This is a genomic window from Microcoleus sp. Pol1C5 (assembly GCF_036701115.1).
Taxonomy (GTDB): domain Bacteria; phylum Cyanobacteriota; class Cyanobacteriia; order Cyanobacteriales; family Microcoleaceae; genus Microcoleus.
The window spans coordinates 1-57,671 of the sequence record NZ_JAUBQE010000028.1; the positions used below are offsets into that span (position 1 = coordinate 1).

Consider the following 57,671-nt stretch of genomic DNA (forward strand, 5'->3'; position numbering starts at 1 on the left):
TTATGTTCAAGTAAGCAAATCGAAAATTATTTTGCTCACTGCTGTTACTGTACCTTTTAGTCACGCAAAGTGCTGTAATAGAATAATGTTCCGAATACCACATATCGATGTTGCTGAATTCAGGTATGAATCAGGTGGGAACAGGGACATCCAAGAACTTGAGATAATGAATTACAGCACTTCCTGATGTTTCGGCGCGATAGACAAGGGCAATGGGTTCTCTCCGAGTATGGTTTGGGCGATTCCTTGCAACTTGAATCTGTGAATCTAGGAATTGCGATCGCCGACTTATATCGCCAAGTACAATTTTCTTAAAAATTTCGCGCTCAAGGGATTTGATATTAATTTTCCTAGGGCTTTTTTAAATTATTTGAACGAACGGCGAAGACGAGAAGAGCGCGAATAAAGAACAGTATCTTCTTCCTTCTCTTTCTTCGCGTCCGCGTGCCTCGCGGTTCATTCAATCTTACTCCTGATTCGTAAAAACCAGGTTTCTGGGCCCGGATGCGTAAGTCCTATTTAAACTTAGATGTTGCACCATTCTCAATAAGCTTTTTAGGAACAGGCTTTCCGGCCTGTTCCACAAGAAAATTTACTCTTTGTGGAACAGGCTTTTCGGCCTGTTCTTGAGTATGGTGCAAGATGTGAGATTTAAACAAACTGACCCGTTGGAGTCGATCGCACCCGACGAATTCCAATCACCGATGGCATCGGCGAACGACGCCGATCGTTCTCAATATTACTCGGCCACAAACTGCCGCGAGAAACACTACGAGTTTGATTGAAAACCGCACCGTTCAAATCCAACATTTCTATTTGCCGACTCAGTACAGTACCATCATCGATCGGACAATCTTCCCCCGGATGCTGCACCGCAAGCAACAGCGTATCTCCGATAAAAGTCGGCCCCGTCAGTTCGCATCGGTTGGGCCCGTAAGCAAACGGAATTACTGTTCCTGCATTCGGGCCAGAAGTCGGAATGTAAAACAGAAAATTGTTGCCGAAAACTCCAGTAAACTCTGCCACATTTCCAGTTTTCTTGTGGTCAATCGTCGTTGGCTTTGCAGCCGCACCCACCTCAAAACCGTTGTGCGTGCTAGTAGACATATCAGTGACACCCCAAACATTACCTTGAGTGTCAAAAGCCAAATTGTCTACACTAGCAAATCCCGCCCCAGCTACCGAACCCGCTTCTCCACCTTGAGCCAAACGCTGCCAGCGGAACGTCAAACCTGCACCATCGGGACTGTCTTCAATTATTTTGTACAGTCCTCCAGACTGCTGAGTGCTGTTGACTGTGCTACTGTATTTAGCAACAGTAAAAATGCGAGAATCTGGATAGCCGTCGCTTCCGGGTGCGGCGTCAGTATAAGCAATAAAAACTTCCTTAGTAATAGGATTAACTTCCAAATCTTCCGGGCGCGCCGTCGGAGTGCCACCAATCAAATTAGCAGCTAAAAAAGCATCAACTAAAACCGCACCTTGGCTGCTGTAAAAATTAGCAAGAGTTTTATTGCTATAGCCAGGGAGTGCTGTTGCTTCATTGGTTGTATCTACTACAAAAGAACCGCCGTCTTCGGTTTGAGCAGCAATTCCGGCGCGTTTGGGCAAGCGAGTATTTGCATCTCTTTGAGCTTTGCCAAAAGTTGCTAATTCGGCCTCGCCAATTTTAGAAGGACGCACCGGATTTGTCGGGGTATTTAATGTCAGTGGCAGCCATTTTCCAGTACCGTTGCGGTTATATTGGGCAACGTACAAAACCCCATCTTCAAACAATCGGCTGTTGTTTTTATCTGCAGGATTTGTGACAGTACCGTTGCTGACAAATTTCCAGGTGTGTCCGCCGCGCCGATCGTCCCCCATGTACCCTATTAACTTGCGGCCTGCTTCAGCGCGAATCGCGACGTTTTCGTGGCGGAAACGGCCCAACCATGTGTGCTTCCGGGGGCGGAAACTTGGATCTTGGGGAGCGACTTCTACCATCCAGCCGTATTTTTCGCCGACTAAGCCGAATTCTTCACCGATAGTGCCCTTGGCGTAGCTGGTTTGGCCACCGTTGGGTTTGATGTTTTCCTGAACCCCGACGAAGAATAGTTCGCTACCTTGGAAGTTTTCTTCGGCGGAGAGGATTGTTCCCCAAGGGGTTGTGGCGCCGGAACAGTTGTAAGCTGTACCAATGATGCGGTTGCCGAGTCCGTCGGTGTTGACTTGCGCGAAGACTTGGGTAGCTGCAGGGCCCGTGCCCGTGAGGTACTCGTTATCCCCTTGTCTGGTTCCCCAGGAGGTGACATCTTTGTATTTGTCGGTACGCTGGCTGTTGATTCCGAGGCCCGAAAGTCCGTGAATACGGCGGTTGAGGGGGTCGCCGGCGATCGCCTGAAATCTACCGTTAGACTGTTTGGTGATGCGAACGATCGAACCACCGAGATTGTACAGAAATTCGCCGAGGGTCGCCTGATTCTTTACCGATAAGTCTATACCGAGTACGGCGCGATCGGTGGTTGGAAATGGTGCCAGATCAGACGGCGCTTCCGGCGTCACTTTCGACATCGGAAAGCCTACATACTCGTGGTTAACCCAGAGATAACCGTCGTCATTGCTGTCGCGAAGGCCTACGAAGCCGGTGTAGTCGTTGTTGTAGCCGAAATAGTCTGCCGGATTGGGAAAAACTCGATCGCCCCAGCGGAGAATCACATACCGTTCGTATTCCGGCGGCACAACCACATCGTCAACAATGCTGTAACTCGTTAATTTACTATCCTGTGAGGCAGCCATCACTGTTCCCTGTCCGTTTAAGCCCGTCGGCATAAAGCTGGGCAGTTCTCGATAAATCGGCAGCGGGTGGGGAAGTCTTAACGCAGTGAAAGATAGCGGAACTACAGCTTCGGCCGAGGTGGAATTGATGCCGAATAGTGTTTTAGTTAGTTGAGGGGCAAGCACAGTGGTAGCCGCACTGCTGCCAAAGAAAATTAGCAGTTGTCGGCGAGTTATTTTAGACATAAATTCCTTTTCAAACCAACATCCCTAATCTGATGATTCCGTATGAAACTCTATCACTTTTAAATTAAGGGGAGTTAACCTGAAGGTTAATTAAAGTGGAATTATATTTGGGTTAATAATTGGTTATTGGTTGTTTGTTATTTGTTACCAATGCCCGATGCCCAATGCCCCATGCCCGATTTCAATCATCTCGAAAACCCGGATCATTTTCTCGGGATGTCGATCGACTCGGCGCAGGTACATTAATCACTTGCGAGAACCCAGAATTTGCGGGCGAAGTATTGCCGTCTCTGAATCCCAGCAGCAATTGAGCATCCGCAAAATATCTAGTCCACTGTTCGATTCTCGCATCTTTCTGCCAGTCGCGGCGCGATACTCTCGATCGCAAAACTGGAACTCTTTGTCGGCTGCGATCGGCTGTAATGATGATTGTAACTTCTGTTAATGCCGGATTTGCTTCAAACTCGCGGGCGATCGACTCTTTCGCTAAATCTTCCGCCTGCTGCACTAAACTCGCAAAAGATTGACTTCCGTCCGAATCTAAGGTAAGGTAGCGCTCTTTAGTTTCAGCCAAAGCTATCGATATACTTGCTGTTAAACTAATAATTGCTAGAATGACGGCCGACAATAAGCGTAGGTACAAATTCATTATGTTTCAAACTAAATACTACCACTTGCCAATGATAGTTAATAAAAATTAACCGACCGTTAAGCTTAAATTAAAATAATATTTTTTGTTATCAGAATGCGCCAAAAATGCAGCCATTAGGGGGAATTTTTCGCAAAAATACAACTTGTATGGGCGGATTTAACCCGAAATAGTTTTAGGTATCAAAGGATATCGATAAACGCGCCCCCGCCTTACTCTTCCCTTTTGCCTATTCCCCCTTCCCTCTTCCTTCTTCCTTCTTCCCTCTTCCTTCTTCCCTCTTTATGAAATCAACAAAATGTGCGATCGCCCTCGGTAGCAACTTAGGCGACTCCCTCGCCACACTCAAAAACGCGATCGCAACCCTCAACAACACCCCAGGAATAGCCGTAAAATCTCATTCAAGCTGGTATCAAACCGCCCCCGTTGGGCCGCCGCAACCCGATTACATCAACGCCTGTGCCATCCTAGAAGTGGCACTAGAACCCGAACAATTGCTAGCAACTTTATTAAAAATTGAAATAAAATTTAATCGAATTCGCAGAGAAAAATGGGGGCCAAGAACCCTCGACCTAGATTTGCTGCTGTACGACAATTTAATCCTAGAAACTCCGACACTGACTCTACCTCATCCCCGGATGACCGAAAGAGCTTTTGTATTGGTACCTTTAGCAGAAATTGCCCCGGATTGGGTGCATCCGGTGACGAAAAGTACGATCGTCCAACTCCTGCAAACAGCAGACTGTTCCGGAGTGCAAAAATTGCCCTTGTAAAAATTGAGCAAAATTCACGGATCGTACCAGTAAAAAAAAATGCAACCGTAGGTAAGCTCCAAACAGTGATCGTTATCAGTCATTCCCCATCTAAAATCTACAATCTAAAATCTAAAATCCTATGAGATCGCCTATGATGTCTTAAATCGCTGCCATCAAACATTATTCGCTTGTCGCTTATGTCGATCGGTCAAGAACTACCCCAACTCCTCAAACAACGCCTATTTTACCAAGGGCGCAAATTTAACTTTGACGTAGCCACCCTCCGTCTTCCCAACGGTTCCGAAGGCGAGTGGGAATGTATTCGCCACCCCGGCGGAGCACTTGCAGTTCCCGTCACCCCCGAAGGTAAACTCGTCTTGGTACGCCAATATCGCTTTGCCACAAAAGGGCGAATTTTAGAATTTCCCGCCGGGACAGTTGAAATCAATGAAAGCCCCGCCGAAACTATCAAACGCGAAATCGAAGAAGAAACCGGATATCGCGCCGGAAAATGGCGGAAATTAGGGCAATTTTTTCTCGCCCCCGGTTATTCAGACGAAATCATTTATGCTTTTTTAGCCCAAGATTTGGAAAAACTGGAAAAGCCGCCCGCACAAGACGATGATGAAGACATTGAAACAGTTTTATTCACCCCGGGAGAATTAGAAAAAGCTATCTTAGCTGGGGAACCCATTGATGCGAAATCAATTTCTAGCTTTTTCTTGGCACGTCCCTTTTTGATGTAAATAGGACTGACGAAAAAACCCGGTTTCTTATAAGAATCGTGCATCAAGCCGATAAATCTTAACTTAGAAACCGGGTTTTTGACCCCGCCTGTGTCCAGGACTGTAAAATCTAAAATCTAAAATCTAAAATCTAAAATCGAATGTCCGATCTAATTTTATTTTGGCACCGCCGCGACTTGCGTATTTCTGACAACATTGGACTGGCAGCAGCGCGCCAGCAAAGCCCGAAAGTAGTCGGGATTTTTTGTCTCGATCGCAATATCCTAAATCGGGATGACGTAGCGCCAGCTAGAGTCACCTACATGATCGGCTGCTTGCAAAAACTCTCCGCGCGTTACAGGGAAGCCGGCAGCCAATTGCTGATAATACAAGATGACCCGATTCTAGGAATACCGAGATTAGCAACAGCTATAAATGCTCAAGCAGTATTTTGGAACTGGGATGTAGAACCATACGCAAAACAGCGCGATCAGTCTGTATCAAACGCCCTCCAACAAGCAGGAATTCAAGTTCAAAATTTCTGGGATCAAGTCCTGCACGCCCCAGACGAAATTCGCAGCGGTACAGGGACTCCCTACACAGTTTATACACCATTTTGGAAAAAATGGAACAGTAAATCCAAAGCCCAACCAGTAGAGACACTGCCGATAACTTATCTGGAATTAATGACCGGATTAACCGCCGAAGAACAAGCAATTGCCAACCAAGCAGGTGCAATGGAAACAGTGCCAACAGCCTCTAGTTTGGGATTTATTTGGGAAAACCCATTAGTAATAGAACCCGGAGAAGATGCAGCGCAACAAAAATTAGAAGAATTTTGCGATCGGGCAATTTACGAATATCAAGAACAGCGCAATTTCCCCGCCATTAACGGCACATCCCAACTCAGTGCAGCCCTCAAATTTGGCGCAATTGGCATCCGCACTGTTTGGCAAGCTACCCAGATAGTAATGGACACTTGCCGCAGCGAAGAAGCGTGTACAAGCATCCAAACTTGGCAACAGGAAATAGCGTGGCGGGAATTTTACCAACACGCCATGTATAACTTCCCAGAATTAGCAGACGGCCCCTACCGTCAAGCATTCAAAGACTTTCCTTGGGAGAACGATGAAAAACTCTTTCAAGCTTGGTGTAAAGGCAAAACTGGCTATCCTATTATCGATGCAGCAATGCGGCAGTTAAATCAGACAGGTTGGATGCACAATCGCTGCCGCATGATAGTCGCCAGTTTCCTCACCAAAGATTTAATTATTAACTGGCAGTGGGGTGAAAAATACTTCATGCAAAAATTGATAGATGCCGACCTTTCTGCTAATAACGGCGGCTGGCAGTGGAGTGCATCAAGCGGCATGGACCCGAAACCTTTGCGAATATTCAATCCGGCGAGTCAAGCTCAGAAATTTGACCCGGAAGGCGAATATATTCGGCACTGGGTTCCCGAATTGCGCCGCGTTGATACGAAACTTTTGCTAACAGGAAATATTTCACCTTTAGAACGCCGACTTCTTCATTATCCCTCACCGATTGTAGATCACAACGAGCAGCAGCGCAAGTTTAAGGAACTTTACAACCAGCAAAAAAACGCAGATTAGACTTCTAGATTTTTGGCTACTGTTACCAGTAAATTAAGTTGAGGCGGCGCCGTGTCCACTCAAATTAAAAGATTGTATCAGTTATAATAAACTTAAATAAATCGGAGGTTGAAATGGTAACACTGCAATTAAGGCAAATCAGTGTACCCCCAGGACATAGAGTGCTGTTCAATGATGTCAATTGGCAGGAATTTGAAGCGATTTTAGAAGAGTTGGGAGAACACCGTGGCTCTAGAATAGCTTACAGTCAAGGAACGTTGGAGATTAGGATGCCACTACCAGAACATGAGAAAGCTAAAATCATTATTGGCTATTTAGTGAAAATTCTGTTTGAGGAACTAGAAATTGACTTTGAACCATTTGGCTCGACGACTTTTAAGCGAAAAAGTATGTTACAAGGAATTGAACCTGATGAATGTTTTTACATTCAGAATTACGCTTTAATGATTGGCAAAAAGCGGATCGACTTAACTGTCGATCCGCCGCCTGACTTAGCAATTGAAGTCGATTTAACTTCCAAGACTCAACTGGACGCTTACGAAGCTCTGGGAGTACCTGAAATATGGCGCTATGAAAATAAGAAGCTCCTGATTAATGTGCTTCAAGATGGGAAATATGTTGAATCGGAAATTAGTGCGATTTTTCCCAATTTGCCAATTATTGAAGCTATTTCTCAATATTGCGAACAAAGTCAAACAGCGGGCACGAGTCAAACTCTCAGATTGTTTAGGAAGTTGGTTAAAGACCAAATACAAAATTGATATGAAATCCCTATTCCCCGCACTGGCTGTCAGAACTCCGGCTTATTTACGATCGCAAAAAAGCCATTTTCTGACAGCCAGCCGCCTAATTCCGTTGTATTTTTAATTTCGCTTTTGGGAAATAGAGAGAGAGTAAGGGTGTTGACCTTGAGATCGATCGCCCACAAAAATAACATAAGTCCCCTTGTCCCCATAACCGGAAAATTCTACATTGCCCGCAGCAGCATTCGCCGGCAGCACGCAGAAACGCCCCCTCGGCCCCTGAATCATCAAACTTGGAGCTCCAGCGGTTTGTACTGCAATCCGCCAGTAAGGCAAATCCTGCGTTACTTCGATGACGTGGTTCGGTCCTTGGGAGACAAAACCGCAGTCGCCACTATTGTTCGGGCCGCCGGAAACTCCAGAAACTCGCAGCGGTTCGGGAAATCCCGGAGCAATTTGTAGCGGTTGGCTCCGAAGGGCACCGGCATCCGCTAAAATCATTGCCAAGGCTACGGTCACAATCGGGCTAAACCACAGTTTGCCGCGATCGCCCGGATAATGGATCTTCATGTTTCCTCACACAATGACATTTGGTTATAGTTCTTTGACGGTAGGGGATAATGGCTGTTCCAAACACATTAATCTAAAATAAATTCCGAATTTTTTTATGAATCCTCAAAATAACTTCAATTGGCAGCAAGCGTTCGGAGAACTAAAAGCTAAAGTAGAACGATCGCCGCTCATCACACAAAATTCAGACAGCTATCAAGCCGTCGGAACCTTCTACAATCAATTACTGGACAAGTTTCAAAGACTCCCCAAACCCGGGCAAGTGGCAGCCTTTGCCGTCGGAGCGATAATTGTCCTGACAGTCTTCAATAGCGTCGTACAGCTAATTTCAGCGCTGATGACTCTTGCCGTTCTCGGAGTGCTAATCTACATAGCGTATAAATTGGCAATTTCCCCCCAGTCCTCAAATACTAACGACAAATAATAGGAATTTCTAAATATGGCTAACCCCACCGCGCCCAGCGGCATCAATCAACCCGATCCGTCTTGGCAAACACAATCCAAGCAAATGCCACTGCTGGTTCGCAGGTGCGGCGCTTGGGCAGTGGAAATTTCGTTAATTGCGGCCAGCGCCCTCGTTCCCTTCAGTATCGGGGCATTGGTCAACCAGGAAACTCAAACCGTGCCGCTCAATTCCTCAGTAGCAGCAGCATCCGAAACCGTCGCCCGTACTTTGGGCATACCCGTGCGCGATCGCAGCCCCAGAGTCGCACCCCTAACTAATCTATTATGGTCAGCGGCGCTGCTGGCACCGGCAGTTTTAGCGGGGTGGCAACTGTTTTTGCTTGCCAGAACCGGTCAAACTCTCCCCAAACGCTGGTTCGGCGTCAAAGTTGTCACAGCGTCGGGTACTCCTCCGGGTTTTGGGCCAGTGCTAATTCGCGAAAGTTTGGGGCGCTGGGGAGTGCCTCTGGGCGTCGCTTACGGCATTTGGCGCTTGAGCGGTGCGTTTCCTGATTTGCTGATTTTAGGGGGACTCAGCGGCTTGGCAGTGCTCGCAGACGGCGCTTTTGCATTGCGCTACAAACGCCAATCCGGACACGATCGCCTCGCGAATACTTTGGTGGTCAATGCTCGATCGAATCAACTGTCTGCCGATCCTGTCCCGACTCAAGATTGGACTGAGGAAGACGCGCAAATTGCGGCTTTGGTAGTGACTCCACAAAGCGGCCTGAAAGCAAATGCCAGTTTGTGGAATTGGATGCGCCAACACCCAGGCACAACTTTAGTGATAGTTACCGTCGGCAGCGCGGGATTGATTTTAACTTTGTTTGTCGGCACTCTCATCTACACTCAAAGTCAAGCAAATATGCGGGATTCCCGGCAGCGGAACGACGAATTATTTGTAGCTTTAGTTAGCAAATTGTCTCCCACATCGGCTAGCGGGGCATCCGGCAGGCGATCGGCCATTTTGGCTTTGGGGGCGGTGGAAGACTCCCGCGCCGTACCCCTGCTAGCGGATTTGCTAGCTCAAGAAGACAACCGCGCCATGCTGGACGCGATCCAGCAAGCTTTAGTCAGTAGCGGGCCGAAAGCTTTGCCTGAGTTGCAGCGGTTGAATCAGGCCCTCAGCAACGACCTCGATTCCCTGCGCTTTGGCGGCAAGGCCCCGGAACGCGAGTTAGCAGCCGCCCGCCAGCGAACAGTACAAAGGGCGATCGGCAAAATTCTCACAGTGTATAGCAGCCAGCTCAACGGTGTCGATCTCAGTCGCACGGATTTAGCTCAAAGTCCTGCCGGCCCGTCTCAGTTTACTTTAGTTTTAAACAAAGTTGACTTGTCGGGAATTAAGTTGAGAAATGCCAATTTAACCAATGCCAGCTTGCAGGGAACTCGCTTTTACGGCACCGGCGAAGACAGGCGTCCGGGTACATTTGACGATTGGATTTCTGACTTGAGCGGCGCTAATTTGGAAGGAGTAAATTTGGTCGGGGCGTCTTTGAACAGTGCTATAATGAACCGGACTACTTTTGTGCGCGCTGTCATGAACAAAGCTAATTTGTCAAACGCCAATTTGAATTCAGCTAATTTCAGCAGTGCTATTTTAATTGGAGCCAATTTACAGGAAGCACTGTTAAAAAATGCAAGTTTTACCGGGGCAGATATAGGAAGCGCGAATTTGTCGCAAGCAGATTTGTCGGGTGCGCGTTTGGGCAAAGTGAAGGCTCAAGGTGCTCAGTTGTCCTTGACAAATTTGTCTAAATCGGAATGGCAAGGTGCTGATTTGTCCGGTGCTGATTTGTCCGGTGCAAACTTACAAAATGCCGATTTGACTTCGACTAAACTCACCAACGTGAATTTCAAAGATGCTAGGCTGCAAGATGCGAATTTTCGGAATGCGGAGGTGAGTTCGGTTGATTTTAGGGGCGCGAATTTAGCGGGCGCGAATTTTAAAGGCGCTGTGTTTCTGGGGAAAGCAGCTTCGGATCAATTTATTCAAAATCAGACTGGTAGTAAATCGGGTAGATTCCTAGGAGTTGATTTTGGGGAGGCTAAGAATTTAGATAAAAGTCAAATTGCTTACATTTGTTTGCAGGGGGGGATTCATCCGAAGTGCCCGCAGAAGAAGTAGGGATTGGTTGTTAACGAGTAGGCTAATACAGTTGAGCAACGAACAGGTAGGGTAATTATGAGCGTTAAGCGAATCATTTATCTCCTCCTAGCAATTCTGGGGCTTGTGCTGCCTTGGTACTATAACTTGCAGTTTTTTAGCAATGCTGGCTTGCTAGACTTTGTAAACGAGAGTTCGGCTAATCTTGCTGCGAAATCGGTAAGTTTAGATTTGTTTATCGCAACTGTAGCAGGAAGCACTTGGATGTACGCTGAGTCAAAACGATTGGATATAAGTTTTGTAGGGCTATACATACTTCTGGGTGTGCTTGTTTCGTTTTCATGTGCTTTCCCGCTTTTCTTGTTTGTGCGGGAAACCAAGCTGGAAAAATCAAGCGAAGTCTCAAGTTGAAAAGTTGTTCACCGATTAGTGGCGCGCAGCACAATAATTCGGTGCAGGCGATCGAGGTATTATATAATTTCCGGTAAAATCACCGTTATAGGTTTGTAGTGACGGCGGAAGTGCTCAGAATTTTATGAGGATTAAATTCCTCACTACAAACCAACGTGATTGTTGTCGTTCAATGGGACATAATGTTATATCGTTTCCGGTTGCACGAGCGAGATAATATAGAGGACACGGCGCCGTGTCGAAAGCTGTGGGTAATCTTAATTCCAATGCTACCGGATTTGATACTAATACCAATTTCATTCATTTCTAGCTAAAAACTTTCGTGTAGGGTTTCGTTCCACTGGCAAAACCTACTATTGCATTGTTTATTGAAATGGATATTACGCAATAGCATCCGAACTGGCAAGAGTCTCGAATTGCGCCAATAGCATTGCCTCACCATTATTTGGAGTTCCAAAAATTTTAGGTAACTGACCTGTTTCAGCGAGAACTTGTCTTACTTCTCGGTTAGATACATCGGCTAAATTTTTGTTATTTAGAATAGCATTAACCGCAGCGATACCCACACCTTGACCAACTGCAGCGTTGAATTCCACAATTCTGCCGACAGAACAAGCAAACCCTTCAAATCCAGAACACGGACTTACCACTGCCAGGTTAGGAACGTTTTTAATTAATGCGTGGCGGATGCCAATATTAAAGATAGGGTGTTTAAAACTCAGACTTTTAAACCATCCTAGACGGTTTGCTTTATCGCGAATACCCTGGATACCTCCCCGTACATCAAAATGATAGCTAAATGTTGCCAGGGCTTCATTAGCAGGTACGCCACCTGACAGCATTTGTGCGCCAGTTAAAGGTTCTACAACTCCCGTCACATTGCCGGCGTGTCTGATATAAAGTTCTGAGGCATAAGTAACAGAAGTAGCCCCCAAACTCCTCAGCCAAGTTGTAATAAATAACATCTCTCTTTGCATATTAGCCGTGGGTTTACTCCCGCTTCTGGCTAAGGCTTCCGCTTCGCTGGCGGTGACGGCAAATAAAAGCGCATTCCACGAAAGTCTATTATTTGGAAGTACGGCTATATTTCCCTCATCTAAAATTATGCCACTTTCAGAAAAAGATAGTTTTATTCCTCTAAAGGAGTGGTAAGCTACAGACAGAGCCGGCGAGCGAACATCGATGTAATCGTTGCCCGCCCACAGAGTTTTGAGATTGCCTTTAGTGTCTTTCATTTCCAGCCGGAGTTCTTCGGCTAGTTTGGCATCCTTGTCGGCAGCGTACAGCAAAAATTTTTGACTCTCTGCATCGGCCAGGTTGGTAAAGCGTTTTAGATAAGTATAATCGAATTCTTTCAGTGCTCTTGCACTGAGTCCTTGGGTTTCAAAAACGAGGGTGACTGGAAGTTCTGAGTTAGGCAGACCAAATGTTTCAAATCCCTTCAGCTTTCTCACACCAGCAGCTTGAGCTAATTCGGCATTGACAGTGGCATCAATAAATTGCTTGCCTGCATAAACTACGCCTTGAGAGGTGGTTATACTGGCAATTTTTTGACCTTCTTTACGAACTGATTTAATTTCTACTTTGCTGAGGAGATCTGCCCCAGCTTGTACTAGCATTTCTTTCAGCGCTGCACTGGCTTTGCGGGGGTCAAGTGCAATTGCCTTAACGCCGGATTTTTGCAGGAACTCTTTATAGATTGCCGCCGGTGAACCAAAGGCATCTAACTTTAAAGATTGTTGAAGTTGTTCACTAATCTGACTTCTATCTAAATAAGCAAGACCGCCTCTTACCAAATGCCCGCCAATTCCTTCTTGCAAGCTTGCTTTCGACATCAGTAGAATTCGCGGATAACGCTTTGTTCGGCGAAGATATTCTCTGGAGGCAGAGATAACAGCTAGAACTCCTGGAACTTCATCACCAAAACAGATGATATCGTAAGAACGCAGATCCATGACCATTATTTAATAACCTCTGTTGATTTTCATTTTTTCGAGCTGCATCTCAATGTTTGCCGTCAAACTCTCTGTTTTTTCCAAATCTAGCTGCATCTTTCCTGATTGTTGCGATAAATATTCACACATTCCTAGATGCAGCAACCGGGTTTTTTCCTGAAAATCTTTCGTTGAGGACGATCGATCTCGGTTGCAAAACCCGGTTTCTGAGCGTCTAGAGTCGATCCGTCTGGTACTCTTGATTGCCATCAGGTCAGATTATCAGGATCTATCCCCAACTCCCGCAATCGCTGAGCTAGTCGATCCGAACGTTCAGCCAGTCGATCGGCGCGCTGCGATTCCTGTTGGGCGCGCTGCGATTCCTGTTGGGCGCGCTGCGCTGATTCTTTCACCTGTTCTTCAGGAGTCAGATAACGTTTTCCATCGGCATCATACCAATACAACCACTCCCTTGTCACCCCAGAATAACTTCCCCTTTCAGAACCAATCCCTAAACCAATTTCAGACATCCAAACTGGATTTCCTGGCTGTAATTCATACTTTCCATTGACTAACTTGTGTACTTCTAAACGGGGTTTACGACGGCGGCGGGAAGAATAAATGACGTAATAAAGTACGCCTAAAGCTTGATATTCCTCCAACTTGGTGCTGTATTCCTTGCGATAAGTTGGGGAAACTACTTCCAGAACAAAAGTCGGCAGAACATTTTCATCCCACAGCACGTAACTGGGACGCAATTCTTCATCATAAAACCTTTCTACACCTAAACTCAAGAAAGCATCGGGTACAATGGCAGGTTTATCCGGGTGATGATAAATACCCATATCTATGCCAAAAAACCAGTCCATGCGTTCTGCCCAAAGTATGAGCAATATTGCTTTTAACAAGCCTGGTATTACTTCTTGCAGTTCGTTATCCACAGGCGTTTCATCTGAGTCTGGTAGTTCGTCGGCTGAGGGCCAGTGCCTCGGAAATTTGTAATCTAACATGGCGGCTTTCCTCAAAACTCATTAATATTATACCGTTGATTTGTTGAGCGATAGTATTTATTGAACGAACCGCGAAGACGCGGAGGAAAAGAAGAGAAGATGATAGATAATTTTGAATTAGTTAATCTGAATGAATTTTTGTAAAATATTTGCTGAGACTTACGCGATCGACTAAACTATTTCTAACCAGTCGGTTCTAATGGGGAGCAGCCGTTAGAGGAAACGGGGAAAGTTCGGTGCAAGTCCGGCGCTGTCCCGCAACTGTAATGAGAGTCATGTCGCTTTCTGAGTCAGGATGCCCGCCGATGTGTTAGTTTACATAGTCTCATCTGCGAGGTTCAGTGTGAAGGCCAGAAATCGGAAATTGGTCAGCTTGGGATTGATGGCTGGCTTGAGTTGTTATATTGTCCTAGGTTCGGCAACGCCCGCCGCAGCTATGCACATTTCGGAAGGTTTTTTGCCGGTGCAATGGGCTGCGTTTTGGTGGATGGTGGCGTTGCCTTTTTTTGCAGTAGGTTTGCGTTCAATTACTCGCATTACAAAAGAACACCCGGAACTTAAACTATTGCTGGCTTTGGCGGGTGCGTTTACTTTTGTGCTTTCTGCTTTAAAAATTCCCTCGGTAACGGGCAGTTGTTCTCACCCGACGGGTACCGGTTTGGGGGCAATTTTGTTCGGCCCTTCGGTGATGGCTGTACTGGGGGCTTTAGTTCTGCTGTTTCAAACGTTACTGTTAGCGCATGGTGGCTTGACAACGCTGGGAGCGAATATGTTTTCGATGGCAATTGTCGGCCCTTTCGCTGCGTATTTTATCTATCAATTGCTGTTGCGAACTGGCAGCCAGCGGGTGGCAATTTTTTGTGCGGCAGCTTTGGCAGATTTACTGACTTATGTGGCGACTTCGATTCAATTAGCGTTAGCTTTTCCGGCAGCCAGCGGCGGTTTGATCGCTTCGTTTTTAAAGTTTGCGGGCATCTTTGCTATCACTCAAGTACCCCTAGCTATCAGTGAGGGATTGCTGACTCTATTGGTCTGGAATTGGCTGCATTCTTACGGGAAGCCGGAGTTGGAAACTTTGAAATTATTGAGACAGGAGTCATAAGCCGTGAATCAAAAACCTACAAAAAATCACCAATCTACTTCGCGGCAAAATTGGCTTTTGGCTGGTGCTGTGATTGTTCTGGCAGCGTTTCCTCTCGTCTTTGTGCGGGGTGAATATGGCGGTTCCGATGACCAAGCTAAGAAAGCAATTACCGAAATTAAACCGGGTTATAAACCTTGGTTCAATCACTTGTTTGAGCCGGCTAGCAGCGAAATTTCAAGTCTATTGTTTGCGTCTCAAGCGGCGATGGGGGCGGGCGTAGTTGGGTACGTCATTGGGTTGTATAAAGGCCGATCGCAATCTCGGCAGCAGTCTGATAATAAATCGTCGGAATGAACCATCAGATTGATAGTCTGGCTTATACAAATCGCTTGCGGGGGTTGCCGCCATCTCACAAGTTATCCTTTGCGATCGCCCTTTTAATTCTGTCTCTCGTTTCTGGGGCGATCGTCCAATTGTCGATCGCCCTGTGGTTGGCCGTCTGGATCGTCGTCTATGCGGGTATTCCGGGGAAACTGTATTTGCGGTTGCTGTCGCTGCCGTTGATGTTTTTGCTGACAAGTTTGCCTGCTTTGGCGCTGGGTGCGGTTGCGGGCGATCGTATCCCCGCGATTCAGTGGGATATTTGGCAAGGTTGGGGCATTAGCATCGGCACTTTTTATATGTATGTGAGCCGCACGGGGATATACCAAGTGAGCTTGCTATTTGCCCGCGCCTTTGCCTCGACAAGCTGTATGTATTTCATTCTCTTGACGGTTCCATTTACCGAAATCTTGCAGATTCTCAGACAATTACGCTGTCCAGAGTTAGTCACAGAACTGCTATTACTAATGTATCGGTTTATTTTTAGCTTATTGGCGATCGCCGATGAACTTTGGATCGCCCAAAACTCCCGCTGTGGCTACCGCACTTGGAAGCGGGGAATGCACAGTTTAAGCATTTTAATCGGGCAATTGCTTCAGCGAACTTTGGAAAACTACCGTCAAGTTTCGTTGAGTTTAGTGTCGCGCGGCTTTAATGGAGAATTGCGCGTTTGGAATTCTTACCCTTATAAACCTTCGCGAAGATATACATTTGAAGCTTTGTTTGGTTACACGGTTTTAAGTTTGTTAAGTGTCGTATTCCAACGCTAAATTTATTTTTAGTCCTGGACAATGGGGGCCCAGAAACCGGGTTTTTTGACCGAATCTATGAACTATAACGTGTCTTTTCATAAAAAACCCGGTTTCTTTGGTCGGAGTGGGTAAGTCCTGCATTATATTCACGATTAGTGGCGGTGGCGGTGGCGGTGGTTAATATCAACGAGACTTACGCATCACAAGCAAAGAAACCGGGTTTTTACTGAATCTGCGGGTTGTAACCAAGTATTCTCGCAAAAAACCCGGTTTCTGAGCACCCGCGTCTCCAGGAATATTGTTGATGATTCTCGTATTCTCGTTAGTTTAGCGGGCCGGATTTGCATAAGGGCGATCGCACTTCCTGCAACAGCTATTACAAATATGACTTTTATGAACTTAATTAATGAATTATATGAATTGACGTGAACAGTAGTTGAATGAATAATTACAGTATCAAAATACCGAGAAAAAATCATGTATCAAGATACTAACAAAAAAAACAGCCTGCCGCCCATTGTTTTTATTATTGCCATCGGCTTAATTGGGTTTGGCGCATACAAATTCCTTCCCGGCTTATTGAAAGCCAAAATTTCAAATACACCTACATCTACCTCTACATCGACAACGATCACGCCTGGAGCGATCGGCAATCGCATCAGTTTTGGAAATCAAATATTGGTAGCCTCCCAAACAACAGCAGCCAAACAAGCAGGAGTTCAAGCTTTTGCTGAGGGAAATTACCAAGCTGCCGCCGCATCTTTTGAGAAATCGCTGCAACAAAATCGCAACGACCCGGAAACCATTATCTATTTGAATAATGCCAGAGCCAGCAATGGTTCTTACTTGAAAATTGCTGTCAGCGTCCCCATTGGTAGCAACCCCAATGTCGCCCAAGAAATCCTCCGGGGTGTCGCCCAAGCTCAGGATGAAATCAATACTAGCGGTGGCATCAATGGCGCAAAACTGCAAGTAGAAATTGTCAACGATGACAACAGTCAAGAGGTCGTCAGAGAAGTTGCAAGGACATTAACAAAAGATCCGAGTATACTAGCCGTAATTGGACACAATGCTAGCAACGCATCTCTCGAAGCTGCTCCGATCTATCAGCAAGAAAAACTGGTAATGGTTACACCGACGAGCTTTGCCAATAATCTATCAGGATTTGGCAGCTACATCTTTCGGACAGTACCCAATATTAGCTTAATGGCTGCTCCCTTAGCAGAATATGTAGTTAGAACAGAACGCACAACTAATATTGCCGTTTGTTATGACTCCCAAGCCCCGGATAACATATCATTTAAAGATGAATTTGTGGCATCTCTTACTGCTGCTGGCGGCAAATTAGTTCCCACTATTTGCGACTTTTCGTTACCCTCTTTTAATCCCGACAAAGCCCTTGCCGATGCTGTCAGCAAAGGTGCACAAGGATTGATGGTAGCGCCCCACATCGATCGCATTGACCGTGCCATTTCTCTGGCTCGCATCAATCGAGGCAAATTGCCACTCTACGGCAGCACTACGCTCTACACCTTTCAAACTTTAAAAGACGGACAAAGCGACGTTGACGGGCTTGTTTTGCCCGTTCCCTGGCATCCTGAAACTAATCCCGGTAGCCGTTTCCCAGAAAATGCCCGCCAGCGTTGGGGAGGAATTGTGAATTGGCGAACAGCAACGAGTTTTGACGCGACTCAAGTTGTGATCGCTGGCTTGCGGCAAAGCAATACGCGGGAAGGATTGCAACAAGCACTCAGAAATGCGAGTTTTTCGACAGCAGGATCGAGCGAGGATGTGAAGTTTTTGCCCACGGGCGATCGGGCTGGTAAGCCGATTTTAGTACAAGTTAAACAAGGAGGAAGCACTGGCTATAACTTTGTCCCGCTGCGGTAAGTTTGCTTTCGTGCGATCAAACTAATTATTCTTGTTGCCAGGCTCTGCCAGGGAATGCGTACCCGGAGGAAGAGCCTCCAAACAATATCAAAATAAGGAGAACAAATCATGTATCAAGATACTAACAAAAGAAAAAGTCCGCCACCCATTGTTTTTATAATTATTTTCGGCTTAATTGGGTTTGGCGCATACAAGTTACTTCCCGGTTTATTCGCATCCAAAAGTTCAGATACACCTACATCGGGAACGAGTCGATCGGGATCGAGTCCATCGGGTGCGATCGCAACTCGCATGAGTTTAGGAAATCAGATATTGCTGACATCGCAAACCACAGCCGAAAAGCAAGCAGGCGTTACAGCTTTTGCCAAAGGAGATTACAAAGAAGCTGTTCAAAAGTTTCAGGCTTCGCTGCAACAAAATCGCAACGATCCGGAAACGGTAATCTATTTGAATAATGCGAGAGTAAGCGATCGCAATTCTCTGAAAATTGCCGTCAGCGTGCCGAGCGGCAGCAACCCCAACATCGCCCAAGAAATCCTCCGAGGTGTCGCCCAAGCTCAAGATGAAATCAACACTAGGGGAGGAATTAACGGTGCCGGTTTGCAAGTTGAAATTGTCAATGACAACAACCGTCCAGAAGTTGCACGAGAAGTTGCAGCAGCATTAGCAAATGAGCCGAAAATTCTAGCAGTAATCGGACACAATGACAGCACTGCGTCTTTAGCTGCCGCTCCAATTTATCAGGAAAAGAAACTGGTGATGATCACACCTACTAGCAGTACGAATAATTTGTCAGGTTTGGGCAGCTATATTTTTCGGACAGTCCCCAATAGTCGATCGATGACTGCTCCTTTAGCAGAGTATATCGTCAAACAAGTCGGCAAAAGCAATATTGCCTTCTGCTACGACTCTCAAGCTGCTGGCAAAGCTTCGTTTAAGGATGAATTTATTGCCTCTCTTTCAGCATCAGGTGGCAGATTAGTTCCTATTGTCTGCGACTTGTCAGCGCCGACATTTAATCCTAACACTGCGATCGCGGATGCTGTTAGCCAAGGTGCACAAGGATTGATGGTAGCATCCCACGTAGAGCGCATCGATCGCGCGATCGATCTAGCCCGTGCAAATCAAGGCAAATTAGCGCTTTACAGCAGTTCAACTCTTTACACCTTTCAAACGCTAAAAGACGGGCAAAAGGACGTTGACGGGCTTGTTTTGCCCGTTCCCTGGCATCCTGAAGCTAATCCCAACAATCCATTTCCTAAAAATGCCAGTCAGCGCTGGGGAGGAGTAGTAAATTGGCGAACCGCAACGAGTTTTGACGCGACTCAAGCTGTCATCGCTGGCTTGGGGCAAAGCAATACGCGGGAAGGGTTGCAACAAGCACTCAGAAATCCGAATTTCTCGGCAGCAGGATCGAGCGAGGATGTGAAGTTTTTGCCCACGGGCGATCGGGCTGGTAAGCCGATTTTAGTACAAGTTAAACAAGGAGGAAGCACTGGCTATAACTTTGTCCCGCTGCGGTAACTTTGTTAAGTGCGATCGGGCAGGATGCCCACTTCACCATCAAATTAACTCTTTTTGGAACAGGCATCTTGCCTGTTTTTTAGCATGAATAAAATCAAAATTTATGTTTAACTAACATGATATTTAAGCAACAATGAAATGGGTAAATTAAAGGAGAGCGTTGTATACGATCGCGCCAGTTGAAACCATAACCTACACGGCTGAAAAATATCTATAAGCTGAAGTAAATTCTCAGGATCGGCATGAATTTCTCAATGGCAAAATTGTTCGGATGACTGGCGACACACCCCATCACAATATAGACTTGAAAAGGAAGTCTTGGCTCGACAGGAGGCCTAACCCCTACTCCCTACAAGAATTGTTGCAGATGTCCGATCGCTTTTTTGTCAAATATCCCAAATAGTGGTAATATCCCCGTATATCAATCGGCTCTGATGGAGAACAGCCATCAGACGCAAGGGGGAAAGTTCGGTGCGAATCCGGCGCTGTCCCGCAACTGTAATGAGATTATTGCCTCTCTGAGTCAGGATGCCCGCCGATTTGTTTACCTGTTGTTTTTCATCTGCGAGGTATGGATGATGGTGAGTTTATTATTTTTTTTATTATTGGATTGGGTTTTTTTAACCGCAGATATCAGCAAATAAACACAGATGAACGCTGATGTAATTTGATCGGGGTTCTGAAGCGTATTTTATTTTAATGGAAATGAAAACAAATGCGAATCGAAGATAGTGTTTGGCAGGGTAGTTTTGGCTACTGGCAAAACTTGTTTATTCATCAGAATATTTTGTCGATCGGACATACTGCTTGGAATGGCTTTTTGCATCGAGGACGAGGCTTGGTTGCTTGCAAAATCAATACTCCCATTAACGGCTCGGTGAATTGGAGCGTAGATACTATAAAGTACGATCTGCAATTTATTTCCGACTTGGAGGCAACCATTTATTTGCAACAACTAGAAATAGAGCAAAATACTGTTTCAAATCTGCTCCAAATCATTGGTAGCTACGAACCCAAGGAAGCAATTATATTTTTGTCGCTCGCCAACGCTCAGATTGATATCAATTTGTTGCAAAACTTGGCAATTTCTCCTGTTGAGTGCTATGAACAAGTATGCAAGCGCTGGGAAGAATTTCAACTCTGCCCGAAATCCTAAAACTTACTAAATTTTCCGAATGTCGCAGCCAAAATCCATCGAAATTTCCAAAGTAACTCGCTACCAAAATGCAGCGCTTAATTACTATTTGGGCCTGACAGATTCGCCCTACCTTCACTACGGCTATTGGGAAACCCTACCTGTGCCCGCTGACGAACTAACGATCGCACGATTGCGCCTGGCTCAGCAAGCTTATACTGTAAAACTGTTAGATGCGATCCCCAAAGGCACTCATACGATACTGGATGTGGGCTGCGGGATTGGCGGAAATGCGGCTTATTTGCTCGATCGAGGTTTTGCAGTGGAAGGGCTCGCACCCGATCCGTTTCAACAGCAGCGCTTTCTTAAGTGTACGGGCGATCGGGCAATCTTCCACCTCACGAGGTTTGAAGACTTCAAAGCAACCCATTTCTACGATCTTATTCTCTTTAGCGAAAGTAGCCAGTATATGTCGGCTGTTGATATTGCTAACGGTGCCGCCAAAATCCTCAATCAGGGTGGCTACGTGCTGCTGGCCGATATGCTGCGATCTGATGCTAATTATAAAGAGGGAATGTTCTCTAATTGTCATGTTGTTACGGAACTTCATGCAGCATTAAAGCAGGCTGGATTCACTTTAGTAAAAAGTGAGGATATTTCCGCCCATATTTTGCCGACTATCGATTTGTATGTCGATACTTTCCGCCGATATGGACTGAATACAATGATCTATGTTGCCGATTTGATTGCGATAACAGTTCCGCCAGTCCACAAATTCCTGCGCTGGATATTTCGCCGCTGGTTCAAGAAGTTGGTGGTTGAAGGATTGGAAGCGGGCAAACTTTTTGAGCAACATCTCTGTTATGAAATGCAACTTTGGCAGTTGTCAAAATCAGATCGAGGCTGACACAAATATAGCAATCCTAAATCATTTGTGAATTTCTTACTCCCTCCTTATCAAGGGGAGGGTTGGGGTGGGGTAAAAAGTTGACGACTGCTGCAAGGATTGCTATACAATAAAAATCGGTAATCGGTAATTGGAGGCCGAGCCTCCGGGTATTTATTCCCAGGCAGAGCCTGGGAACAAGGCTATAAAAAATAAAAAATAACGAATATGTCTGAATGGATTCTCGAATTCGCTGGCACTTCCTACTCCTATCCCTGCGGTTCGCGAGTGGCAATTCAGGGTTTAAATCTAAAAGTCCCCGCTGGGAAACGGTGCGGGCTAATCGGTCAAAATGGTTGTGGCAAAACTACCTTTTTTCTCTTAGCAAATGGCTTATATCAACCGCAACAGGGAATCATTAGCTGGCAAGGTGAACCCTTTCGCTACGATCGCAAATCTTTGATGCAACTGCGCCAACAAATCGGACTCGTCTTTCAAAATCCCGAACATCAATTAGTAGCTTCGACGGTAGAAGAAGATATTTCCTATGGATTGTACAATTTAGGCTTAAGAGAATCCGAAATTGCTCAACAGGTGCAGCAAGCGATCGAGCAATTCGATCTAAGCGAACTCGCCCGCGAACCAATTCACAATCTCAGTTTGGGCCAGAAAAAGCGGGTTTCCATAGCCGATATCATGGTTCTCAAGCCCAAACTACTCCTGCTAGATGAACCTACCGCTTATCTCGACCCGCGTCACACCCGACAACTGATCGGTTTACTTCAACAAATTCACAGCGCCGGAACCACCATTCTTTTAGCAAGTCACGACCTCGATTTCATCTACCGCTGGGCTGATTGGGTGTTTGTAATGGATCGGGGAAAACTGATTTTAGAAGGAACACCGGAAACCGTTTTTGCTCAGCGAGATGTCTTGGAACAATTGCAGCTTGGCGTACCGCTGGCGATCGAGCTTATGGAGCAAATCAGGGCGATGTTTCCAACAGACGATCGCTCAAAAATCCCTGCTTTCGAGCAATGGCAACAACAAATTTTACAAGCACGTCGGCTGCTTTAACGAGACTTAGACAATTGATAATTGGCGTTGCTGATTCACGGGATTCATCACCTGTGATGGGAAGTTACAAAACTCACCCGACTTCGTTTATAGCAATTGGGAAATCTTGAATTCATACCTGTATCCAGCAACGTGCCCGTGGGGGTAAGTTCAGATTACACATTACAAATTATCAAAAATTGATTTAGGAAAAAGGCGATCGCCCCACTGCCGATGGGTACGGTCAGATTGTCAATTCCCAGCTTGGAAACCGACTCCAAAGTAGCAGCAGCCAAAGCTACAACAGCAGACACAGCCCAAGTTTGCCAAATATTGCCTTGAACCGCCAGCAAAATCAAACTGCTAACAGCAAAACTCACCAAATACATAGTTGCAGAACCTTCCCAACTCTTCTGGATTCCCCAAACTCGATAAATATGTTTGCCGTATTTCTGGCCGATGACAGCAGCCAATCCGTCGCCCCAAGCCATGACTAAAATGCCCAAAGCAGCGTACTCCTGATGCTGTAGCGGCCAAAACCAAGCTACGAGAACGCTGATACTAACAGCATAGAAAAAAGTCCCCAAACTCTTGCGGTTGATACTGTTAAGACTGGGCAAAATCGGAACTTGGTAAGAAATTAGGGCGATCGCACCTGCTAAAACCCCCGCCGAAATCCCCACCCAACCGGGTATTTCCAGCCACCAAGCCAGCAAAATCACGTTCCCAGTACCGATGTGAACCACCTTCCGCGATACCTCAGCATCTACAGAAGTAAAGCGATTTAAGCCCTCAGCTACCAGTAAAATCAAACCCAACCAGACTCCCACGAGGGAAATTTGCAACCACACAGTCGGAATTTCAGAAAATATAGACACGATATTTAGGAAAAACTTATTTACATCAGGCACTCTTTACTACTTTAAACGTAAAGCGCGATCGCTCTGTTCGGTGTTGGGAGGATTTTCAACTGTCGCTACGGTATAATTTACTCGCTCTCCTGTGGTCGGTTTTGGAGACAAGGTGAGTTAGTCTAATAAAATTATTCGTTTGAAGTTTTGAGAGGCTCAGAGAATCTGATTACTATGCAGTATGTCTTAATTATTCATGAAGTAGAAAATTATGAAGCTTGGAAACAGGTATTCGATCGTGCTGAAAGCATCCGAAAAGAAGCTGGCGAGCGATCCTATCAGGTCTTGAAGTATCACAACGATCCGAACAAAATTGTTCATTTCTCCGCGTGGACATCAATCGCAGATGCTAGGGCGTTTTTTGAGTCGCCTAGACTGGTTAAAATTAGAGAAGAAGCCGGAGTTAAAGCTCCTGAGTTTATTTATCTAGACCAATTAGAGTCAGGAGTATTGTGAAAGACCTATTTGTATAATGTAAGTTGTTCAAACTATGTGATTATGTTTTGAGTATGTACGACGGTAGCTACTACCAGCTAATGGCTGAGTACAATTGCTGGATGAATCAAAATCTATATTCGGTCTGCTCGGCAATTCCTGATGAACAGCGCAAACAGGATATGGGTGCCTTTTTTAAGTCGATTCATGGCACTTTGAATCACTTACTGTATGGTGACAAAGCATGGATGGGTCGTTTCACTCTTCACCCATTTTCTGGGACCGTTATCGGTCAAGAACTGTATGCTGACTTTGAGGTTTTGAGAGCAGAACGGGAGACAACGGATCGGCAAATTATAGAATGGTCTAGAAACCTTAATTCTGACTGGTTGAGTCAACCGTTTGAGTACACAAGCAATGTAGATGGTAAATGTCGCGTGCTACCGACTTGGGTTCTGGTGACACATATGTTCAATCATCAAACTCACCATAGAGGGCAAATTACCACACTACTGAAACAACTTGGCTACGACCCAGGCGTTACAGATATTCCGTGGCTACCCGCTATATCAATCGGATAATTTCTGGTTGTAAACCGACACGCCAGAAAACTCGGCGGTTAAAACCTCATCTACAGTTGCCTCTCGTCCCAGCAGAGGGGGACTCAAGAAAATCAAGAATTTAAACCTGTTTCGGTGGGTTTTGTCTGTATAAACGTGATTTTAATCCCCGACTTTTCAACCCTTGCCTTGTGAGTTTTGTGTGTATAGACGCGGTTTCAACCGCCACGTATTCTGTAGAAATCCTCCGCCTTCACAACTCCCGTTTCATTAACTCTCGCACAAACTCAAACGCCCTTGGACGCAACTCCACTGGCAGCAACGACAATCCCAAACCCGCCCACATTTTCGCCGCAGAAATAGACTTTCCAGCTCGCACCATCAGGCGCCCTTTTGCAGTTTCACCCACCTCAATCAGCCGCAAACCTAGCGCTAATTGAGTTTCTGCAATCCTTGTAAGTCTGACTGTTTCCAACTTCTCCGACTCAAACTCGTAGCCGGTCAAATAGCGCAATTTATCGCTTAAATACGGAATTGCCCGATCGACTCCTTGCTGTCCTGCGTGAACTCGATACTCCATCAACAGCTCCGGCAAGTAATAGCACTTTTTGCCCGCAATCGCAAGTCTCACAAACAAATCGTTATCTTCGCAATTTTGCAAATTTGGCCGCAGAAATCCTACTTCTTCCAGGGCGCGGCGGCGAAACAAAGTTGCCCCTATTTGCAAACTCTGTCTCAGAAAAACTGTGGAGAGCAAATCTTCAATAATTCCAGCCGACAACTCGGTGCGGCCCCACCGCTGCGAATTGAGTTTCGTCTGGTTTTCGTCAATATAATTGTTAATGTCAATCACCCAGTGATCTGTACTGACAAAATCGATGCTGGGGTCTTTATCTAAAATAGCAGATGTCCGCTCTAGAAATTGCGCGCTCAGGCGATCGTCATCGTCAAACTTAATAAAATACTCACCCCTTGCTGCCGCAAAGCCCGATCGCATATTATTACTCTTGCCAATATTGTGCGGGTGGCGAATGTAGCGAATCCCGCGATCGACAAATTCCGACATCAACAGAGGAGTGTTGTCAGTGGAACCGTCATCACAGATAATTAATTCAAAATCTGTATAAGTTTGATCTAGCACGCTGGCGATCGCACAAGCCAGCAGATGAACTCGATTGCAAGTAGGAATGCAAACGCTAATTTTGGGTATTTTAGACAATTTTAGATTTGAGATTTAAGATTGCAAAAAAATCCTGAAACCATTGATTTTCTTCCTTCTTCCTTCTTCCTGACATCCGTTACATCCGTTACATCTTGTACATTGCTCGTTGCCGAACTTTCTTCTTCCTTCACTCCACAGTTAATTTTAAGTCAAACGAGCCGTACATTCGAGAATTAACTTTTGATTCACCAAAGCAAAAGGCTGAATTTCCAAAGCGCGACGAAAAGCTTGAATAGCATTTATGTATTCTCCCAAGGCAGCGTAGCACAAACCTAGACCGTGCAGCGCCCCAAAATGCACCGGGTTCAGTTTGAGGACGATTTCGCAGTCGTCGATCGACTTTTTATAATTTCCTTGGGTATAGTGAAGTACGGCGCGTCGGTTCCAAGCTTCAGCAAAATCCGGCGCTTCCGCAATCAGTTTCGTCAGCAAATCCAAAGCGTGGTGAACATCGCCTGCATCCAGCGAAACTTGCGATCGCCTGAGAATTTGCATCCCATAGTCACCTTTCTGGTTAAACCAAGTGCGCCAGAGTTCTGTAGTTGCCCGATCCCGCACGATTTCGTCGGACTTTTTCAAGTCTTCGAGCAGCGCCTTAACAGATAATTCGTCCATAGGTGCGAAGATTGTTAAAAAGATTTAATCAATCAATTTTATCGCGCAAGCGGCAACTTTATTTATTCCACATCCCATGAAGATTTTGATGCTTTCCTCGACTTTTCCCTATCCGCCAAGCCGCGGAGGAACTCAGGTAAGGACGTTTAATTTATTACAATACTTGAGCCGGCGGCATGATGTAATTCTCGGCACTGTACGATCGCCCGATGTCACCGATGCACAAATCGACACATTGCGCCAGCAAGTTGCAGAATTGGCAGTTTTTCCCCATCCGCAGACACCCCCCCAACCCCCCCTTGCTAAGGGGGGGCTAAGACTCCACCAGGAGACTGAGGAAGGATTTTTACCTCCCCCCCTTAATAAGGGGGGGACTGAGGGGGGGTTCTCTAAAATAATAGGAAAATTCCACAGATTTGGTCGATTTTTGCAGTCGGGTACACCTCCCAACGTACTCTCAAGCTACTCCCAAGCAATGCAGAATTGGGCAGACGAATTGGTAACAGCAGGCAAATGCGATGCTGTCACCTCCGAACACAGCGTTAATGAGATTTACGTGCGTCCAGAATGGCGGCAAAAACTGCTGACAGTGGCAAACATTCACAGTTCCGTTTGGGGAACTTGCAGGGAAATGTTAGCAACCGGCACGTCGGAAAAACCCCTGCGCGATCGACTAAATTTACCGCTACTCGCCCGCTACGAAAAACGCTACTGTTCCAAATTCTCTCGCATTGTTGCGACCACATCCACAGACAGAGAGCAACTCCTAGAATTACTGTTGCCTCCGGTTCAGGTGCGAGGAAAACAAGATTTTTTTGTACCTTCCATAGATGTAATTCCTAACGGCGTAGATTTAACCCAATTTCCGTACCGGTCGATCGATCCGGGAGGACATACCTTAATTTTTGCAGGCGCCATGAACAATTTGCCCAATATTGACGCGGCGCGGTTTCTCAGTTTGCAAATAATGCCGCTTTTGCAGCAGCGCTATCCCGATGCTACCCTCACCTTAGTAGGGGCTTCGCCAGTCCCGGAAGTGCTCGCCTTGGGGAAACTCCCCGGAATTCAAGTAGTAGGTCGGGTGCAAAGGGTGGCAGAATATTTGCATCAAGCTGCTGTTTGTGTGGTGCCGATGCGGATTGGTTTTGGGATTAAAAATAAAACTTTGGAGGCGATGGCTGCGGGAACCCCCGTCGTTGCAAGCGATCGAGGTTTGGAGGGTGTAGCCGTCGATGGCGGCCCACAACCGAGAAGGGCCTTGCGGGCGAACAAAGTTCAGGAGTATGTTGAGGCGATCGCCAGTTTGTTTGAAAATCAGCAGCTAAGACAAGAACTCTCTGTCAACGCGCGATCGCTCGTTGAAAGCCAATACACTTGGGATATCATAGGTCGGCAGTACGATCGGCTATTGCAATTTTAAACTCTAAATTCTAAAATCTAAATTCTAAAATGGCATGATGGAACACAAAATTAACCCCTCAAAAAATCGAGCCAAACCCCCAGAAAATCGCCAAGTTGCTCCTCCTCCTACAAGACGCCGGCGCCAAACCCGACGCCCCAAAAATCTTCAAGAGTCCCAGCTTCCAATACCTACTACCCGAACTCGCGCGAGATATCCCTGGAAAAGACTGGTAGCTAATTTGACAGCCCTCAGCGTCTTGGCTGGCTGTGCAGCTTTGATGGGAGGCGGCGCTTGGCTGAGTTATCAGCTAATTGTCGATCCCAATGGCAACAGGTTGATCTCTCAGTTTGTGCCGGAATGGTCGCGCCTGCCTACAGGTAGCAGAGATTCGATCCAAACTCTCGATCAAATCAAAGGCAGCATCCGCAAATTGGGATTTGTAACCGGAGAAGCCCTGCCGCTTCCCGTCGATCGATCCCGCGATAATTCTATTTCCGATTTGCTCTTGCCGGTGATGGTAGAAAGAACTGTTAAGGCTTCTACGGTTTGCAAAAATCCTTGCCGTCAAATTGTCGAACTTCGGGTGTACAAGCGAGTACAGTTGCCCGATCGCAGTTCCGATAAAGAGCAGTATTTTCAGCTAGCAAGTTCTGTGAACGTAGAAGGCCCGGCGGAATCTTTTGTCATTACTTCTTTAGCTGACTCTACATCTGACAATCAAGCCTCGAATCAGTCCCTACCTCTAACAGAACTGCGCCGCTTTGACGGAAAGCCTCCAGCCTCTGGCATTTGGTTTAATGTCAGCGGTCAACTAAAGCGGGGCGACAGGAAAATTCCCTACGGACAAGTCGTTCGCTACAACCCCAGCCAAAATCATTTAATGCCGCTGTTGGAGTGGGCGAGTGCGGCCGGACAACCGCCGAATTGGCAGCAAATTGTTAAGGGGGAAAACCCACAATTGGCGATCGACCAAACAGTGGGTTTAGAGCCGCAATTTACGCTTTATCAAATTGGCCCGCGCAAATTTTTGCCGAACCCCGTTCAGTTAACTGCGATTTCTTTAGAAGAAATTGCTTTCAATGACGAGACTTACCAAAATGGGCTGCGACTGGCGAAAAGCGGGCTGTGGTCTCCAGCATTAAATGTCATGCGTGTGGCGAAGGGGAAAGCGGGCAAAAATTGGCCTGCCGTCGCGCAAGCTCAGCTAGAAACGATCGAATTTCACGCTAAAATTACTCGGGCTCAGGCGATCGCATCTTGGGCCAGTCCCGGTCAACAAGTTCTCGCAGAATTGATCGACGGCCGCTGGGCCGAAGCTTTGCAAGTATTTGAAGCCGATCCGAGCAACAGTAACGAAATAGCCACAACCCTCAAAAATGACAGCGGGCGGATCTGGAACCGCATAGACGCCGCCTTGAGAGTGAATGCCGCTGACGCCGATGTCAAGGCTTGGGGCGCCCTGATTGTAGCTTCTCAAGACGGAACTCGCGAGGCGATGAATTGGCTCGACCAGCAATCAGATACTGACAGCGAAACCAGAATTCGAATTCGGAATTTGGTCAACAAACTTCAGGAAGCAGTTTCTCAGGCTGAAAGTTTAGAAGCCCACAAGAGTCAAATTATGGGTTCTGCTACTTTAATTAACAGTGTCAATCCCGCTGAGTGGCTGGAACCCGAACCGAACAACGAGTTAAAATTGGCGGGAGAACAAGTTTGGTATCAGGTGCAAGTAGCGAGTTTTTACGACGGTAGCCGCTGGGTTAATTCGCCCTTTTCAGATGTAGAAGTGCGTTCTTTTCCTGCTACTCAAGTTAAGTGGCTCTGGGGGCGGCTGGGATTACTGGCTGACCCCAAGATTAAGATTGAGGTAGCGATGGCTAACGGTCAACAAAGAGTTGCTGTGGGAACGGTGAAAGCAGTGCAGATTCAAGACGGAAGTCTGCGCTTGCTGGCGGCAGTTGACAAGCGATCGTAATCTGGCAGAAAGCATTCGGCAGATAGAACAGTCCCGGAGGCACTGTTGACACAAAGAAACCGGGGTTTTTTACCATTTCTGCCGATTGCAACAGAAGTATTTTCGTAAAAAAACCCGGTTCCTTCCACCTGTACGTCCAAAACTAGGAATAAGAAAAATGCTTTCTTCTTCCTCTTGGGCAACTCCGAAAGAGGCGCAATCTCAAAACTCTTCCCCTCTCCACTTATGGCTCTTGGACAACAATGCAGACAAAAATTTTGTTAATTTAATTAACACAAGTTGCACACAAAAAACCCAGAGATGTCAAATGGCGCCCTTTTTAGAGAGTGCTGCAATCATCTGCCGTTTCACCGCTTTAGCCCAAAGCTCAAACTCCAAACTGTTGATATTGTTGATTTTCACTTCCTCAACAGGCTGAGTTGGGGCTTCTTTCTGTGCTGTAGTCTCCATTGTTTTTTCCCTCGTCAAAAAATGTTAGTAGTCTATCGCAAACGGTTAGCATCATACATCTATCTTATGAACTAATTCCTGCAATTAATTACACTAAAGGCAGAGATTTTACCCATAAGATGCAGTAAATACATTGAGATAATGCAATTTACGAATTAAACCTAAGAAAATCCTACAACCCTTGCTATATATAGGCTTTCCCTGACATTAAAATCTTACAATTTACATTGTGTGGCACTATCAAACCAATGCTTATGTTAGTAAACTTATTTTTAAATGAATGTATTGGCATATACAGCCCAAAATCATTTTATTGAATTCACATAGTGCCGTAAAGCCGATCGCCCGCATCTCCGAGTCCGGGTACAATATACCCGTGCTCGTCCAAACACTCGTCAACAGCAGCCGTATAAATCTGCACGTCAGGGTGTTGTTCGTGAAAGTGCTTAAGTCCCTCCGGTGCCGCCAGCAAGCACAAAAATTTAATAGACTTCGGATTAACTTCTTTAAGCCTATCCACTGCCGCGACTGCTGAATTACCAGTAGCCAACATCGGATCGACAATTAAAACATCTCGCTGTTCGATATCCTGGGGAACTTTGAAATAATATTCGATCGCCATCCGAGTTGTCGGATCGCGGTACAAACCAATATGTCCTACCCTCGCAGACGGAATCAGTTCTAAAATACTATCTAACAGTCCCTGACCTGCGCGCATAATCGAAATAATAACAATTTTCTTTTCTGCAGCCAGCACCGGTGCATTCATTTTGGCGATCGGCGTTTCTATTTGTTCGTATTTTAGCGGCAAATCTCGCGTCACTTCATAGGCTAGCAGCATCCCAATCTCTTTCAGCAGTTGGCGAAATTTCGCCGTACTCGTTTGAGTTTGCCGCATGAGAGTTAACTTGTGCTGTATCAAAGGATGGTCAATGACAGTAACTTTAGCACTCATTTTTTTGAATAATTAATTTGCTTTATTCTAACTTATCAGCCATGGAGGCATTCTTGACGCAAAAAAACCCGGTTTCTGCGGCCCCTGCGTCCTGGACTACTTATATCAAACCCCTATTGAAAACACGAATACCGCGCGAATAAAATTCGCTCCTACAATTGCCTTTCGTCCGCCCAAGGCGACACTAAGTATGCGAGTTTGGAAAATAGACAAATATGTCATTATCTCGTTTCTCTCCTTCCTGCACTCTTCCTAAGAACGCATATCCGCGCCCAAAACCCTCCCCACTGGTTTCGCTGTCTCGTACTCCATCCAAGCCGATTAACACAGGTCCGGAGTTTCGCCCCGAAATCTTCCGGAACTTTTACCAACAGATATGAATCTTAAGAAGTATCAGCAGAAAATAGTTTTTTCGATTAATTCACTAATCGAAAAAACCTGAATAGGAACTGCACATGAGGTCATAAGCTTGGCTTGAATGGCTTTTCATCTTTCCACATGAAGGTGGCCCTATCCAAGTGTAAAAAACATTACCTAAATTCAGTTCCAATTTTTTAGGGTGCTCCTAACATACAAGTGAACTATTAAGGAGAACATCCATGAAGTTTGTAAAACTATTGCTAGCTACGGCATTAATGACTGCTTCTATCAGCCCCGCTTTGGCTAATCCTACCGTTCAAATTTTAGGTGCAAGCTACGGCGGTAGCGGTTGCCCAGATCGCTCCGCCAGCGTCAGCGTCAGCCCCGACGGTCAAGAACTCACCATCCTATTTGATAAGTTTGCAGCCCTGGGAAATGTCTCAACAGAAAGCCGAAAAAGCTGCAATCTGAGCATTCCCATCAAAGTACCCCAAGGTTACCAAATTTCCATCTACGATGCTGATTACCGCGGCTACGTTGCTCCTAAAACCACAGGCAACCTGCGAGCAGAATACTTTTTCGCTGGAGCCCGCGGCCCTGTTTTTAATCGGAATCTCAGCGGCGAAACTAACTACAATGTTCGAGATAGCTTAGCCACTGTAGCGAATGTTTGGTCTCGCTGCGGCGACAGTGTAAATATGAGAGTAAATGCTGCAATGACAGCCCGCGGTGCCGGCATGGCCACCGTTGACTCCTTCGATTTGGCTCATCGCGGTTTAGTTTATCACGTCAAATATCGCACTTGCCGCTAAGCAGCTTGTGGGAGTGTAGTGTGAGGTATAGTTTTCAGGTTTGAATTTTGAATTTTAAGTTGGAAGAGGGGATAATTTTCCCTCTTCCTTCTTGCTTCTTCCCTCTTCCTTCTTCCCTTTTCCTTCTTCCTGACATCCGTTACATCCGTTATAGAATCCGTTGCCGAACTTCCCTCTTCCTTCTTCCCTCTTCCTTCTTCCCTCTTCCCTCTTCCTTCTTCCCTCTTCCTTCTTCCTTCTTCCTTCTAAAACACAGTGCCGTCACTTTCAATCAGAATTGGCGGCACTCCACCAGCCCTCAATTCTCCCGCAATTTTCCGCCCCGCCGCCCAAGTTCCTCCTTGCAAAATCTTCACCAGCGGCAAGTCTGTCGCACTCAAATGCAGCTTTTCTCGAATAGCTGTGGCAATTTTATCTAAAAGATTCACAGTCAGCGATCGCCATTCTACTATAACTTCAGAACCAGGCAAGTAACTCTGCTCAAAAATAGCCGAATCTTTTGTCCGCAGCAGCCCGATATCCAAACACAAACCGCCGTTGCGGTACTCCGGCAATCCCGTTAACTCATCCAATCCGGCGACTTCTAAACCAAGTTCTTGCAGCGGTTCCAACAGCGAATAAGTCAACCACTGCGATAGTTTGTGAAACGGCACGAATTCATCTCCCAGATTTTCTCCTGTTAAAGCCGGATGCCGCCAAACATCGCCTAAATTAACGCCACCAATTGCATATCTTCCCGGCCAAATTTCCCCAAAACCTGTCAAAACAGCGCTCAACACTTCAGAAGCCTTCACAGTGTTGACTCCAGAAACCCGACTGTCGAACAAGTATTTTGCCAAATTGCCGGGACGCGGGTTGGCGCAACCAAATAATAGTGGATGTTGGCAAATCGCCTTCCCCAAACGCTGCAATAATTCTAATCGACCTGTTAAACCAACTAGCGGATTGTCTCTACTTACCTGAAATCCTGCAGCTAAGGTTTCGAGTTTTAATTGAGACAGTCCCTGAGAATCCGCTTGCCAAGGAAAATCGGGATTGCTGGAAAAAACACCTTGACAAAACATCCGCAAGCTGGCTATTGCTAACCCTTCAGAACGGCAGTAAACCTGCCCGGTTTCTGGTTCACAATACTGCCAATCTGCACCAGCACCCGCATCGAGCAAAACGCTGATAATTACTAAATCAAATTTGATCTTAGCTTGCTCTATGAGTGCAAATTCTGCTAAAGCTGCATCCAATTCGGCGAGTCGCGACAAGTTGCCAGCTTCAAAATGTCGCCAGCGACTGTGAAAGGGAATGTTAAAATCGGGATAATTTTGGCGCGTTGTATCAATTACATAATTTGCTGCGTTGTCGAGTTGGGATAAATCTACGCGGAAGTAGCGAAGTTTGTCCAGGCGGGCTAAATCAAAAAGCCGATCGCACTTTTGGCGAATAGCAGCCGGCGTTCTCAGATATTCTACAGTCTCAATTTCAATATTTTGCAACTTCATACCACCAAACAGCGGTAAACATCGTTTTCTCGAAAAAAGTCAAACTGACTGTAATCTAAAAGATTATCTAAAATCGCATTTTTATCGATTTTGATCAACTTATATTCCCACTTCGACCCGCTGACTTCGCGTTTTATGTGATCGGAAACTATCACCGAGTTTTTTTCTTTCCCCGGAGATACTATTTTACTTAAATCTTCCAGCCTGTCGGCTATGTGAATATCTTTTCCGTAAGTGCAAGACCTAAATATATATAGATTTCCTTTCGCAACTCCCACCGACAAGCCACAAGGTATTTGATTGGCGTTAATAAAAAGTTTCCAGTTCTCGCACAGACTTTCCATTGCCGCTAAGGCTGAGTGAGCTTCCGGGAAAGTCAACAAATGCGAATCACCAACAATACTCCGAATTGTGCCGCCGTATTCTTCGCAAATTGTTTTTTCAAAAGTATCAAAGTTGGTGAGCAAATATTCAACATCTTTGATAGAATTAGATTCTTGATAAGCTATAAAACCTCTCAAATCTGCTTTAATTATTGCTTGATTCTTGATGATTCGCGTTTTGTAACTTTGGTCAACTTTGTATACTTTTTCAGGTTCGCTCATCCCTTTCAAAGAAAACTCGTTGACAAAAGACGTTTGCACTTCTGCTTTGTTGAGCGCCAGCCATGCTGCTTGGGACAAATATATTTCATCCGGCGGAGTTACTGATTCTATGCGCGCTGTTAAATTCACAGTATCGCCAAAGATATCTTTATCTTGATGCAAGACATCTCCTAATGTAATCGACACGCGAATAGCCAATCGTTCGTCGTTCGCCTTGCTAGATTGTTGCGCTCTCAATTCTTGCTGCATTTCTATGGCTGCTACCGCCGCTGCTGTGACGCTGGGAAAAATTATCCAAAATGAATCACCTTCCCCTTTAATCACGCTGCCTTCATTTCTGGCGCTAATATCTGAAACAAAAGTTTTATGCTCGTTTAACAAACTACTCAAGTCCGACTGAGATAATTTTTTGACTCTGACGGTATATCCGCAAATATCTGTTTTTACGATCACACTAGAACGCAAATTAGCCATAATCTACCCTGACTGATCAAAAACCAGCAATAAATTTTGTTTAGCAAAGACGCGATTGTTCGCGTCCCATCGGTCGCGTCTTTGCCCTCTTAATCTCCTAAATCGCGTCCGATCGCTTCTGCAAGAATTGTAGCATCTGGCACCGGGTCTGGTGTGTAGTAGCCGGCGGCTTTTTTGGCGACAATTTCGACTTGTGCGTCTGCAGGAATCCAATCTTCTGGAATGGGGATGCGATCGACCACCTGAATGCCAGAATTGATAATCGCATTGTATTTCATATCGCTCATAGAAACTAAACTGTCAATTCGAGAGATCCCCAACCAGTGCAGCACGTCTGGCATTAGTTCTTGAAACCGCATATCTTGAACTCCCGCAACACATTCAGTGCGCGTAAAATAGGCATCAGCGCGATCGCCGCCTTCCTGCCGTTTTCTGGCATTGTACACCAAAAACTTAGTCACTTCCCCCAAAGCTCTCCCTTCCTTGCGGAAGTAAACAATTACCCCAGAACCGCCTGATTGTGCCGTTTGGATGCAAATTTCCATCCCGTGTACCAAATAAGGGCGACAAGTGCAGATATCGGAACTGAAGACATCAGAACCGTTGCATTCATCGTGTACCCGTACCGCCAACTGCTTATCCGGGTCAGAAATATTCGCGACATCGCCAATAATATAAACCGTAGTTCCGCCAATTGGCGGCAAGAAAACGTGCAAGTCCGGCCGCGTCACTAAGTCCGAGAACATTCCGCCTGTTTCCTCGAACAGGACACGGCGAAGAACGCTTTCTTGGGCGCCGATCCGCCTAGCAATTCCCGGCAAATACCACACCGGGTCGATCGCAATTTTAGTTACTGCTAAATTGCCACCTGCTTTGACTATTTTGCCATCAATTTGCACTCGCCCCTTAGCGATGGCATCTTGCAATTCCGGCATATTAATGTGAGCTTTAGTGACCGCAATTGTCGGTCGAATATCATATCCCTGCTGGATAAATGAAGTATAAACTTCGCTGACCAAACCCCCAAAGGGATCGAGAGAAACAATCAAATTGCGATCGCCCCAACTCGGGTGCGGCCCGATGTGTGCGGCCGGAGAGGTGTTGGTAAAATCAGGGCGGTGATCTGCTTGGAGTGCGCCGTTGGCAACTGCTAGCGCGCGATAAACAGAGTAGGAACCCGAATGAGTGCCGATCGCATTCCGGTGAGACGATTTGGTGAGGCTACCAATCACAGGCCCCCGTTTCAGCGGATCGATTTCTCCCCAGTAAATGGGATGAGGTTTTGTGCCAGATCTGTCGGGATGGGATGTTAAAACTATATGCTTGGGTTTTGACACAGTTTTTTTGGGATATTGCTATGGATGCTGCTGTTAATTGAAAGTGAAATTGCAATTTGAAGCAGTGATTTATGATAGCAAACGGATTCAGGCTGTGGAAGTATCAGGCATAGCCAAACTCGTGACGCTGATTTTCGCGCTGTCCTGAAAATATAAAAATTTTGCATAAGTGCTTCAGTGATTAGGGCGGGAGTACAAACAGCAAAGCTACCTATTTAATCCAAGTTTCTCTAGCATTTATATTTTCTTTCTGCATGATATTTGTTTAACTAACCGCAGAGAGCGCAGAGGCCGTAGAGAATCTAGAAAAGAGAGAAAGAGGAAAAGAGAGATGTTCACAATTCCTGCAAGGGTTGTTATAGTTACAACTGGTAGCCAGTAATTATCAACAAAATACTAACTCACAAAATTAATGTTGCCAAGTACATCTAATTATTTGCTCAAAAATGGTCGCGTACCCGCGTCTCTTCTAGAGATGAAATCGATCGCGCCCTCAGCTTCTACTGTGGCGACAACGGGGAGTGAGAACAATTTTTGTTTGGTGGATATCGAAATTGCAGCGGGTACGATCGCCCAAATCATCCCAGCAGGTACAAAACCTGTATCCTCCTCTGAATATATCCCAGTTGTAGATTTGCAGGGGGGCTTAATCTGGCCTTGTTTTGTGGATATGCACACCCATTTAGACAAAGGCCACATTTGGGAACGATCGCCCAATCCCGATGGAACTTTTGCCAGCGCGATCGAAGCAGTGTGCGCTGATGCCCAAAAAAACTGGAATGCAGAGGATGTTTACCGGCGGATGCAGTTCGGCATCAAGTGCAGCTACGCCCACGGAACCAAGGCCATCCGCACTCACATCGACAGCGCGGGCGAACAGGGAACCGTTAGTTTGGAAGTATTTGAAGCGCTGCAAGCCGAATGGGGCGATCGGCTGATCTTACAAGCAGCTTCCTTGGTTTCCCTCGACTATTACCTGACACCCGCAGGCGAAAAATTAGCCGATCGCATTGCCCAAATTGGCGGCATTCTCGGCGGCGTCGCCTATATGAATCCCGACTTAGACAAACAACTCGATCGAGTTTTTGCCTTAGCCAAAGAACGAAATTTAAACCTCGACTTCCACACCGACGAAAACGACGATCCAGATTCAGTAACATTGCGGGAAGTCGCAAAAACCGCCATCCGCCATGAATTTGGGGGTCAAATAATCTGCGGACACTGCTGTAGTTTAGCCGTACAACCGTCTGATTTAGTAACAGAAACTCTGGAATTAGTCAAGGAAGCAAATATTGGCATTGTCAGCTTGCCGATGTGCAACCTTTACCTGCAAGACCGAGAATCTCAGCATACACCGCGCTGGCGGGGAGTGACACTGCTGCACGAACTCAAAGCAGCAGGAATTCCCGTTGCAGTTGCTAGCGATAATTGTCGCGATCCGTTTTACGGATTTGGCGACCATGATGTTTTGGAAGTTTTTAATATGGCAGTCCGCATCGCTCATTTAGATAGGCCTTATGGAGACTGGCCCTGTGCAGTTACAAAGACTCCAGCCGATTTAATGGGATTGCCGAATTTAGGGCGAATTGCAGTGGGTTTACCTGCTGATTTGATTTTGTTTAAGGCGCGGAATTTCAGCGAATTGTTATCTAGAGCGCAGGGCGATCGCACAGTTTTGCGGCAGGGCATTAAAATTGATACAACTTTGCCCGATTACCGCGAACTCGATGATTTATTAGCAACTTAAATCTGACATCCTGCATCAATCTCAAGAACAGACAAGATGCCTGTTCCACAAAAGATGAATTTTCTTTATACTCGTTACTAGGCTCTGCCTGGTAACGTATATCTGGAGGCTCTGCATCCAATTTTCCTGGCCGTAATGCGAGGCAGAGCCTCTAAATCTCGGTTCCCAGGCAGAGCCTAGGAAGCAGTTAATTTTTAGGTAAGCTGTGCAGTGCCTAAGCTACATTTAGATGTTCTACACAACTATTATTATTGTCAATTGGCGACTAATTTGATATAAATATAAAAGCTAATTTTATTGAGGATGTTTTAAGTGAAAGCAGTTATTTTATTGTCGGGAGGGCTGGATTCCTCAACAGTTTTGTATCAAGCCAAAGCCGACGGCTGCGAGTGTTACGCGATTTCCTTTGACTACAAGCAAAGGCATCGGCGGGAGTTGGAATCAGCAAGGGCGATCGCACTTGGTGCAGGCGTTAAGGCACATCAGATAGTAAACTTTGACTTAACACTGTGGGGCGGTTCCGCTTTGACGGATAATGAGATGGCATTGCCGATCGATCGCACTCTGGGAGAAATGTCTCAAAACATCCCCACTACTTACGTTCCTGCTAGAAATACGATCTTTCTCAGCTTTGCCCTCGCCTACGCAGAAACTCTAGCAGCCGATCGCATTTACATCGGTGTCAACGCTTTAGATTATTCCGGCTATCCCGACTGCCGCCTCGATTACATCCAAGCCATGCAGGAAGTATTTCGCTTAGGAACAAAGCAGGGCCGAGAAGGAAATGCTATTAATATTATAACACCTTTGATCGAACTTAAAAAAACAGAAATTATTCAATTAGGCAACAAATTAGGAGTACCTTGGGAGCAAACTTGGTCTTGCTACGCAGGCGGGGAAACTGCCTGTGGCGTTTGCGATTCTTGTCGGTTGCGGCTGGCAGCTTTTGAGGAATTGGGGCTGAAAGATCCGGTGGCTTATGCTTAAACAGTATTCCGAGTCTGCGGTTGAAATTGCACCTCCCTAAACTCTCGTTTCTCTCTAAGAGACTAAAGAATAAACGGGGTTGCTAACTCAGATTTGGTATAAAAAGTTGCGCTATTTTGATCGCCCTTTTCATCAAAATCTTAATGAGAAAATTTTCCCACACTACTCAACCCGCTATTCTTTCGCCCTTTCCCCACAACTTCCTCATCGGCTGCTGTAACTTCATCTAGAACTCGATCGCCCGCAGCGTCTTCCAACAAGTGAATTTGAAGTTGATCCAACCGCGGCCCGGACACAGAAACAACCGTAAGTTCCACATTTTCGCCGCGCCAAACTTCCCCCACCGCCGGCATTCTTTGCAACTGATAGCTCAGAAAACCTCCGATTGTCTGATATTCGTCAGTTACTGGCAAATCCAAATTCAATATTTGATTCACATCATCTAAATTTAACTGCGCTTGCACTAAATAAGTGCGATCGTCCAATACTTGCAAAGCTATTTCTTTGCTGTCGGGTGACTCGTAGCTGCGGCCGATAATTTCGGCTATCAAATCCCTCAGTGTCACTAACCCGGAAATGCCACCAAATTCATCGACTACGATCGCAATTTCTTCCGACGAACTCTGCATCAAAGGCAGCAGTTCCCCCAGCAGCATCATCTCCGGCACAAACCTCACCGAATCCATCCAAGGTAAAATGGGCGTGTCGGGAGATAGCAAACCTTCAGCTAAGGGTTTCGCAAGTTGTTTGAAGCCAATAATGCCGATAATGTCGTCTAAAGAATCTCCCGTCACGGGATAGCGGGAATGGTGAGAAATAGCCATTTCGTCGAGCAAAGTTTGAAAGGTTGCTGTCTTGGGAAGTGCGACAATGCTAGGCCTCGGCACCATTACTTCTTCTACCCAAACTTCGCCAAATTCAAACACGTTGTTGAGCAATTCTCGCTTTTCTGCTTCCAAGCCGCTCGATTCGCTGGAAGTAGCTATAATTAGTTGCAGTTCTTCGGGAGTAACCGGGCGATGCCTTAGATCGTATTCGATGCCCGCAAACCGCAAGAGCGATCGAGTAGATTGATTGAGAAACGACACAAAGGGCTTGAACACACGGGCAATCAATAAACTCGGAGGCCCTAAAGTTCTGGCTAGCTGTTCGGAATACAGCAACGCTACTGATTTGGGAAAGAGTTCGCCCAGTACGATTTGCACGTAAGCTAGCAACAAAAAAGTTACTATTGAGATGCTAAAAGAATGGGCGATCGCCGACTTGATGTAAATTGGCAGTGGCAAATACCCGATCGACATTCGGACTAGCACGGCGATCGTACTTTCCCCAATCCAGCCGAGAGCTAAACTAGAAAGAGTGATTCCCAACTGCATTGTCGAGAGCAATCGCTCAATACTTTGCTGCAAAGATTGCACAGTTAAAGCTGCAACGTCGCCAGCTTCCACTAACTGATTGATGCGCGATCGGCGTACCGTCACCATCGAAAACTCAGCCGCCACAAAAAAAGCATTAATCGCAATCAGCAACAGCACTGACAGCAACCGCGACAGCACCTCTGTCGAACTCATCGCGGGTAAATCAGATATCTCCTGCACTCTCGCCCCTAAAAGTGACACAATGCTCCCTAAAAAAACTTTCTCGATCAAACCTGAGAATCTGTCTGCAGGTTTGGTCTTCTTTTATTTTACTTCGCCACTGGAATGCCAGATATTTGCAACTGAAGTTTTTGACCTGGATAATCTGTCAGCGTCAGCGAAACTTCTTTAGCATTTTCCAGCAAAGCTGTGGGAATACTCACCGTACCGTAAAACACCTGCCCGTTGGGGGGCAGTTCCGAGGGCAAATCCTCGGCAGTCGCGCTCAGGGCCCGGCCGCGATCGTCAGTGACGTTCAAGAAACTGTAGAGAAACCTCACAGCTTGGGAGCCTTCATTTTTCATGCTCACGTCTAGCAGCATGGAATTGTTGCGCTGACTGGCCGCGCTTACCTCCAGGGTTATTCCCCCGTCGCGACTGTTCAGAGGAAACTTGGCGCTAGCATTTTGTGCAGCGGGTTTTTTGGCTGCGGCTGGTTTAGAGCTTGCCTTCTCTGTTTTAGTATTTGCCCCGGCCGTTTTTTCTGGATCGCGACCTTCTACCCGTGCTTTGACGGTTGTGAGAATGTCTTTTTCTTTCAAAATGCTCACTTGGTCTTTGCTAGCCGTCGTTCCAGGCTTGCCGCTGCCCGCATTGTTGCTGGGACGAACATCGGGTTGAGTCGTTCCTTGCAAGGCTTCGCGACCTATAGTAAATCCCCAAACAGAACTCGTCACGCCTGCTCCAAACATTAGAGCGAGCAGAATTAGAGTCAGCACTACCGTCGAATTCACTGCCATTGCCTATAAGTTTATGCCGAGTCCTAGAAACTGCTTTGTCGGGTCGATCGGCTTGCCTAACATTGGCTAACAGGCGATCGGGACTCAGCAGATCTAAAGATTTTGATTTTTGTTCTCTAGTTCTAGCACGGACTGAGAAATTATGTTATAATTCATTTTGAGTTAAGTCGAAGAAATCGATTTAACGGCAGTTGGCCGAGCGGTTTAGGCAGCGAACTCATAATTCGCCCCAGGCAGGTTCAACTCCTGCACTGCCGATTTTCAATAAATCAAGACGCTCCGCGCAACGGCGAAAAACTAGGTTTCTTCCTAGAGGCTTGCTTACCCAAGCCCCTATTCTGGTAGAAACCTGGTTTTTTACGCTGTCAGCGGGCGGAAACGAAGTATTTTGCTCAGTGATGGACGCACAAAGTGGTTTGACGCGCTACTTACAGCGCACCCTACTTAGTTTATTTAGCTGGAGTTGGTTTAACAGTCAGTTGTGCCCAATCTAAAATCTAAAATCTAAAATCTAAAATCGTATTACCCCTTAATTAACTCCACTCCGTCGCGCCCGTCGATCTCTTGAACGTAAACCTTAACTTGTTCTTCCTTTGCAGTCGGCAACTTTTTACCCGTAAAATCTGGCTGAATCGGTACTTCTCGGTGGCCGCGATCGACTAATACCGCTAACCAAATTTTCTCCGGCCGCCCGTAATCGTTGACCGCATTCAAAGCCGCTCTACTCGTTCTGCCTTTATATATAACGTCATCTACCAACACCACAGTTTTGCCCGTCAAATCGAAAGGAATTTCTGTTTTAGCCGGTGTCCGCATCGCCACTCGATCCAAGTCATCTCGGTAAAAGGTAATATCCAAAGCGCCCACGGGTACTTTGACTTGTTCGAGAACTTCAATTTGATCGGCCAAAATTTGAGCTAAAGGCACTCCTCTACTATGAATCCCCAACAACACTAACTCCGAGGGGTTCCCTGATTTTTCGACAATTTGGGAAGCGACGCGGGTGAGAGTGCGCCTCACTTCATCAGGGGATAAAATTTGGATAATTTTAGTCATGGGTTGCTGCGAGCTAATTGTTGGCTGTTGGCATATCGAACAATTTGAGATTTGAGATTTGAGATTTGAGATTATTGACTTGACAGATGAATCTGGGGGTTTGAACTCAAGTCAAAACTTTTTTTGCTGCTGTCGGTGGCGGATCTCTGTCTTCTGCAGGACTTACCCCGAACGGATGAAAAGCAGATGCTGCGATTGCTTAGCCGAGGACGAACAATCACAGAAATAAGTTATTTATGCCTCCTGGACTGTTCGGCTGAGGTCATCAGTTAGCGGCTCAAACCTAATAAGGTATAAAAAAGCAATGATAGTCCCAACCAAATCAGAAAGCAATACCGAGTTAATTGCAATGCTTGGCAAATTAGCGGCGCTGTGATAGGGTGAACCGGCTCGCCTAACAGCGGTTTGTGTTTGAGAACTCCGCGATAGGAATTAGTACCTCCTAGTTGCACTCCCAAGATGGCGGCGTAAACGCACTCGCTCCAACCGGAATTGGGGCTGGCATCTTTAACAGCATCTCTCTGACAAATCTGCCAAATGTAAATCGGTTTGCCTGATATAAGGGCTAAAGTAATCACTGTTAGCCGGCAAGGAATCCACGTCAGCACGTCTTCTAGTTTGGCGCTAAACCATCCTAAATCTGTGTATGGCGCTTCTTTGTAGCCGATCGTAGAATCTAATGTGCTGGCTGCTTTGTAAGCGATCGCCAAGGGGACTATAGCACTCGCCCACATCGAGTTAGGATCGATCGGCGAACCGGTAACACTTAATAATAGATGCGGCAGAGCGAACCCAAGTAAGGCATAAAATAGCGGTGCTGTCACGCCATCGACTGCATTCTCTGTTACAGTTTCTAACAATGCTCGGAGAATTTCTGGCTCGGATAAGTTTTCGGTATCCCTGCCGACGTAAAGGCTCAACCTTTCTCGCGCCTTGACTAAATCTCCAACATTTAAAGGTCCTAGCACGTCCTCCGCAGCGGCCCTCAAACTTCGACCTGCAAAACAGCTTGCCAGCAAAATGGTCTGTATGGCAATACCTAAAAGAGGATGCACCCAACTAGCAGCTTGGACGATCGACCAACTGACAGTATAACTGCCTACAATCAGCCCGATCGCTAGTATTGTACCAGCACATCGTAGCAGCAGTTTGTGCTGCTCGCCAGCGGGACGATCGCCAGCAGGAGGCATTTTGTCTGCGGGATTATTCCATATATTAAAGACAAGTCGAGTATAGCGGTCGATCGCCCAACCCATCGCCTGCACGGGATGCGGCCAACCCCAAGGATCGCCGATCGAATAATCCAACACCGCAGCTAAAATCAAAACAGGAAATTCATGCGGCATCATTATATATTTTGTCAAACTTGATAGTCCGTCCGACCAGGAGCGAGCGTCCGGGTAGCGCAGGTTTTAAGTGCTGCTACCTTTGGGCACTTTAATTTTTTAGCAGCAATTTTAACTGCTGAGATTACTTTCGTCGCGGAGCAAGTGTACGTTCTCCTCCCAATTAACACCGTCAAAGGGTAGAATCTCAAAGTGTTTGATGGCATCGCCGTCAAGACAGCGGACGTTGACATCGAATTGATCGGGATGCGATCGGGGGCGATAGAACGAGTGAATGCCGCAAATTCCGCAGAAAGTATGTTGAGCAGTTCCTGTATTAAATGTATAGGTGGTCAAAACATCTTGGCCACTGAGCAAGGTAAAACGTTCCGGCGGCACAATGAGGTGCAAAAATCCCTTCTTTTTGCAGATAGAGCAGTTGCAATCTGATGCTTCGTGTTTGTCAACGGCGACACGGAAGCGGACAGCTCCGCAGTGACAGCCGCCAAAGTAAGTAACAAGTGTTGCGTCCATGTGTGATTGCTGGCGATCGAATGAATGAACTTACCATTTAAATGATAAAGCTAGTTTCTTCCCCAAGAGCCGCTTGCCAACTGCGGACATCATAGTATAAGTCTTCGAGGGAAATACTGTACAGCGCTTCGGCAAGTTTTTTGTGCAATCGGTTCCACAAACTGAATGTTACCCAGTCCTCTGCTTGCGTCGCATCTGGAAAATGTCGAGGTAAAGGTTCAATAGTTTCACCTACAGCCTCTAAGATTTGTCCTAAAGAGATTTGAGCTGGCTGGCGGGCTAATTGATATCCTCCTTGGGAACCCCGAACAGATTGGACTAAACCGGCTCGTCGCATTTCAATCAGCAATTTTTCTAGATACGGAGCAGGTAACTCCTGTCGCTTCGCTATCGATTTCACCGATGTCGGGCCGTAGCGAGGTTGCAAACTTAGATCCAGTAATGCTTTGACACTGTAGTGTCCGCGTGTGGTTAACTTCATGAGATTTTAAGAGCGGGGCAAATATTCAGCTAGCTGATAGCTGATAGCTTATGCTACCGAGTTTAGAGATTGCTCGCACCGGCTGCAGCTACTCCTCAAGAAAGACACCAGGTTGTTAAAAATATTTAGATAATAGTGGTTAACAATTGAGCCGATCGGTGTAATATGGTTTTACGACCAGCTATAAAGCTAAAGTTTCTTGGTCAAACCAAAAACCAACCGAGAAAAAATCCGTACACCAGTTGAATATTTCAGGACTCAGTAAATGGCTAAAAAGAAAAATATCGAACCCCTTGAAGGCGAAGATCTGATCAAAAAGGTCAAAGACCTAGAGAACCTTACCAAGGAAGAAAAAGCTAGAGCCTGTGGCTACTACACCGTTACTAAGAACGGCGTAGAACGGGTCAACATGATGAAATTCCTGAATGCGCTGATTGATGCAGAAGGCATTCAGCTAGACGGGAAGCAAAACGGCAATGGACGCGGCGGACGCTCTGCCAGCTATCGGATTAGCGTTCAATCTAACGGCAACTTACTGATTGGAGCTGCCTACACCAAACAGATGGAACTCCAGCCGGGAGATGAATTTGAAATCTCTCTGGGACGCAAACACATTCACCTGCGCCAAATCGATAGAGAAGAAGAAGAATCCTAGGCTTTTACGACTTGCTTTGACTTCTTGCTTGAACTGGTTGGTTTGGCTTCAAGCATTGACTGCAAGCAGAGAATTGGCTCGGAAATCTTTCTGTGAGCCTAAAACAGTATGCCTTCTATAGATGGCAATGGCTGGACAAAAGCCACTGCCACTACTTTATATTTTCCGAGAATACCTATTCTCGCCCCTCGCTATATCCGTGTGGACAAGCGGGGGATTTTCCGCGTACCTGTTAAAGAGAAGTTCTGCCACCAATTGTGTACGGGGTTTAACGGATGTAATTGATGGATGTTCTGCCGCCAATTGTGTACGGGATTTAACGGATGTAATTGATGAACTGAAGAGGTTTGAAGGAAGAATTAGGTTTGGTTGAGCTAGGAAATCCACCAAAGCAAGAAAATGGCTGAGGTATTCTCAGCTAACAGTGCGTCATACCAGTTGAAAAAAAGAATGCAACTGTAGCCAAGCTCGAAAGCACGAGCTTAATCATTAATTCCCAATTATTTAACCTAAAATTTAAAATCTAAAATCTAAAATTGTATAAGTCTCGTGCTTGCTCCTGATTTATGTCTGTGTGGGAGGGGTTTTGGGGTCAAGGAAACACCTCGATCGCCCGTAAGTGAAATTACAGGCTGGAACAGTTAAAGTGTTAGGGAGCAATTAGTCATCAGCCTATGCCGTTGCCCCGATTCGCCAGTAAAACTTCTCAACACCAAACAAAAATCTCCCTGCGCCACCTTCTAGTGGCCTCTTTTGTGCTGCAAATCGTCGCAGCAGTCGGGATTGTCGGGTATCTGTCATTTCGCAACGGAGACAAAGCAGTCGAAGACCTCGCCCAGAACTTGATCGCGGAGACGGGAAAGAGAGTGGAAGAAAAGCTGATTTCTTTTTTTGAACATACCCAGTGGGTAAATCAACTTAACGCTGAAGCGATCGAGCGCGGTGAATTAAATTTACAGTTAGAAAAGCCGCAGCCTCGGGGAGAGAAGTTCCTGTGGCTGCAAATGCGATCGTTTAAAAGCATTCAATGGATATCCTTCGGTGCTGAAAAATCAGGAGAATATCTCGGCATTTGGCGCAACCCCACGGATAACAGCTTGCAAATTGTCGTGGCGAACAAGTCTAGCAAGTCTCAGAACATATACTATGCTACAGATGGCCTAGGAACTCGCACCGCTAAATTAAAGGTAGAACCCGGAGTCTACGATGCCCGCCTCCGGCCCTGGTACAAAGAAGCTGTCGCAGCTAACAAGCCGATTTGGACAAGCATTTATCAAGGTTTTACTCCTGGGACTGTTTTTATTGCTGCCAGCCAACCGATTCGCGATCGAAAGGGTAAATTGCTGGGAGTTAGTGCAGTAAACTTTTCGCTCTTGGAACTTCAGCAATATCTCCATCGCATCAAGTTTAGCAAAACAGGACAAATTTTCGCGATCGAACGATCGGGCTTGCTGGTTGCCAGTTCTAGTCAAGAATCACCCTTTAGAAAGATGCCAAGAAAGCAGCAAATGCAGCGGCTGAATGTTTTAGACAGCCAAACTCCTGTCATTCGCACCGCAGCTAAATATTTGTACCAACACTTCGGGGACTTTGGGGACATTAAGCAGCCGCAGCAACTCAAATTTAGTCGAGACGGGCAAGAATATTTTGTGGAAGTGCTGCCGTTTTCTGATGTTTACGGTTTGAACTGGCTGATTGCGATCGCAGTTCCCGAATCCGATTTCATGGGGCAAATTAACAAAAATACGCGCACTACAATTTTACTTTGTGTGGTGGCGCTGCTGATATCGACAATTGCTGGAGTGCTGACAGCTAGGTGGGTAACGCTGCCACTGCTGCGGCTCAACGAAGCAGCTAAAGATATTGCCGCGAGAAAGTTCGATCGCGCTGTTAGTGTCAGTAGGCTGGAGGAAGTCGGCGAATTAGCCGAGTCTTTCAACGAAATGGCAGCTCAACTGAAACAGTCTTTTCAAGCTTTGGCAGAAAGTGAAGAAAAATTTGCCCAACTGGTAGAAAATTTGCCCGTTGGAGTCTCGGCGATCAATCCGCGCGGCGCAGTTATTTTCATGAATTCGGCGGGAGAGCAGATATTGGGCAGGGGAGAAATGCCCGATGCTACCGCACAAGAGCTACCACAAGCTTATCAAATTTATATAGCAGGCACTAATCAACTCTACCCGGTTGAGCAAATGCCGTTTGTGCGGGCGTTGAGTGGCTTGGAGGTGATTGCTGAAGATATGGATATTCGCCGAGACGGGAAAAATATTCGTTTGGAAGTGCGAGCGCTGCCGGTGTTTGACGGTGCGGGGAATATCCTATATGTTCTTAATGTTTTTAAAGATATTACGGCTCGCAAACACGCAGAGCAAATATTGGCTGACTACAACCGTACTCTGGAAATTGAAGTAGTCGATCGCACGATCGAGCTAGCCTCTATCAATGCCCGTTTGCAGCTCGAAATTGAGGAGCGCAAGCAAGCTGAAAAAATTATCCGTCAAGAGCGCGACTTTAACTTAAAGATTATCGAAAATTCTCCGATTTTTTTTGTGGCGATCGACTCTGAGGGTAAAATCCTGCTGGCGAATAACTGTATGCTGGAAGCGGTGGGCTATACTGCCACAGAAGTTGCCGGCAAAGATTACTTAGCTACATTTGTACCCCCAAGCGATCGAGCCGGATTACATTCGATTTTTACGGGCGTAACAGCGCGGGAGCAAACGGTTAACGAACATCGCATTCTCACTTCGGACGATCGAACTTTGTTAGTCGAGTGGTACGGCACACCGGTGCTCGACGAAGGTGGCAGCCTGGATTTCTTGTTTGGATTTGGGATTGATATTGGCGATCGCAAACAAGCACAGTTAGCGTTGCAAAAAAGCGAAGCTCTGTTTCACAAATTAGCGAACACTGTTCCCGGAGAACTTTACATATTTGTGCAGCATCCCGACGGCTCAGTCAAGATGGAATATATCAGTCCTCTATGCCGAGAAATTCAAGAATTAGAGCCGGAGGAAATCCAGAACAACTCTGCTTTACTCTACGAACAAATACACCCGGACGATCGCTCCAGTTACTTCGAGGCACTTGTCAAAAGTGCCACTGATCTAGAACCATTTTCCCACGAGTGGCGGATTGTGACAGCATCGGGAAAACTAAAATGGCTGCAAGGTTATTCTCGACCAGAATTGCGCGAGAATGGAGATATTGTCTGGCACGGCATAATCATTGATACGAGCGATCGCAAACAAGCAGAACAAGAACTCCAACAAGCCAAAGAAGCCGCAGAAGCTGCCAACAAAACTAAAAGCCTTTTTCTCGCCAACATGAGCCACGAATTGCGAACCCCCCTCAACGCCATTCTCGGCTTCGCTCAGTTAATGGAACCAAGCGCTAATTTAACTTTGCCGGAAAAAGAAAATATCAAAATTATTCGCCGCAGCGGAGAGCACCTGCTTCAAGTGATCAATCAAGTCTTAGACTTATCTAAAATTGAAGCTGGGCGCATGAAACTCAACGCCAAACTTTTTGACTTGTACCGCTTGCTGGAGGACGTGCAAAATATGTTTCAGATTCCGGCGACAAATAAAGGATTGCAATTAATTATTGACTGCTCTCCCGATGTTCCCCAATACGTGCAAACTGATGATGTCAAGTTGCGACAAGTGCTGATTAATCTCTTAGATAATGCGGTTAAATTTACCCAATCTGGTTCTGTTTCAATCACAGTATGGCAAAATGAATCAGGAATAATTAACCCTACAAAAAACGATTGTTTAAATATTGGGGAACATCAAGAAATAGTTTTTATGGGCTTTGAAATAGCCGATACAGGAGTTGGGATTTCCCCGGAAAACTTAGAAAACATATTTGAATTATTGGTGCAAACTTCATCAGAAAAGAAAGTTCAAACAGGTACGGGTTTAGGATTAAACATCAGCCGCGAGTTCATAAGATTAATGGGGGGCGACATTACTGTCGAGAGCGAAGTGGGACACGGTACAGTCTTCAAGTTTGACATTCAAGTTGTTACCGCAGCGCGTGCTGGTGAAGTCATCAATAAATATGTTGAAGTCAATGATTTACCGCAAATTTCAAGTATGGTACAAGAAAAAATATCTGATAGTGCTGCCATATTTACGCTGGACTCCAAGCCGAAAGTTCCCCCAGAATGGACGAGCAATCTAAAACAGGCAGTCCGTGAGGCTGACTTCGACTTGATTGCCAGAACTATTGAGGGAATCGGCAGCGATAATGATGTTTTTGCGGAAGTTCTGATGAATCATCTATATAATTTTGATTATCAAAAAATTATAGATTTGATTAATGAAATTGAGCGGTAGGGTGTGCCGAAGATTAACTTATACAGCCTTTCTGAGTAACAGTACGGTACGGTTGAGAATGGTCAGGTAATCAGTAGACAAGAGTGCCTAAATTTTGGATTAATAGACAAACCGCAGATTAAGGCAGATGAACAAAGATTAACGCTGATAATTTCAAGATATGCAGGGTATTTGCAATAGATATGGAATTGCTCACCTGCGTACCTCACGAAAGTTGAGAAAGACTATATAATAATTACCATTCTTGATGGGGAGCTTAATAATTTAGTCAGTCCTAGACGCAACTGGTACCTTAAAAATCTTTAACTATTGTGACAGTTGCGTCCAGGAGTATTTGTGTTTGAATGTGACTTTTTTGAAGCTATTGTTGACCCCCCCGATCGCCCTTTTGGTAAGGGGAAATCGAGGGGGTTAACTGTTATTATGATTGTCGATTGTCGATTGTCGATTGAAGAATGGGGAATGACTGAGAACTACCAGAGTTTGAAGCACGGGGCTACAGTTGCATTTTTTTGGGGAAACTGGTGTTATTGGTCAAGTATCTGAGAAGATCAAGCAGGGTTTGCTTCGGCTCGTCTTTGTAGCAGGCGGGCAATTTCAGCTTTTTCTACAAGTCCGACGAGGACACCATTTTCGCGAATGACGGGGAGTTCTTGTACTTTGAGTTGTTCCAGAAGGGTGACGACTTCGAGGAGGGATAATTCTGGTTTGACTGTTGTGGAAAATTCGATCGGCTTCAGGAGTTCTTTGACGAAAACTTGGGGCCAAGTTCCGGTAGGAATGGTTTTGAGGTCATCAAGGTCGATCGCACCTACCAATTGTCCGGCATCATCTGTTGCCAGGAATCTGCGCCAGGTTTGAGTGCTACCGATCACGTAGTTGTTGGCAAATTCTCTGAGGGACAAGTCTTGGGAGACGATCGGACTTTCGGGGGTCACAGCATCTGCCGCTGTCAGGCCTGCCAGTTGATTTTGGACTGTGGCATATTGGGCAGATTGACCGGCGTTTTGCAGTAAGAACCAACCGATTACTAGATTCCAAATATTGCCGAAGATGCCTGTAGCAATGGCAATCCAACCAATTATTTGACCGACGCGGCTAGCAAAAATTACACCTTTGTAAGGGTTGCCAGTAATTTTCCAGACGATCGCTTTGAGGATGTTGCCGCCGTCGAGGGGCAAACCGGGAATTAAGTTAAATAAGGCTAGAACTAAGTTGATGGAAGCTAAAAGTCCGACGATGGCGGCTGCGGGACCTGTGAGACCAGCACCGATGCCGATCGCTGTTAACAAACCGGATAACAATAAGCTGACCAACGGGCCTGCAATGGCTACCCAAAATGCTTCTGCGGGGGTTTTAGATTCTCTTTCTAAATTAGCCAGTCCGCCAAACAGAAATAGCGAAATTGATTTCACGCCAATGCCCTGTTTGATGGCTACCCAACTGTGTCCTAATTCGTGGGCTAAGACCGAAGCAAATAACAGTAACGCTGTCAATAATCCCAGCATCCAGGGCGCTACGGGGCCCAATGTAGGAAACAGGGCAGCTAATGCACCGCCGTATTGCCAGGTTACTAAACCCAGAACTAAAAACCAAGATGCGTTGACAAAGAAGGGAATCCCAAACAGGTTGCCGACGCGAAATGTACCGTTCATAATGGCTACCTCTGATTTTACGAAGGAGAGGTTTTTCTCTCTGTCTCCTTATCGTAACGAAACGTAACGGCGATGTTAATGTTTCAATTAGGGTGTTATCCGTCTGTCGAGGTTCGGTTTGCGGAATAATCAACGCCGACTGCGGTTTGACCGCCAGGGGTTAAAAATTCGTATCTCAAAACGGAAGTTATCGCTATGAGGCTTGAGGAGGATATTTGTTTTTGTTTTCTGTTTTAGTTTTCAATGGGTTTTAACTCACCCCCAGAGCACCTGTGTCATGAACAGGCTTTCCGGTCTGTTCTCCAATAGATGAATTTTCTTTCTTGTGGGAGTAGGGGTTGGGCTTCTAGCCTGCCCATAAAAGCATGATTGAGAATGGTGCAACCTATGAGTTTCAAGCAGATTTAGCTATAATGACTTACCCTAAGAATAGTTTAGCTGCTAATAATTATGCCAGAATCTTTTTTGCTCGGTCGACTGCTGCTGCAATTCAACAGCGAAGCGGCTGATATTATTACAGACTTATCGGCTGTTGCTTTAACTCCCGATGGCAATTTGTGGGTGGGTTCCGATGAAACGACTTCGATCGAGCGTTTGTCGCCTGTCGCGCCTCATATTTTTGGAGAACATCAAAGATTTGCGATCGCAGATTTTCTCGATCTACCTGGAAAATCCGAAATCGATATTGAAGGAATGGATTTCAGCAGCAATTATCTTTGGCTCGTCGGTTCTCACAGCACAAAACGCAAAAAAGCTAAAGGCAAAGACGCCGAAAAAGACATTGAAAGATTAGCAACAATCGAGACCGAGGTCAACCGCTACTTGCTGGCGCGCATTCCTATGAAAGACGGGGTTTTGTGCGAGTCAATTTCTCATTCCGACAATCAAAGCGAACAGAAAGTTGGATGCCTTCAGCGGACAAAAACGGGCAATTTGCTGACAGACGCGCTCAAAGATGACAGCCACCTCGGTCTATATTTATCTGTGCCGATTCCGAGTAAAGAAAATGGCTTTGATATTGAAGGGTTGGCGGTGCGCGGAAATCGAATTTTTATTGGTTTGCGGGGGCCGGTGCTGCGGGGTTGGGCGATAATTTTAGAAATAGAAGTTGAAGAGGCAGAACCGGGAGTTTTAAGGCTTAAGGAAATTGGGAAACGAGGGAAATTGTACAACAAACATTTTGTTGATTTGAACGGTTTGGGCGTGCGAGAATTGTGCTGGAACGGGAAAGATTTAATTGTTTTAGCCGGACCGACGATGACTTTATCTGGGGCGACGAGGGTTTTTCGGTTGAAGGAAATTTTAGGGCGATCGGGCGACAGTATTACTGGACAAGATGGGGGAGATTTGGAGGTATTGTTTGACTTGCCTTTTAAGGTGGGTACGGACAATGCTGAGGGGTTGAGCCTGTTTCCCTATTTGGGTGGGCAGAATTCGCTGTTAGTGGTTTACGATTCGCCGGATGCGGGGAGAATGGTTGAGGGAAATTCTATTCTTGCGGATGTTTTTAAATTAGGTTCGTAGTAGTATGGTGCGTCACAACAGAAGATATTTGGGATAATTAATCAGCCATGAAGTAACGCACTATGCGATTAGGAATGTGCGTCAGATGTAATTTTTCCGAGAATTAATTAGACATTAACTGACGCACCCTAGAAATTAAGTTAATTGTCGATCGCATCCCTCCGCCGCTGGCTGTAGCGTTTCAATTCATCAATTAAGTGAGTATCGTTAGATGCTGTTCTCGCGCCCGCTTCCGCCGCCCAGCGCTTCAAATCTTCAATTTGCGATCGCGCGATCGCAGCTAAAGGTACTGTATCCTCGATCGACCTCAAAATATCCTCCGTCATCAAATCCCGGCGCTGTCCGTTTACAAACGTTCCAAACGCCCGATACAATCCATCTATTACAACTTGCTCGATTTCTGCACCGCTAAAATTCTCAGCGCGTTTCGCCAAAACCCCCAAATCAAACTCCCGCAATCTAGTTGGTCGCAAACGCTGCAGATGCACTTTAAAAATATCTTGCCGTTCCGATTCAGAGGGCAAATTCAAAAAGAAAATTTCATCAAACCTGCCTTTTCTCAGCAACTCTGCGGGCAAAATCCTGACGTTATTTGCAGTGGCGACAATAAATACCGGACTGGTTTTTTCCTGCATCCAAGTAATCAAACTGCCGAATACCCGGCGCGAAGTTCCCGAATCCCCGTCGCTACCGCTGATAATGTTGCCGAAGGCTTTATCTATTTCATCGATCCACAAAACGCAAGGTGCGATCGCCTCTGCTAATTGTATCATTTGCCTGACGCGGCTTTCGCTTTCCCCGACCACGCCGCCAAACAATCTCCCAGTATCCAACCGCAACAGCGGCAAACGCCATTCTGAGGCTATTGTTTTCGCAGATAAAGATTTGCCTGTGCCTTGAATTCCTACTAACAAAACGCCTTTCGGATTGGGTATGCCGTAGCGACGCGCTTCGTCAGTAAAAGCATCTTGCCGCATCTTTACCCACTGTTTTAAATTTTCCAAGCCGCCCACACTTTTTAGGGATTCTCTGGAGTTGAAAAACTCCAAAATTCCCGTTTGGCGAATTGCTTGCTGTTTTTCCTCCAAAACTCCGTCAATATCTGACTCGTTAATTTGCTGTTTGGCGGCCAAAGCTTTAGCCAAAACCCGCCCGATTCTAGCGCGACTCAAACCCTGACAAGCTTTAACCAACTGTTCTCTTGCTAAACCGCTAACTTGCAACTGTTGCGGCTTTTCCACAACGTGGGAAATTAAACTGTCGATTTCTTGCACGTTGGGCAAAGGAAAATCAATTACTGTTACTTCTTCTTTCAATTCTTCCGGCAATTCCAGCGTGTGAGAAGTAAGAACTATAGTTTTTTTGCTGCGCTTCAATTCCCGCGTTAAATTCCGCAATTCTCGCACTACCGCCGCGCTTTTTTCGCTATATGGATATTTCAAAACAGGGTGCAAATCCCGCAGTACAAATATGGTATATTCTTCAACAGCAGTTTTGCTGACGCGATCGAGCGCCGCCATTACTGAACCTTTCCCAGAACCGTTATCTTCCCAGCCGCGCACGAGATCCCAGAACAACACCCGGCGGGCGGGAGTTACTTGCAGCGCTACTTGGTCAATTACAGCCTCGACCGGTTCCTCCTCCGCGCTGACAATGTACAGCAGCGAATAGCGGGCGCGAATCATCAAATCTAGTCGCTTTACCAGTGCCTCGAAATGGTTATTTTTACTGCCATTGACGACATCTAATTCTTTGGGGTTTGGGTAATTTTCTGTCATTTTAGTAGATATTTTAGAGTAAAATTAAACTTTATTAAATATTTTTTTTGCAGTACGGACTTTAGTATTTAAAAAAATTAACCTAACTAAAGGTTTTCACTAAGGACTTGAGTCCTTAACAACTATTGAACCCGACTAAAGTCCGTACTGCAAACGTTAAAATTATAACAGAATAGTACGCAATTGACTACTTAGCAACTTTTCGAGCTTGTTTCACCATATCAATGAGAGTGTGGTGAGCATCTTCGGCGTCTTTTAAAGTGCGATCGAAATTTACTCTAACAGGCACTGTTTCGTCGTTGACTTTAGCGGTTAAATCCATGCCGTTGGCATCAATAGCGAGCATTTGAGCTTCAGTTGCCTGCGGTTGGTCGCCAAATGCTTGAGCGTACAGCAATACAGCACTAGCGTGGTCTTCGTTCATGTGAGTGCAGATGCGATCGCTAATCTCAGTGGAAAACTGTTCTGACATGGGGAGATTCCTCAGATGCAATATCGATCGATTGTACTGCGATCGGTACAAAGTTTTCAAGAGCGATGAATTACCTCAAAAGTTATGAGTTATAAATAAATAAATTATATCCGCATCTATCGGCGTTCATCTGCGGTTAAAAACTCAAATTTTTCAACTACAATAATAAAATATTATTTGCTTAATATTACCTATTTACACGAACAACTCTAGCGCTTATATCGAACTACTCAAAACATTTCCTCCCCGACCCATAACTGTTGAGGAGGAATTAATTGCAACTCAAAAAGCGATCGATTCTCTGTTGGACAAAGGCGAACTGACTTCAGACGAACGCGACTATCTCAACGTACTTGGAACTCTGGTTTATGAATACGAGCAAACTTTAGAACCCATACCTGACATTTATGGGATAGAACTGTTAAAAGCTTTGATAGAAGAATTTTCCCTTAGACAAAAAGACCTAGTTCCTATTTTTAAAACCGAGTCTATTGTCTCAGATATCCTTCATGAAAAGCGCTAACTTCCAACAGAACCTATACAAAAACTTGCAGAGTTTTTTAGTGTCTAGTCGGCTGTTTATTTCCACTGCATGCAACACCTAATAACTCGCAATGAATAAAAATGGCTTCTACACAAACATAGAATTTACGGCGGATAGAATTCGCCTCTACACAAACAAAGTCCGCCTTCGCGGACTGAAATAAAAAAGACTAAATTCGCTGTAAGGTGCGAAATGCGCACCCTACAAATTTGGTGTAGTATAAGGTGCGCATTTCGCACCCTACGAATGATGAAATACGAATCATTTAACTTGCCAAAAACTACCTAACTAAAAGATCGATTGTCAAACGGCAATTCATCAAACCGCGAATCAATATCAGCCTCAGAATTCGCAACAGGGGAATTAGCGCGAGATGCCGACGGCTTAACAGAATTCACCTGGGCTACTGATAACTTTGCCGCAGGTTCCGATTTCTGTAGGTTAACTACCGGCAACTCCCCGCCATTTTCTCCGTTTTTGCTCGTTTGATTCCACATCATCATTCCCAGCAAACCATCAACCAAACCGCCGCCGCTACCGTTGCCTGTTACCGCAACATCCGGCACAACTCGCACGTTGCGCTCGCCTATAATTTGCATTAACTGCAAAGCCGTATAACCGGAACCACCCAAAGCCACAACACCCGCGCGATAAGCTTCAGCTTGAGCATTTCCCTTCACCCGAATCGACTCAGCTTCGCCTTGAGCTTGTTTAACCTGAGAATTCGCTTTCAACTCAGAAATCTTCACGCCTTGTTCGGATTTCACCATCTCTTGTTGAATCTCAGCCAGCGCCGTTTCCCGCACCAATTGTTGCCGCTGAGTTTGTGCTAATTGCTGCACCTCATAAGTCTTGCACTGTTCCTCAGCAATTTTGCGATCGGTTTGAGTTTGCATCAACTCTGCAGGCGGCAAAATATCCCCGATTAAAGTATCAATTGCCTGCACGTCGTAGGTACGCAAAGCTGCTTTGATATACTCGGCGGCTTCCGCTTGCCTGCCGCTTCTTGCCGAGAGAAAATCTAATACAGAATAAGCTTGAGCCGAATTGCGGAAATAATTGCCAATTGTTGGCTGCAAAACGTGGTCAACTAAGTTCTGCATGGAACCGACGCGGGAGATGACTTTCGGAGCATCCAAAGCCCCAACGTGAATAATCTGAGCTACTTCTAAATCAAAGGCAAAACCGTCTTGAGAACGCACGGTTAAAGACGAAAGTTTAGAATCGTAGCTGTGCCTTTCTGTTTTGCCCGACCAATTCAATACTATATTAGTAGTAGGCACTAACTCTACTTTCAAAATGCGTGTATTCAGCGGATGTTTCCCAGGATAAAGAGGAGTTACCCAAACCCCTTTATTGCCGACATTTACTAAATTTCCGTGAGTGAAAGCAGCGCCGCTCACATCTTCTGAGGTTTTGCCTACATAAGAAATAACCGCGCCGACATAGCCGATCGGGATTTCCGTCATCGGCACTTGTTCCACCCCGACAAACCAAGGATTTAAATTCCAAGAACCGGAAAGCAAAACCTGTTCCTGCAAACCGCGCCGCCCGCCGCCGCTGATAAATTTCTGCGCGTTTTGGAAGTTGTCGTGATTCGGAATAATCGGTCCTGCAATTTCGCCATCTTGGATCGGAACGCCGTCATAAGTTGTGACAACTCCCACTTTATCGGGAGCAATTTTGTACAGTTTCAACTGTTCCGCTGTCATCCCGTGTTTGGGAGCATTAGCTGCTGTAATTACCGTAAATAATGCCGTATTTATCCGATAGCTGCCGCCCGTCAGAATGCCGAGTTGGCGACCTTTTTCGCCACCGCTTTTAAGAAATTTGCGAGCATCTTGAAAATTGTCGCATTCTGTGATTTTGCCTAGGATGCGCTGGGGCGGAATTGACTCGCCGGCGGCGGCGATAATTAAAG

At 45.9% G+C, this 57,671-nt stretch carries 50 protein-coding genes, 1 tRNA gene and 2 riboswitches (1 of these 53 running past the window's edge); of the genes, 28 read left to right on the top strand and 23 right to left on the bottom strand.

The window, feature by feature from the left end; translation table 11 throughout:
* Positions 1–186: 186 nt before the first annotated feature.
* A complete protein-coding gene (locus tag QUA23_RS16705; RefSeq protein WP_333077336.1) occupies positions 187–315 on the top strand; it encodes a hypothetical protein in 129 nt (42 codons plus the stop codon).
* A 336-nt stretch (positions 316–651) separates the two neighbouring features.
* Here the strand turns inward: QUA23_RS16705 and QUA23_RS16710 are convergent, their stop codons facing one another.
* Together QUA23_RS16710 and QUA23_RS16715 are read right to left on the bottom strand one after the other, a co-directional pair.
* The gene (locus tag QUA23_RS16710; RefSeq protein ID WP_333077335.1) at positions 652–3,000 is read right to left on the bottom strand and encodes a PhoX family phosphatase; all 2,349 of its coding nucleotides are present in this window, start codon (positions 2,998–3,000) and stop codon (positions 652–654) included.
* Between the two features lie 181 nt (positions 3,001–3,181).
* Positions 3,182–3,649: a hypothetical protein gene (locus QUA23_RS16715; RefSeq protein WP_333077334.1), complete on the bottom strand. Its 468-nt coding sequence runs from the start codon at positions 3,647–3,649 to the stop codon at positions 3,182–3,184.
* Between the two features lie 284 nt (positions 3,650–3,933).
* Here QUA23_RS16715 and folK point away from each other — a divergent pair, with 284 nt between their 5' ends.
* From folK to QUA23_RS16735, 4 genes are all read left to right on the top strand, one after another.
* Positions 3,934–4,422, top strand: a complete 489-nt coding sequence (gene folK, locus QUA23_RS16720; protein WP_333077333.1) for a 2-amino-4-hydroxy-6-hydroxymethyldihydropteridine diphosphokinase — start codon at positions 3,934–3,936, stop codon at positions 4,420–4,422.
* Between the two features lie 179 nt (positions 4,423–4,601).
* On the top strand, positions 4,602–5,150 hold the full coding sequence (locus tag QUA23_RS16725; protein ID WP_333077332.1) for an NUDIX hydrolase: 549 nt from the start codon (positions 4,602–4,604) through the stop codon (positions 5,148–5,150).
* A 140-nt stretch (positions 5,151–5,290) separates the two neighbouring features.
* Positions 5,291–6,742 (top strand): FAD-binding domain-containing protein, encoded by a 1,452-nt coding sequence (locus tag QUA23_RS16730; protein ID WP_333077330.1) that lies wholly within the window; start codon positions 5,291–5,293, stop codon positions 6,740–6,742.
* Between the two features lie 113 nt (positions 6,743–6,855).
* A complete protein-coding gene (locus QUA23_RS16735; RefSeq protein WP_333110432.1) occupies positions 6,856–7,503 on the top strand; it encodes a Uma2 family endonuclease in 648 nt (215 codons plus the stop codon).
* A 102-nt stretch (positions 7,504–7,605) separates the two neighbouring features.
* Here QUA23_RS16735 and QUA23_RS16740 read toward each other — a convergent pair whose 3' ends face one another.
* Positions 7,606–8,055 carry a hypothetical protein gene (locus QUA23_RS16740; RefSeq protein WP_333077326.1) on the bottom strand — a complete coding sequence of 150 codons (450 nt, stop codon included), beginning with the start codon at positions 8,053–8,055 and terminating at the stop codon, positions 7,606–7,608.
* Positions 8,056–8,152: 97 nt separating this feature from the next.
* Here QUA23_RS16740 and QUA23_RS16745 point away from each other — a divergent pair, with 97 nt between their 5' ends.
* The 3 genes from QUA23_RS16745 to QUA23_RS16755 are packed head-to-tail and all read left to right on the top strand — an operon-like array spanning position 8,153 to position 11,017.
* Positions 8,153–8,479: a hypothetical protein gene (locus QUA23_RS16745; RefSeq protein ID WP_333077325.1), complete on the top strand. Its 327-nt coding sequence runs from the start codon at positions 8,153–8,155 to the stop codon at positions 8,477–8,479.
* Positions 8,480–8,494: 15 nt separating this feature from the next.
* On the top strand, positions 8,495–10,627 hold the full coding sequence (locus tag QUA23_RS16750) for a pentapeptide repeat-containing protein (protein WP_333077324.1): 2,133 nt from the start codon (positions 8,495–8,497) through the stop codon (positions 10,625–10,627).
* Between the two features lie 57 nt (positions 10,628–10,684).
* Positions 10,685–11,017: a DUF2834 domain-containing protein gene (locus QUA23_RS16755; RefSeq protein ID WP_333077323.1), complete on the top strand. Its 333-nt coding sequence runs from the start codon at positions 10,685–10,687 to the stop codon at positions 11,015–11,017.
* Positions 11,018–11,397: 380 nt separating this feature from the next.
* Here the strand turns inward: QUA23_RS16755 and QUA23_RS16760 are convergent, their stop codons facing one another.
* Positions 11,398–12,972 carry an FAD-dependent oxidoreductase gene (locus QUA23_RS16760; protein WP_333077321.1) on the bottom strand — a complete coding sequence of 525 codons (1,575 nt, stop codon included), beginning with the start codon at positions 12,970–12,972 and terminating at the stop codon, positions 11,398–11,400.
* Positions 12,973–13,220: 248 nt separating this feature from the next.
* The gene (locus QUA23_RS16765) at positions 13,221–13,961 is read right to left on the bottom strand and encodes a Uma2 family endonuclease (protein ID WP_333077320.1); all 741 of its coding nucleotides are present in this window, start codon (positions 13,959–13,961) and stop codon (positions 13,221–13,223) included.
* A 174-nt stretch (positions 13,962–14,135) separates the two neighbouring features.
* Positions 14,136–14,282, top strand: a riboswitch (cobalamin riboswitch).
* Between the two features lie 61 nt (positions 14,283–14,343).
* On the opposite strand from QUA23_RS16765, the gene QUA23_RS16770 reads away from it, so the two are divergent.
* From QUA23_RS16770 to QUA23_RS16805, 8 genes are all read left to right on the top strand, one after another.
* Positions 14,344–15,063, top strand: a complete 720-nt coding sequence (locus QUA23_RS16770; RefSeq protein ID WP_333077341.1) for an energy-coupling factor ABC transporter permease — start codon at positions 14,344–14,346, stop codon at positions 15,061–15,063.
* Positions 15,064–15,066: 3 nt separating this feature from the next.
* Positions 15,067–15,399 carry an energy-coupling factor ABC transporter substrate-binding protein gene (locus QUA23_RS16775; protein ID WP_333077319.1) on the top strand — a complete coding sequence of 111 codons (333 nt, stop codon included), beginning with the start codon at positions 15,067–15,069 and terminating at the stop codon, positions 15,397–15,399.
* Positions 15,396–16,196: a cobalt ECF transporter T component CbiQ gene (gene cbiQ / locus QUA23_RS16780; protein WP_333077318.1), complete on the top strand. Its 801-nt coding sequence runs from the start codon at positions 15,396–15,398 to the stop codon at positions 16,194–16,196. The genes QUA23_RS16775 and cbiQ overlap by 4 nt, the downstream gene beginning before the upstream one ends.
* 459 nt (positions 16,197–16,655) lie before the next feature.
* Complete coding sequence (locus QUA23_RS16785) at positions 16,656–18,068, top strand: ABC transporter substrate-binding protein (protein ID WP_333077317.1); 1,413 nt, start codon at positions 16,656–16,658, stop codon at positions 18,066–18,068.
* A gap of 108 nt (positions 18,069–18,176) precedes the next feature.
* Complete coding sequence (locus QUA23_RS16790; protein WP_333077316.1) at positions 18,177–19,592, top strand: ABC transporter substrate-binding protein; 1,416 nt, start codon at positions 18,177–18,179, stop codon at positions 19,590–19,592.
* Between the two features lie 409 nt (positions 19,593–20,001).
* Positions 20,002–20,146, top strand: a riboswitch (cobalamin riboswitch).
* A 161-nt stretch (positions 20,147–20,307) separates the two neighbouring features.
* On the top strand, positions 20,308–20,748 hold the full coding sequence (locus tag QUA23_RS16795; RefSeq protein WP_333077315.1) for a hypothetical protein: 441 nt from the start codon (positions 20,308–20,310) through the stop codon (positions 20,746–20,748).
* A gap of 19 nt (positions 20,749–20,767) precedes the next feature.
* Positions 20,768–21,634, top strand: coding sequence for a methyltransferase domain-containing protein (locus QUA23_RS16800; RefSeq protein WP_333041170.1), 867 nt, complete (start codon positions 20,768–20,770; stop codon positions 21,632–21,634).
* 207 nt (positions 21,635–21,841) lie between these two features.
* Positions 21,842–22,690: an ABC transporter ATP-binding protein gene (locus tag QUA23_RS16805; protein ID WP_333077314.1), complete on the top strand. Its 849-nt coding sequence runs from the start codon at positions 21,842–21,844 to the stop codon at positions 22,688–22,690.
* Between the two features lie 155 nt (positions 22,691–22,845).
* On the opposite strand, the gene QUA23_RS16810 is transcribed toward QUA23_RS16805, so the two are convergent.
* On the bottom strand, positions 22,846–23,547 hold the full coding sequence (locus QUA23_RS16810; protein WP_445243501.1) for a diacylglycerol/polyprenol kinase family protein: 702 nt from the start codon (positions 23,545–23,547) through the stop codon (positions 22,846–22,848).
* Between the two features lie 207 nt (positions 23,548–23,754).
* On the opposite strand from QUA23_RS16810, the gene QUA23_RS16815 reads away from it, so the two are divergent.
* Both QUA23_RS16815 and QUA23_RS16820 read left to right on the top strand, forming a co-directional pair.
* Positions 23,755–24,036 (top strand): antibiotic biosynthesis monooxygenase, encoded by a 282-nt coding sequence (locus QUA23_RS16815; RefSeq protein WP_333077313.1) that lies wholly within the window; start codon positions 23,755–23,757, stop codon positions 24,034–24,036.
* A gap of 53 nt (positions 24,037–24,089) precedes the next feature.
* Positions 24,090–24,596 carry a DinB family protein gene (locus QUA23_RS16820; RefSeq protein ID WP_333077311.1) on the top strand — a complete coding sequence of 169 codons (507 nt, stop codon included), beginning with the start codon at positions 24,090–24,092 and terminating at the stop codon, positions 24,594–24,596.
* A gap of 232 nt (positions 24,597–24,828) precedes the next feature.
* Here QUA23_RS16820 and QUA23_RS16825 read toward each other — a convergent pair whose 3' ends face one another.
* Both QUA23_RS16825 and QUA23_RS16830 read right to left on the bottom strand, forming a co-directional pair.
* Positions 24,829–25,785, bottom strand: a complete 957-nt coding sequence (locus QUA23_RS16825) for a glycosyltransferase (RefSeq protein WP_333077339.1) — start codon at positions 25,783–25,785, stop codon at positions 24,829–24,831.
* A 156-nt stretch (positions 25,786–25,941) separates the two neighbouring features.
* On the bottom strand, positions 25,942–26,412 hold the full coding sequence (locus QUA23_RS16830) for a tetratricopeptide repeat protein (protein ID WP_333077310.1): 471 nt from the start codon (positions 26,410–26,412) through the stop codon (positions 25,942–25,944).
* A 76-nt stretch (positions 26,413–26,488) separates the two neighbouring features.
* Between QUA23_RS16830 and QUA23_RS16835 the strand changes: the two genes are divergently transcribed.
* Both QUA23_RS16835 and QUA23_RS16840 read left to right on the top strand, forming a co-directional pair.
* Positions 26,489–27,832, top strand: coding sequence for a glycosyltransferase family 4 protein (locus QUA23_RS16835; protein ID WP_333077309.1), 1,344 nt, complete (start codon positions 26,489–26,491; stop codon positions 27,830–27,832).
* A 34-nt stretch (positions 27,833–27,866) separates the two neighbouring features.
* A complete protein-coding gene (locus QUA23_RS16840; RefSeq protein ID WP_333077308.1) occupies positions 27,867–29,789 on the top strand; it encodes a hypothetical protein in 1,923 nt (640 codons plus the stop codon).
* A gap of 303 nt (positions 29,790–30,092) precedes the next feature.
* Here QUA23_RS16840 and QUA23_RS16845 read toward each other — a convergent pair whose 3' ends face one another.
* Both QUA23_RS16845 and upp read right to left on the bottom strand, forming a co-directional pair.
* Positions 30,093–30,239, bottom strand: coding sequence for a hypothetical protein (locus QUA23_RS16845; protein ID WP_006635359.1), 147 nt, complete (start codon positions 30,237–30,239; stop codon positions 30,093–30,095).
* 319 nt (positions 30,240–30,558) lie between these two features.
* Entirely contained in the window at positions 30,559–31,194 is a 636-nt protein-coding gene (upp, locus tag QUA23_RS16850; RefSeq protein WP_333041182.1) for a uracil phosphoribosyltransferase, read from the bottom strand.
* 599 nt (positions 31,195–31,793) lie between these two features.
* Here upp and QUA23_RS16855 point away from each other — a divergent pair.
* Positions 31,794–32,366, top strand: coding sequence for a DUF4360 domain-containing protein (locus QUA23_RS16855; protein WP_333068488.1), 573 nt, complete (start codon positions 31,794–31,796; stop codon positions 32,364–32,366).
* Between the two features lie 245 nt (positions 32,367–32,611).
* Here QUA23_RS16855 and QUA23_RS16860 read toward each other — a convergent pair whose 3' ends face one another.
* The 3 genes from QUA23_RS16860 to QUA23_RS16870 all read right to left on the bottom strand — a co-directional run bounded on the left by QUA23_RS16860 (position 32,612) and on the right by QUA23_RS16870 (position 36,275).
* Complete coding sequence (locus QUA23_RS16860) at positions 32,612–33,859, bottom strand: URC4/urg3 family protein (protein WP_333077306.1); 1,248 nt, start codon at positions 33,857–33,859, stop codon at positions 32,612–32,614.
* Positions 33,856–34,938, bottom strand: coding sequence for an adenylate/guanylate cyclase domain-containing protein (locus QUA23_RS16865; RefSeq protein WP_333077304.1), 1,083 nt, complete (start codon positions 34,936–34,938; stop codon positions 33,856–33,858). The genes QUA23_RS16860 and QUA23_RS16865 overlap by 4 nt, the downstream gene beginning before the upstream one ends.
* Positions 34,939–35,027: 89 nt before the next feature.
* Positions 35,028–36,275 carry a GTP cyclohydrolase II gene (locus QUA23_RS16870; RefSeq protein WP_333077302.1) on the bottom strand — a complete coding sequence of 416 codons (1,248 nt, stop codon included), beginning with the start codon at positions 36,273–36,275 and terminating at the stop codon, positions 35,028–35,030.
* 412 nt (positions 36,276–36,687) lie between these two features.
* Here QUA23_RS16870 and QUA23_RS16875 point away from each other — a divergent pair, with 412 nt between their 5' ends.
* On the top strand, positions 36,688–38,022 hold the full coding sequence (locus QUA23_RS16875; RefSeq protein WP_333077300.1) for a cytosine deaminase: 1,335 nt from the start codon (positions 36,688–36,690) through the stop codon (positions 38,020–38,022).
* Positions 38,023–38,334: 312 nt separating this feature from the next.
* Positions 38,335–39,009, top strand: a complete 675-nt coding sequence (queC, locus tag QUA23_RS16880) for a 7-cyano-7-deazaguanine synthase QueC (RefSeq protein ID WP_333077299.1) — start codon at positions 38,335–38,337, stop codon at positions 39,007–39,009.
* 140 nt (positions 39,010–39,149) lie between these two features.
* Here the strand turns inward: queC and QUA23_RS16885 are convergent, their stop codons facing one another.
* Positions 39,150–40,628 carry a hemolysin family protein gene (locus tag QUA23_RS16885; RefSeq protein ID WP_333077298.1) on the bottom strand — a complete coding sequence of 493 codons (1,479 nt, stop codon included), beginning with the start codon at positions 40,626–40,628 and terminating at the stop codon, positions 39,150–39,152.
* 68 nt (positions 40,629–40,696) lie between these two features.
* Positions 40,697–41,386 carry a hypothetical protein gene (locus tag QUA23_RS16890; RefSeq protein ID WP_333077297.1) on the bottom strand — a complete coding sequence of 230 codons (690 nt, stop codon included), beginning with the start codon at positions 41,384–41,386 and terminating at the stop codon, positions 40,697–40,699.
* A 185-nt stretch (positions 41,387–41,571) separates the two neighbouring features.
* Between QUA23_RS16890 and QUA23_RS16895 the strand changes: the two genes are divergently transcribed.
* Positions 41,572–41,644: transfer RNA gene (locus QUA23_RS16895), tRNA-Ile, on the top strand.
* A 264-nt stretch (positions 41,645–41,908) separates the two neighbouring features.
* Here the strand turns inward: QUA23_RS16895 and pyrR are convergent.
* The 4 genes from pyrR to QUA23_RS16915 all read right to left on the bottom strand — a co-directional run bounded on the left by pyrR (position 41,909) and on the right by QUA23_RS16915 (position 44,782).
* The gene (gene pyrR / locus QUA23_RS16900; RefSeq protein ID WP_333041191.1) at positions 41,909–42,442 is read right to left on the bottom strand and encodes a bifunctional pyr operon transcriptional regulator/uracil phosphoribosyltransferase PyrR; all 534 of its coding nucleotides are present in this window, start codon (positions 42,440–42,442) and stop codon (positions 41,909–41,911) included.
* Between the two features lie 269 nt (positions 42,443–42,711).
* On the bottom strand, positions 42,712–43,791 hold the full coding sequence (gene cbiB, locus QUA23_RS16905) for an adenosylcobinamide-phosphate synthase CbiB (RefSeq protein WP_333077296.1): 1,080 nt from the start codon (positions 43,789–43,791) through the stop codon (positions 42,712–42,714).
* 108 nt (positions 43,792–43,899) lie between these two features.
* The gene (locus QUA23_RS16910) at positions 43,900–44,301 is read right to left on the bottom strand and encodes a GFA family protein (protein ID WP_333077294.1); all 402 of its coding nucleotides are present in this window, start codon (positions 44,299–44,301) and stop codon (positions 43,900–43,902) included.
* Positions 44,302–44,338: 37 nt separating this feature from the next.
* Positions 44,339–44,782, bottom strand: coding sequence for an Rrf2 family transcriptional regulator (locus QUA23_RS16915; protein ID WP_333077293.1), 444 nt, complete (start codon positions 44,780–44,782; stop codon positions 44,339–44,341).
* Positions 44,783–45,047: 265 nt separating this feature from the next.
* On the opposite strand from QUA23_RS16915, the gene QUA23_RS16920 reads away from it, so the two are divergent.
* Both QUA23_RS16920 and QUA23_RS16925 read left to right on the top strand, forming a co-directional pair.
* A complete protein-coding gene (locus QUA23_RS16920; protein WP_015179394.1) occupies positions 45,048–45,437 on the top strand; it encodes an AbrB family transcriptional regulator in 390 nt (129 codons plus the stop codon).
* 674 nt (positions 45,438–46,111) lie between these two features.
* The gene (locus QUA23_RS16925) at positions 46,112–49,777 is read left to right on the top strand and encodes a PAS domain S-box protein (RefSeq protein WP_333077292.1); all 3,666 of its coding nucleotides are present in this window, start codon (positions 46,112–46,114) and stop codon (positions 49,775–49,777) included.
* A 551-nt stretch (positions 49,778–50,328) separates the two neighbouring features.
* Here the strand turns inward: QUA23_RS16925 and QUA23_RS16930 are convergent.
* Positions 50,329–51,432 (bottom strand): site-2 protease family protein, encoded by a 1,104-nt coding sequence (locus QUA23_RS16930; RefSeq protein ID WP_333077291.1) that lies wholly within the window; start codon positions 51,430–51,432, stop codon positions 50,329–50,331.
* A 450-nt stretch (positions 51,433–51,882) separates the two neighbouring features.
* Here QUA23_RS16930 and QUA23_RS16935 point away from each other — a divergent pair, with 450 nt between their 5' ends.
* Complete coding sequence (locus QUA23_RS16935) at positions 51,883–52,956, top strand: DUF3616 domain-containing protein (RefSeq protein ID WP_333077290.1); 1,074 nt, start codon at positions 51,883–51,885, stop codon at positions 52,954–52,956.
* 140 nt (positions 52,957–53,096) lie between these two features.
* Here the strand turns inward: QUA23_RS16935 and QUA23_RS16940 are convergent, their stop codons facing one another.
* Complete coding sequence (locus QUA23_RS16940) at positions 53,097–54,734, bottom strand: AAA family ATPase (RefSeq protein WP_333077289.1); 1,638 nt, start codon at positions 54,732–54,734, stop codon at positions 53,097–53,099.
* A 187-nt stretch (positions 54,735–54,921) separates the two neighbouring features.
* Positions 54,922–55,206 carry a DUF2470 domain-containing protein gene (locus QUA23_RS16945; protein ID WP_333077288.1) on the bottom strand — a complete coding sequence of 95 codons (285 nt, stop codon included), beginning with the start codon at positions 55,204–55,206 and terminating at the stop codon, positions 54,922–54,924.
* Between the two features lie 304 nt (positions 55,207–55,510).
* Here QUA23_RS16945 and QUA23_RS16950 point away from each other — a divergent pair, with 304 nt between their 5' ends.
* Positions 55,511–55,729 (top strand): transcriptional regulator, encoded by a 219-nt coding sequence (locus QUA23_RS16950; protein ID WP_333077286.1) that lies wholly within the window; start codon positions 55,511–55,513, stop codon positions 55,727–55,729.
* A gap of 305 nt (positions 55,730–56,034) precedes the next feature.
* On the opposite strand, the gene QUA23_RS16955 is transcribed toward QUA23_RS16950, so the two are convergent.
* A protein-coding gene (locus QUA23_RS16955; protein WP_333077285.1) for a flotillin family protein crosses the window boundary here: on the bottom strand, positions 56,035–57,671 show its 3' portion. It continues 526 nt past the right edge of the window; the window shows 1,637 of its 2,163 coding nt (coding positions 527–2,163); the start codon falls outside the window, past its right edge; its stop codon occupies positions 56,035–56,037.

Bases quoted from the DNA above. Each gene is read 5' to 3' on its own strand.
- cbiQ (WP_333077318.1), top strand. From the start codon at position 15,396: ATGAACCATCAGATTGATAGTCTGGCTTATACAAATCGCTTGCGGGGG.
- QUA23_RS16745 (WP_333077325.1), top strand. From the start codon at position 8,153: ATGAATCCTCAAAATAACTTCAATTGGCAGCAAGCGTTCGGAGAACTA.
- QUA23_RS16710 (WP_333077335.1), bottom strand. From the start codon at position 3,000: ATGTCTAAAATAACTCGCCGACAACTGCTAATTTTCTTTGGCAGCAGT.
- QUA23_RS16730 (WP_333077330.1), top strand. From the start codon at position 5,291: ATGTCCGATCTAATTTTATTTTGGCACCGCCGCGACTTGCGTATTTCT.
- QUA23_RS16820 (WP_333077311.1), top strand. From the start codon at position 24,090: ATGTACGACGGTAGCTACTACCAGCTAATGGCTGAGTACAATTGCTGG.
- folK (WP_333077333.1), top strand. From the start codon at position 3,934: ATGAAATCAACAAAATGTGCGATCGCCCTCGGTAGCAACTTAGGCGAC.
- QUA23_RS16725 (WP_333077332.1), top strand. From the start codon at position 4,602: ATGTCGATCGGTCAAGAACTACCCCAACTCCTCAAACAACGCCTATTT.
- QUA23_RS16915 (WP_333077293.1), bottom strand. From the start codon at position 44,782: ATGAAGTTAACCACACGCGGACACTACAGTGTCAAAGCATTACTGGAT.
- QUA23_RS16765 (WP_333077320.1), bottom strand. From the start codon at position 13,961: ATGTTAGATTACAAATTTCCGAGGCACTGGCCCTCAGCCGACGAACTA.
- QUA23_RS16940 (WP_333077289.1), bottom strand. From the start codon at position 54,734: ATGACAGAAAATTACCCAAACCCCAAAGAATTAGATGTCGTCAATGGC.
- QUA23_RS16735 (WP_333110432.1), top strand. From the start codon at position 6,856: ATGGTAACACTGCAATTAAGGCAAATCAGTGTACCCCCAGGACATAGA.
- QUA23_RS16830 (WP_333077310.1), bottom strand. From the start codon at position 26,412: ATGGACGAATTATCTGTTAAGGCGCTGCTCGAAGACTTGAAAAAGTCC.
- QUA23_RS16815 (WP_333077313.1), top strand. From the start codon at position 23,755: ATGCAGTATGTCTTAATTATTCATGAAGTAGAAAATTATGAAGCTTGG.
- QUA23_RS16805 (WP_333077314.1), top strand. From the start codon at position 21,842: ATGTCTGAATGGATTCTCGAATTCGCTGGCACTTCCTACTCCTATCCC.
- upp (WP_333041182.1), bottom strand. From the start codon at position 31,194: ATGAGTGCTAAAGTTACTGTCATTGACCATCCTTTGATACAGCACAAG.
- QUA23_RS16755 (WP_333077323.1), top strand. From the start codon at position 10,685: ATGAGCGTTAAGCGAATCATTTATCTCCTCCTAGCAATTCTGGGGCTT.
- QUA23_RS16910 (WP_333077294.1), bottom strand. From the start codon at position 44,301: ATGGACGCAACACTTGTTACTTACTTTGGCGGCTGTCACTGCGGAGCT.
- QUA23_RS16865 (WP_333077304.1), bottom strand. From the start codon at position 34,938: ATGGCTAATTTGCGTTCTAGTGTGATCGTAAAAACAGATATTTGCGGA.
- QUA23_RS16715 (WP_333077334.1), bottom strand. From the start codon at position 3,649: ATGAATTTGTACCTACGCTTATTGTCGGCCGTCATTCTAGCAATTATT.
- QUA23_RS16925 (WP_333077292.1), top strand. From the start codon at position 46,112: ATGCCGTTGCCCCGATTCGCCAGTAAAACTTCTCAACACCAAACAAAA.
- QUA23_RS16800 (WP_333041170.1), top strand. From the start codon at position 20,768: ATGTCGCAGCCAAAATCCATCGAAATTTCCAAAGTAACTCGCTACCAA.
- QUA23_RS16835 (WP_333077309.1), top strand. From the start codon at position 26,489: ATGAAGATTTTGATGCTTTCCTCGACTTTTCCCTATCCGCCAAGCCGC.
- QUA23_RS16945 (WP_333077288.1), bottom strand. From the start codon at position 55,206: ATGTCAGAACAGTTTTCCACTGAGATTAGCGATCGCATCTGCACTCAC.
- pyrR (WP_333041191.1), bottom strand. From the start codon at position 42,442: ATGACTAAAATTATCCAAATTTTATCCCCTGATGAAGTGAGGCGCACT.
- cbiB (WP_333077296.1), bottom strand. From the start codon at position 43,791: ATGATGCCGCATGAATTTCCTGTTTTGATTTTAGCTGCGGTGTTGGAT.
- QUA23_RS16785 (WP_333077317.1), top strand. From the start codon at position 16,656: ATGTATCAAGATACTAACAAAAAAAACAGCCTGCCGCCCATTGTTTTT.
- QUA23_RS16890 (WP_333077297.1), bottom strand. From the start codon at position 41,386: ATGGCAGTGAATTCGACGGTAGTGCTGACTCTAATTCTGCTCGCTCTA.
- QUA23_RS16795 (WP_333077315.1), top strand. From the start codon at position 20,308: ATGCGAATCGAAGATAGTGTTTGGCAGGGTAGTTTTGGCTACTGGCAA.
- QUA23_RS16770 (WP_333077341.1), top strand. From the start codon at position 14,344: ATGGCTGGCTTGAGTTGTTATATTGTCCTAGGTTCGGCAACGCCCGCC.
- QUA23_RS16930 (WP_333077291.1), bottom strand. From the start codon at position 51,432: ATGAACGGTACATTTCGCGTCGGCAACCTGTTTGGGATTCCCTTCTTT.
- QUA23_RS16920 (WP_015179394.1), top strand. From the start codon at position 45,048: ATGGCTAAAAAGAAAAATATCGAACCCCTTGAAGGCGAAGATCTGATC.
- QUA23_RS16750 (WP_333077324.1), top strand. From the start codon at position 8,495: ATGGCTAACCCCACCGCGCCCAGCGGCATCAATCAACCCGATCCGTCT.
- QUA23_RS16845 (WP_006635359.1), bottom strand. From the start codon at position 30,239: ATGGAGACTACAGCACAGAAAGAAGCCCCAACTCAGCCTGTTGAGGAA.
- QUA23_RS16860 (WP_333077306.1), bottom strand. From the start codon at position 33,859: ATGAAGTTGCAAAATATTGAAATTGAGACTGTAGAATATCTGAGAACG.
- QUA23_RS16740 (WP_333077326.1), bottom strand. From the start codon at position 8,055: ATGAAGATCCATTATCCGGGCGATCGCGGCAAACTGTGGTTTAGCCCG.
- QUA23_RS16840 (WP_333077308.1), top strand. From the start codon at position 27,867: ATGATGGAACACAAAATTAACCCCTCAAAAAATCGAGCCAAACCCCCA.
- QUA23_RS16935 (WP_333077290.1), top strand. From the start codon at position 51,883: ATGCCAGAATCTTTTTTGCTCGGTCGACTGCTGCTGCAATTCAACAGC.
- QUA23_RS16855 (WP_333068488.1), top strand. From the start codon at position 31,794: ATGAAGTTTGTAAAACTATTGCTAGCTACGGCATTAATGACTGCTTCT.
- QUA23_RS16790 (WP_333077316.1), top strand. From the start codon at position 18,177: ATGTATCAAGATACTAACAAAAGAAAAAGTCCGCCACCCATTGTTTTT.
- QUA23_RS16875 (WP_333077300.1), top strand. From the start codon at position 36,688: ATGTTGCCAAGTACATCTAATTATTTGCTCAAAAATGGTCGCGTACCC.
- QUA23_RS16760 (WP_333077321.1), bottom strand. From the start codon at position 12,972: ATGGATCTGCGTTCTTACGATATCATCTGTTTTGGTGATGAAGTTCCA.
- QUA23_RS16705 (WP_333077336.1), top strand. From the start codon at position 187: ATGTTTCGGCGCGATAGACAAGGGCAATGGGTTCTCTCCGAGTATGGT.